Source organism: Flagellimonas myxillae, from assembly GCF_023502235.1.
GTDB lineage: Bacteria > Bacteroidota > Bacteroidia > Flavobacteriales > Flavobacteriaceae > Flagellimonas > Flagellimonas myxillae.
Window position 1 is genome coordinate 1 of sequence record NZ_JAMFLY010000003.1, and the last position, 57671, is coordinate 57671.

Sequence of the window (57671 nt, forward strand, 5' to 3'; positions counted from 1 at the left end):
TACAATCACAAGCACCTCAACTAGGGGTGCTTTTTTTATGGGGTTCGCTTTCGGGTGTAAACTTTTATGAGGAACTTGGGCTAAATCAAAAAAAGAAGTCATGGATTTAAAAGGAAAAGTAGCTTACATTACGGGAGGCACCAAAGGTATTGGTTATGGCATTGCGGAATGTCTATTAAAAGAAGGCATGAAAGTGGCCATTAGTGGCCGCAATAACATTGGCGTTGATGAAGCGGTCAAATCTTTGGGATATTCCGGGAATGTGCTTGGGCTTCAGTCCGATGTATCCACGCTATCTGATCAAATTAACGCTGTTGATTCCATTTTGGATCTTTGGGGGCGTTTGGACCTGGTTGTGGCAAATGCAGGAGTAGGACATTTTGCCCCAGTCTACGAACTGGGAGAAAAAGAGTGGCATCAAATGATGGACACCAATCTTACCGGAGCGTTTTTTACCTTAAAGGCTTCCGTAGACGCTCTCAAAAAATCAGAGGGATATTATATGACCATTGCAAGCTTGGCCGGAACCAACTTTTTTGCACAAGGAGCAGGCTATAATGCTACAAAATTTGGGGTCGTAGGATTTACCCAAGCAGCTATGTTGGATTTGAGAAAGTACAATGTAAAAGTGACCACGATCATGCCAGGGTCAGTATCCACCCATTTTAATGGCAATGAACCATCGGAAAAAGATGCTTGGAAAATTCAATCGGCGGATATAGGAAAACTGGTTGTCGACCTTTTGCATATGCACCCGAGAACGCTGCCCAGTAAAATAGAGGTGAGGCCTACACGACCGGACTTAAAATAGTTATGTATCCTTTTCCTCAAAAGGGATGTTGGGGTTGCAGATATCCAGAATTAATTGCTGAAGGTAACTTTCGAATTTGACCAATACCTCCTTGTCGATGGTCTGGGTTGCCGAGGAAAATGGAAGAAACCCTTGTCCCAAATTCTTAAAGGTGTATATACCGGCAATCATAGTATCCTGTCCAAATTTTCTTTGGTACAAATAGGCATAGCACAACAACTGAAAAGCCTTGCTCTTATCATAATTGGTAATCAGCTCGTCCCAATCTTTTACCTTGACATTTTTTGGTTCAACCTTTCCGGTTTTATAATCTACAATCCGTAATTGGCCATCAATTTGGTCCACTCTGTCCAATGTCCCCTTTAATTTGATGGGAAACCCAAGGCCAGGAACCTCAATCTCGATTTCATATTTCTCTTCCAAGGCCAAGATTTTAATTTCATGCCTTTGAATTTCCTTCAGTTCCAGATCTAAAAAGTTGTTGAGGTATTTTAGAACCACTTGGAACACCAAAAGATATCTTCCTTTTTGAATATCGACTCCTGGAAGGATTTCCTTGAACTTGGATTTTACCACGTCGGTTACCTCATTCCTTAGGCCATCTATGTTCTCCTTGGAAAGTGTTGTGTTGATTAGCGGATCATATAATTTTTCAAGACTATCGTGAATGATGGTTCCGAAGGTATTGGCCGCAATAGTTTCCTCAACATCCTCTGTATCGTATATTTTAAGGATGTTCCTTTTGTAGAAGTCCATTGGGTTCCTAACATAGTTAGTGAGGGAAGTTGGTGAAAACCCTCTACTGGCAAAAGCGGTTATGTCCTTGAGGAGACTTTCACTTTTTTCAATCCGACATGTATCGGTGGGGACAATTTCGACGGACGGAGAGGCAATGGAATGGGTAAGGTTATTGGCAATATTACCATCTGCCAACAGTTGTGAGATCAACCTGCTTTTTTCTCCCCCTTCCAAAACATCCGGTTCTGTGTTGTAAAGCAGATGAACGTTTTTGGCTCGTTGTATCAAACGGTAAAAATGATAAGTGTAAATAGCGTCTTTTTCCTTGTATGTGGGCAATCCAAATTCCCGTTTTACATCGAATGGGAAGAAGGAATTATTGGATTTTCCCGAGGGCAGAATACCTTCGTTGACCGAGGCAATGATGACTGTTTCAAAATCAAGGTTTCTACTTTCGAGCATGCCCATAATCTGCAAGCCCGAAAGTGGTTCACCTACAAAATCTGCCGTTTCTGATGCGGCCAGTTGTTTAAAAAAGCCCTTGATGGACTTGAGGGCGGTGAGAAAGGTTACCTTCTCTATTTGCTGTTTTAACTGGTTGAACAGATTGTAGAACCGGTATAAATATTCCAGCTCTATCTGTGCTTTGTTTTGCTGATGGATTGACTTTAACTTTTGGATGAGCAAAAGGCAGTGATCTATCCAATTCGCTGCAGTTGGATTACTGTTGGGGAATATCAGAGAAATAAGTTCCGTTTGATGCGCATAGTTCTGAAAATATCCTTGATGCAGATAGAGCCGATTGTTTTGTTTGATATCTTTTGTTATCATGGACACGATATCCACTTCTTCGTACAGTGATAAGGTGTTGGTGAAGGGATTGGAGAAAAAGGAAAGGATATCGGCATAAAACCAACCTTTTTCGGTGGATGATAACTGAAGGTCCAAATGGGATAAAAAGAAGGAGTACAACACCGTTTTGTTCAAAGGTTGCCCCATGGTAATGTTTACCTGCTGTATAGCTGATGGGATGGCTTGAAGTGTCGGATTCAACAATGTTTCATCTGCCAGGACCAACGCTGTGTTTTGAAGCCCAACTGTTGAATCCATATGAATTTGTGACAATAGGTTTCCAATATATTGAGCTTGGCTTATGCTTTTTGGAACGCCTGTTATGGAAATATTCTTTGGGCCTAAAAAATTGTCTTGGATTCCACGGAGTGGCTGGTCTTGGTAATACCCCCAGTGCTGTTTATAGCCTCGAATAAAAAGACCGGCATCGTGAATGGTGTCTTCCAGAAAATAGGAGTCAATATCCCAATAGATGGTATTGCTAGGATGTGACAAATAGTGTTGTATTATTTGCTCTTCAGCGGTATTGAGCGCATTAAAACCGATAAATACGATAGGCGCCTCCTCAAAAAGAACGGCACCAGAAGCAACGTTTTCGGCCGCTGTTCTGTAGATAAGGCCTTGATTCCCTTTTCGCTCCTGCAGAAGTTGGGAGCTGAAGGCATTGTACAAGCCATGAAGATTGTTCCAAAATTTAAGATAGTTACGAACCAGTTCTGAAGTGTTATTTTGTAGCGACCAATGGTTGAGCTCCTTTACTGCGGACATATAGGAGAGAATATCCTTGGGAGGGATAAGATACCGATCTATTTCGTTAAAATCCTGTAACAAGGTTTGTCCCCATTTAAGAAACGTATCAAAATCGTCGGGATCCTGGGCTATTGTTTGGCGATACACCCCATACAGGCGCAGAAGAAGATCTACGTTGGATGCTGTGGATAGGCCAGAGATTTTCGTGATAAAATCTTCAATGGAAAGTATTCGAGGACCAAATACACTTTTGCCCAGTACTTTGGAGATATGTTTTTTAAGAAAGGTACCAGACCGTTTACTTGGGAGTACAAAGGTGCAATTTGGAATATTGACCTGCTTTGAATGAAGGTCCTTTAATACATATTCGAGAAAGCTGTTTTGCATGGATTAAAAATAAAAAAGGCTCCCGATATTATCGGGAGCCTTTTTTCAAAGAAACTTTAAGTTCCTCTTTATTATTTGATCAAGTTGATTTCAACTCGTCTGTTTTGCGTTCTACCAGCTCTTGTGTTGTTGGTAGCGATAGGCTTGTCCTCACCGTATCCGATAGCAGTCAATCTACCTGCAGAAATTCCTTTGTCAATCAAGAAATCACGAACGGAGTTAGCTCTCTTTTCAGATAGGGATTGGTTCAATTTAGAACTACCTACACTATCAGTGTGACCTTCAACGGTAAACTTAGCGTTAGGATACTCGTTCAAGATTTGGATGATATCAACCATAACTGAAGTAGACTCAGCTTTGATGGAAGATTTACCAGTATCGAACAAGATAGTTCTAGCGTAGTCGTTCAACTGCTTCTGAACTTCTTCAGTAACTTCAGGACAACCGTTGTTGGCAACTGTACCAGCTACGTCAGGACACTGATCGTCTTTGTCAAGTACGCTGTCACCATCTTTATCTGGCCATGGGCATCCGTTGTTCTCAGCAGGACCAGCTTCGTTAACACACTGATCATCTTTGTCAGCTACACCGTCACCGTCAGCATCAGGACAACCGGCCAAAGCAGCAAGTCCAGCTTCGCTTGGACAAGCGTCATCTTTGTCAGCAATTCCGTCACCATCAGCGTCAGGACAACCGTTCATTTCTTTAGAACCAGCTTCGTTAGGGCAGCTATCTTTGCTATCCTCGATTCCGTCACCGTCAGCATCAGGACAACCGTTGAAAGCTTCCAAACCAGCTACTTCTGGACAAGCATCGTCCTTGTCGTAAATTCCGTCACCATCAGTATCGGTACCACCGAATTTGATGCTGATACCTGCCATGTGCTGGAAGTGTCTTACTAGGTAATCTTCGAAAGCATGCTTGTATTGGGTTTGAAGGGTAAGACCGATATTTTCGGAAAACCATACGTTTACACCAATACCACCGTTAACTGTACCAGCTCCAATTTCATCAACCCAAGTGTAACCACCACCAATCTCTGCAAAAGGATCAATTGTAGTGTTTCTTAGGAAGTTGTATTTGATGGTACCATCAACAGCGTAGTGAGAAAGATCATCAATTGACTGATCTCCATTTTTCTCAAGTCTGTTCAAGGAACCACGTGCTCCAATGGAGAATCCATCTCCTACATATTTAGAAACAGCCACATATGATACGGAAGGCAAGATGTTCCAGTGATCAGATACATTAAAGTACTCATCAAATAACGTAGTACTTGATGCTGGGTTGTTCTCATCGTTTGTAGGGTAGGTGTCAATGGCGTTTACCCCAAAACTGATCTGCCATGGATTATTCTCGTCTTGCGCTTGTACGTTGTTAAAACCCAAAAAGACTAGGGCAACAACTAATAATTTGCTAAGATGTTTCATGCTCAAAATTTTAAGTTTAAGTGTTTATCAGCAGCAAATGTAAGTTGTTAAGACTTATTAACAAAATCAATTTTTCTTTTTTTTTGGCGCATTACATAGAACTTTTAGTGCATTTCAACGATTTTTAATGCTTTTCCAACTTCAGTAAAGGCAGCGATGGCTTTGTCCAAATGTTCCTTCTCGTGGGCCGCCGATAATTGTACCCGGATTCTGGCCTTTCCTTTGGGGACCACCGGATAAAAGAATCCGATGACATATATTCCTTTTTCGAGCAACATATCCGCCATTTGCTGCGATAATTTGGCATCGTAGAGCATTACCGGTACGATTGCTGAGTCCCCATCAATTATATCGAACCCAGCTTTTTTCATGCCTTCTTTAAAGTATTCGGTGTTTTTTTGAAGTTTGTCCCGGAGGGTTGTATCCTTGTCCAACATCTCAAAAACCTTAATCGAAGCCCCTACAATGGCTGGTGCAAGCGAGTTGGAGAACAAGTATGGGCGAGAGCGTTGCCGAAGTATTTCTATGATTTCCTTTTTCCCGGTGGTATAACCACCCATAGCTCCACCCAAAGCTTTTCCAAGGGTACCCGTAATAATGTCTATGCGGTCCAGTACCCCTTTTTCTTCGAGGGTACCCCGTCCGGTTTCACCAATAAACCCAGCGGAATGACATTCGTCAATCATCACAAGGGCATCGTATTTATCCGCCAAATCACAGATTTTGTCCAAAGGTGCCAATAAACCATCCATGGAAAACACCCCGTCCGTGACAATAATTCTAAACCGCGAACCATCCGCATGGCTTTGCTTGAGTTGGGTTTCCAATTCTTCCATATCATTATTGGCATATCGGTAACGGCTTGCTTTGCATAGGCGAACCCCATCAATTATGGAAGCATGGTTCAGGGAATCAGATATAATGGCGTCCTCTGCCGTAAGCAAAGGTTCAAAAACACCGCCATTGGCATCAAAGGCCGCGGCATATAATATGGTATCCTCCGTACCATAAAAATCTGCGATTTTTTGCTCCAATGTTTTATGGATATCCTGGGTGCCACAAATAAATCGAACAGAAGACATTCCAAAACCATGGGTGTCCAAGGTGTCTTTTGCGGCTTGGATAACATCGGGGTGGGACGAAAGCCCCAAATAATTGTTGGCGCAAAAGTTGATCACCTCTTCTCCTGTCGATATTTTGATCACTGCATCTTGCGGGGAAGTGATTATCCGTTCTTTCTTAAAAAGGCCGGCCTCTTTAATGTTGTCCAACTCTTGGGATAAGTGTTCTTTTAGTTTTCCGTACATAGTTATTTGTTTAAAGGAAAAGGGGTTTTATTTCGTGGTCAATATATACAATAATAATATGTCCAAGGGTATAGCCCATGGTTTTTAATGCGTCCGCATATTCCATGATCTGCGCTTTGTGCGAAGGGGAAGGTTTTCCCGTTTTGTAATCCATAATTGTGGCTTCACTTCCCTTCAGAACAATACGGTCCGGTCGCAGGATTTTTCCATCTTCCATTAATATTTCCTGTTCGTTCAGCACCTGAAATTCTGATGTGAAATATGCACTTAATTGCGGATGCCGGACCACCTCCTTAATTTTTTGGGAAACAAATTCATAAGACGCTTTCGGGAGTTCCCCATTTTCTTGAAGTTGTTCCAACACTTTTGGGATGTCTCCCACTGTTTCGATTTGACTTAAAACATGATGGATCAGGTTCCCGTGCTCCATAGCTTTTTGCTGTTCCTCGTCCCATAAACTTCCCAAGCGGGTCGAAATTACAAACCCTTGATCTCCTTTGCCCCGTGAAACAAATGGAATATGGGAGCTTTTCAAACTTCCGTCAGATGAGTTTTCCATACCTGAAGGCAACGCCCCAAATGCATAGGTATCCTGTTGTTCCAATCCTTGATGTTGAAGAAAGTAACGGAACAGATCAGCATACGATGAACATTGATCCGGCGAGCTAACGGCCTTACCGGATTCTGAAAAGACAAAAAGTCCTTTTTCGGCTCGAGTAAGGGCAACATACAGCACATTCATGGCGTCGAGCTCGGTCTTTTCTTCCTCCTCTAGAAAAACCGAGGATGCAACATCATTGTATTGCGACATTTCCTTTTTGGTATTGATAAGGAATTCATCTAGACCCAACTCTTTTTCTGAATCGGTGGCCGGCAACCATGATTTTTTACCCCTTCCTGAGGTGTCTATTCTGGCATTGGCAAAGGGAAAGATCACAATGGGAAACTCAAGCCCCTTGGATTTATGAATGGTCATGATCTTTATCGCATCAATGTGTTCTGGTGCGGCGATGGACAATTTGTCCTTTTTTTGTTCCCAATACTTAAGAAAAGCATGCACTCCCGGACCTTCACGCTTTTCAACGATCAAAACCTCATCCAACAGAAAAGTTAAATAGGCATGGGATTGGTGTGAAAGATCAAATTGCACTATGGCACGCTCTAGAATGGCAAGCACGGAACGGCTTTTTAGTTCTTGAATGGAGAAACCACAGGCTTCAGACAAGAGTTCTTCTATTTGATTTAGGTGCGAAGCAATAAAATGATGTACATCCGGTTTGTTTCGGGATAAATAGAGCAATAGTTCGTATGCTGATTCTTGGTCATTGGGGTTTTCCACAACCTTTAACAGGGAAATTAGAAAAGCAACGGTTGGACTTGCCTTTAGCAATAGGGATTCAGAGGAAATAATGGGAACCTGGTGTTCCGAGAGAAAGTTGGCCAACAATGATCCATGGTCGTTCTTGCGCACCAGAATACAGATATCCGAATATCGGTAGTCCTTTTGGCGAACCTCTTGGATGGTTTGCAGTACTTGTTCGCAATAGGCCGCATCTTTGTTTTCCACCTCATCCCCTAAAAACGAAAGCTGAACATATCCGCCTTTTTTTGCCGTGGGTTTTTGCTGGCATCCTTGCAAAAAGAGCTTGCGGTAATCCTCATTTTGTAAAAATGGGGCAACAACATTGAAAAAGCGATTGTTGAACTGGATGATTTCATCATAGCTTCTCCAATTGGTGTCCAAGGAAAACAGCTCGGGCCTTATGGAAAATGGTTGGTCCTTTTGGTTGATTAGATCAAGCAGCTGTTCGGCCCTACCTCCCCGCCATCGATAGATGGCCTGTTTTACATCTCCTACCAAGAATAAGGAACCATGTTCGTTTTTCTCGTTAACACTTTCGAGGGCGTTACCGATCAGCGGCACTAAATTTTCCCATTGTACCTGGGAGGTGTCCTGGAATTCGTCAATAAAGTAATGTCGGTACTTTTCGCCCATGCGTTCGTAGATAAAGGGGACCGGTTGGTTTCGTACTTGTTTGGACAAAAGGGTGTTCAGGGCCGAGATGGGAATAACTTCCCGGTCGAGTTCAATGCTTTTTATTTCCCTGGCGATTTCGTTCAACAGCGTTAATGGAACGATATTACCATAGATGTTTTTCAGGTAGCTTCGCTGAAAAAGGATTTTTTTGATGCCTGAAAACTTATCGAATACAAACTGGCATAATTGTGTAGTATCCCGCTTGTCCGCAGTCTTTAAGATACGCCCCTCTTGAAGTGAATCCTCCAATTTGTTTGCGTACAAAGCCCTGGTGTTGAACTCCCCATTTACTACTTTCTTAAAATGGTTGGGAAGGGTTTTTCTTGGGAAATCTTCATGTAGAAAGCCTTGCTTTTCAATTTCGACAAGGACCTCATCGGCTTTTTTAATGGCACTTGCCTCGAGCTCCTTGATCTGTTTCGAAATTTGGCGTTGGACCTGTTTAAAATCTCCAAGGGTTTTAGATTTTAAGGAGTCAAGGTGGTTCGAATGGCCTTCTTGAAAAAGTAATTTTCCTATTTCTGCCAGATCTCGGCTAATGTCCCAACTTTTGTCCTCATCAATTTTCTCCAACGAAAAAGCGATCAAGGCTTGGGTAAGGTCATCGTCCCCGCTCGCCCGATCTAGCAAACGTCCGACAGCCTCGTGCAGTAAAAGATCGGTGTCCAGTTCCACTTCAAAATTTTGGGAAAGCTGTAAGTCCCGTGCAAAGGTTTTAATGATCTTGTGGTTGAACTTGTCAATCGTGGAGATTTCAAAAAAGGAATAGTTGTGCAAAATATGCTGTAGCACAATTTTGGCCCTTTGCTGTAACTGCTGTTCACTAAAACCCAATTCTTGGCAGATTTCATTAAAAAGGGAACCTCTGTCTGTGGACTGCTTATCCTTGCCAAATTCAAACAGACTATCAAGGATTCTGGACTTCATTTCACCCACTGCCTTATTGGTGAAGGTTATGGCTAAAATCTGTCGGAATTTTATGGGAGAGGCATCTTTCAGCAGCAATAAAAGATACTCCTTGGTCAAGGAATAGGTTTTACCGGAACCTGCAGATGCGCTGAATATTTTAAACTGGGAAGTCTCCAAAACCATTTTCCCGCAAATTACGGATTACCAGCCTTAACTTAATATGGGATAGCATGAAATATATGGCATAAAGCCGTATTTTTACAGGAATCATTAATAACTTAAAAACAATACAATTATGGCTTTTGATTTACCAAAATTACCCTATGCATACGATGCCTTGGAGCCACATATAGATGCCAGGACCATGGAAATCCATCATACCAAACACCACAATGGTTATACCACTAAATTGAACGGCGCCATTGCCGGAACCGATTTGGAAGGAAAGAGCATTGAGGATATTTTAACCGGGTTGGACATGTCCAATGGCGCGGTTAGGAACAACGGGGGTGGCTACTACAATCACTGTCTGTTCTGGGAGGTAATGTCTCCCGATGGCGGGGGTGCCCCAAGTGGGGATTTGGCCGCTGCGATTGACGATGCCTTTGGTTCTTTCGATGCTTTTAAGGAGCAGTTCAGCGCTGCCGCCGGTACCCGATTTGGCTCTGGATGGGCATGGCTTTGTGTGCACAAAGGAGGGAAGTTGGAGATTTGCTCCACACCCAACCAAGACAACCCATTGATGCCGGATACCGGTTGTGCAGGACACCCAATTTTGGGCTTGGACGTTTGGGAACACGCCTACTATCTTAACTATCAGAACCGCAGACCCGATTATGTGGCCGCATTTTTTAATGTGATCAACTGGGACAAGGTTTCGGAAGGTTACGCAGGCAATAAATAGTTAAAGATTATCATTCGATAATAAGGGGGCCGCTTTAGCGGCCCTTTTTTTTGCGTCAGTTCGAGTGTCCCGAACAAAGTTCGGGATGTATTGAGAACCCATCTCTCGAGAGGGGCCGCGGGTGTGTATGGCCGCAAAACCCCCATCCGTCAATTGAAAAGGAGTATCTGTCAATTTACGGGGTACAAATAGCCCTTGTTCCTTTTCCTTTATGGTCGTAACCATGAAGAAAGTCCTTTTCAAGCTAGATTTCTGTTTAGGTTTAGTTGCAGTTTTGTTGCTGAGTTGCTGCAGTACCAATGATGGCACTGACCCTATAAGACAAACCCAAATATTTAGTATTGATCCAACCAGTGGAACTGTTGGTGAATATGTGGTTATTGAAGGAAAGGATTTTGGAGACAGAATGGAAGGTAATATAGTAAAGTTTAATGGCGTTCAGGCTTCCATTTTAACCGCTAGTACCTCAAGATTGGTGGTTTATGTACCAACAAATGCAACCACGGGGCCAATTTCGGTAAAGGTAGATACTAGGATTGCTAAGAGTGAGGTAGACTTTATGGTAAAGCCATAGAAATTCAAATAAAGAAGATGAAGCCCCTAGGTAAGAATGACTTATCCCATCTTCATAAAATATTTTTTTGGGGTAATTGGATTTTTTTCATTTGGGGGCCGTTAACACGGCCCCTTTTTTGGTTCCTAAATACCCCAAATAGAAAAGGGCGAGGAAGCCCTCACCCTTTTCGTCCCAAATCTTACCATAAACTTAACCTACTTATGCTATGGCGAAACTAAATTACTGGTATTGTGAGAAATAACAAAAGTTTTTGAGGAAATTTTTGATTTTCACCGAAAAAATTAAAGAAAATTTAAAGGGGAAAAATGGTAAATCGTTGGGAGTCAAACATAAAGAAGGCGGACAATGTCCGCCTTCTTTCCCCAAATCTTACCATGAACTTAACCTACTTATGCTATGGTGATCCAAATGTAATGCAGGGTGGCGGTTTTGGAACAAGTTTTTGGATGAAACCCCAGTTAATTGGGTGAACGGACAAGATGGGTGTTGGAGGGTATCGGAATCAAAGAAAAGGATTACAGGAATCTGTGGAAACCCCCAAAAAATAAAGCGACCGGAGTGATCCCCGGTCGCTTTCCCCAAATCTTACCATGAACTTAACCTACTTATGCTATGGTCCTCCAAATGTAAGGCAGCACCCCTCTTTTGAAAAAAGCTTTTAGATAAACGTCCAGTTGTTTGGCTGAAATACAATTCCTGTGGAAAAAGACTACGGGTAACGTGGGGGAGCGGGAAGTATAAAATAAAAAAGGTGGAATAGCTTCCACCTTTTTTGCCCCAAATCTTACCATGAACTTAACCTACTTATGCTATGGCAATACTAAAGTAGGTTTGTGTGCCCCCTAGATGGCAAAAACCCGTTCATCTACACGTTTCATCGATGAAATGCACAGACCATCTTTCCGGCAACCTTTAAATTTTAATAGGCGCGTTGGTTCTTCCCTTCATAGAAATTTATAAAGGCCCTATTAACCACTCGATTACCACCTGGGGTAGGATAATTTCCAGTGAAATACCAATCTCCTAAATTTTTGGGACAAGCTTGGTGAAGTCCTTCAATACTTTGGTAGATTATGTCCACCTCGGCCTTAATTCCTGGAGGACTCAGAATTTCTGCAATCTTTTTAGATATCTGATCGGCGGTAAAGGGAGCATAAAACTCTTTTACGTAGTTAACTACTTCCTTGTCTTGAGATTTAGTTTGTGTTAGGCACTTTTCATAGATCTCCTTGATCTTGTCTGTAGTGCCGTGGTCTTCATGTAAGGCCTGGGCCGCCTTAAAGGCTACAAAATCCTCCAGTTTGGCCATGTCTATGCCGTAACAATCTGGATATCTTATCTGTGGAGCGGAAGAAACAACAATGATTTTCCTTGGAGAGAGACGGTCGAGTATTTTAAGTATACTCTTCTTTAACGTGGTCCCCCGAACAATACTGTCATCAATAATGACCAGGTGGTCTCCCTTCTCGACCGAGCCATAAGAGATATCATAAACGTGTGCGACCAAATCGTCCCTGCTGCTATCTTGGGTAATAAAGGTTCTGAGCTTGGCATCTTTGATTGCCACCTTCTCAATTCGGGGACGCACGTCCAAAATTTTGTGGAGCTCCTCTCCAGAAATATTTGGCCCTAGGGCCAGGATTTGTTCTTCCTTAAGTTTGTTGAGGTAGTTCTGCGCTTCTTTGACCATCCCAAAAAAGGAAGTTTCCGCAGTATTGGGAATATAGGAAAAAACCGTGTTGACCAAATCGTTGTTTATGGACTTAAGAATTTGTGGGAAGACCAATTTCCCCAACATTTTTCTTTCCTGATAGATTTCCTTATCACTTCCCCTGGAGAAATAAATGCGCTCAAAGGAACAAGCCTTTCTTTCGGTAGGTTCCTGGATTTGCTCCAAATGGACATCACCTCTTTTTTTGATGATCAACGCATGTCCTGGATCTAGTTCCTTGACCGAATCATAGGGCACATTGAATACGGTTTGTATGGCCGGGCGTTCCGAAGCTACCACCACAACCTCATCGTCTTTGTAATAATAAGCGGGTCGAATCCCAGCGGGATCCCGTACAACAAACCCATCACCATGACCCAACAGACCGCCCATGGTATAACCTCCATCCCAGTTTTTGGAGGCCTTTCTCAGTATTTTGGCGACATTAAGCCGTTCCGCAATAAGGGGTGAAGCTTCCCTTTTGTTATATCCTTCCTTCTTGATTTGTTTGTACAATTTGGCAACGGCATCGTCCAAAAAATGTCCGATTTTTTCCATTACGGTTACCGTATCTGCCATTTCCTTCGGATGCTGGCCCAAGGTGACGAGGTTCTCGAACAATTCGTTCACATTGGTCATATTAAAGTTCCCCGCAACAATTAGGTTACGGTGCATCCAGTTGTTTTGCCTTAAAAACGGGTGAACACTTTCGATACTGTTCTTCCCAAAAGTTCCATACCGAACATGCCCCATTAACAGTTCCCCTATATAAGGAATGTTACTTTTCTGCAGCTCCACATCATTTTCCAAACCAGGATTTTGTTCCAGAGCGGTATTGATACGGTCGTTAATTTGGGCAAATATGTCCTGGATGGGCTGTTGCTGTGCGGAGCGTACCCGACTCATATAGCGCTCCCCGGGTTTCATATCCATTTTTATACTGGCAAACCCTGCGCCATCCTGACCTCTATTGTGCTGTTTTTCCATCATGAGGTACATCTTGTTTACCCCATAAAAAGCAGTACCGTATTTTTTCTTGTAGTACTCCAGTGGTTTAAGCAATCGGATCATGGATAATCCGCATTCGTGCTTAATAGCATCACTCATAACAAACCAAAATAAAAAAGCCCCGAAACGTTTCAGGGCAGATGTCTATGTTAATTCAATATTGAACTGTGTCAATTCCTTAAACTGCATAAGGCGGTTTCTTACCTCATGCTTTTCCAGGCCGATCATACGTTCCGTTCCAAAGCGCTCCACACAAAAGGAAGCCAAATTAGATCCGTGAATGATGGCGTTCTTTAAACTTTCAAAGGAGATGTTCTCCGCTTCGGCCAAGTAACCTGCAAAGCCCCCGGCAAAGGTATCACCAGCTCCTGTTGGATCAAATACCTCTTTTAAGGGTAAAGCCGGTGCAAAGAACACATGTTCGTTATGGAACAATAGCGCTCCATGCTCCCCTTTTTTGATCACCACATATTTTGGACCCATTTCATGGATTTTGGCCGCGGCCTTTACCAAAGAATACTCATTGGTCATCTGCCGTGCCTCTTCATCGTTAATGGTGATCACATCAATTTTTGCAATCATCTCCACCAACTCGTCCCAAGTATGGTTCATCCAATAGTTCATGGTATCGGCTATAATAAGTTTTGGTCGTTCTTCCATCTGGGCGATTACACCCAATTGGATGTTGGGATGTAGATTTCCCAACATTACCACATCCGCATCTTTAAAACTATCCGGGACAATGGGATTAAAGTCGGCCATGGTATTGAGCTCCGTGACCAAGGTATCCCTAGAATTTAGATCATTGTGGTATTTTCCCTTCCAATAAAAGGTTTTACCCCCTTTGACCACTTCAATGCCGGAAATATCGATGTTGTGATCGGTAAACAAATCCAAGTATTCTTGTGGAAAATCATCACCCACAACCGAAACAACGGCAGACTCCACCTTGAATTGGGACGCGGCCAAGCCGATAAAGGTTCCGGCGCCGCCCAAAATCCTGTCACTCTTTCCAAATGGCGTTTCAATGTCATCAAAAGCCACACTGCCAACAATCAGCAATTTGCCCATTCACTAAAATTTGCTGCAAATATACGGTTACATATTCCATTTCCCAGCACTTGGCATTTAATTAAGAAAATGAGGGAAAACTCTTGGTGTGCCCATCTACTTTCTTCCAAAATCCGCAGGAATTTCGCCCCAAGCCTTGGTTTCCCATTTTACAATGGGGGTATTGTACTTATTTTTCTTTAGCCACACTTCCGCCCGCTCTATAAGTTCAAAAAGTTTGGCGTTTTTATTGTTCTTCTGCAGTTTGGTGCCACATTTTTTCTTTCGTACCCAACCAATGGCAATTCTAGAATCGGAATAGATGATCCGTTCACTTTTTCGTTCCTTTAAAAAGGCTAGTCCGTGTACCAAGGCCAAAAACTCACCTATATTATTGGTGCCTTGCTCAAATGGCCCTTGTTTAAAAAGCAACTTTTTGGTTTTGGTGTCCACACCCTGGTATTCCATTTTACCAGGATTACCACTGGAAGCGGCATCCACGGAGATGGAATTGTAATTGGGGTCACCAATCTTCAGTAGTTCTTCGGGAGAAAGTTCTTTTTCCTTTTGCCCCTTTCCTTTATAATCGGAATAGTTGCCGTTAAAAGCTTTTTTGGCATCTGCAAACAGGGAAAAGGATTTGTACTGTGCCCCTTTGAACCCCTCAATCTGGGCCTTGCAATCATCCCAAGACTCGTAAATACCTGGGCGTTTGCCTTTCCAGACCACATAGAACTTTTTCTTTTTAGCCATGTTGCTGCAACAATTTTTCAATCACTTTGGGAAAGTGTTCGTACTCCAACTGGTGCACTTTTTGGGCAATGGTGTCCGGAGTATCATTGGCGGTCAATGCGGTTTTGGCCTGAAAGATAATGGAGCCTTCATCATAATTGGCGTTAACATGGTGTATGGTGATTCCTGTCTCTTCCTCTTCATTTTCCCTTACCGCTTGGTGAACCTTGGAACCATACATTCCCTTGCCGCCATACTTTGGAAGCAAAGCAGGATGAATATTGATAATTTCATTTGGAAATGCCTGGATAAAACTTTCAGGAATCTTCCAAAGGAATCCAGCCAAAACTATAAGGTCGGGGGCAAGGCCTTGGATGACCTGCAATAAATTGTTGCTTCCGGAGAAGGCTTCCCTGTTAAAGCTATAGGCCGGAATCCCCAATCTTTCACACCTGTCCAAAACCTGCGCGGTCCTTTTATTTGTGAATACCGCAGCAACCTTGGCGGTTTTTCGCTCCTCGAAGTAGGTGATAATGTTTTCGGCATTAGATCCGCTGCCGGATGCTAGAATGACCAACTGTTTTACAAAGGGTTTCTCCTGCAAATCGCTATACTTGTTTACTGGGCTAAATTACTGCACACTTGTGTAATATGTTTAATTTGAGGGACATTTTATCGACAAATGGTGTATTTAATCCAAAGTTTTATATTTTTGCCCCGATTAAAATTTTTAAAACCGATATAATTATGTCAGACATTGCATCAAGAGTAAAGGCTATCATCGTTGATAAACTAGGAGTTGATGAAAATGAAGTAGTAGCGGAAGCTAGCTTTACCAACGATTTGGGCGCAGATTCCTTGGACACTGTTGAGCTTATCATGGAATTTGAAAAGGAATTTGACATTCAAATCCCAGATGACCAGGCAGAAAACATTGCAACTGTTGGTCAAGCCATTAGCTATATAGAAGAAGCGAAGTAATTTTATGATATTTTACTAAAGATTTTAAATTATCCATGTGATGATCATCACATGGATAATTTTTTTTTAATTTAGGTTCATAAGGGTTAAAAAATAGTTCAATGCAGATAAAGCGAGTTGTGGTTACAGGAATGGGTGCGCTGACGCCCATCGGTAACAATTTGGAGGCTTATTGGGAAGGACTAAGGACTGGAAAGAGCGGTTGTGCTCCCATAACGTATTTCGATACCGAAAAGTTCAAGACCAAGTTTGCCTGCGAACTTAAAGGCTATGATCCCTCAGATTATTTTGATAGAAAGGAAGCCAGAAAACTTGACCGTTTTGCGCAATACGCACTGGTATCCTCCGACGAAGCCATAGCGGATTCCGGAATTGACCTGGAAACCATTGACAAGTTTAGGGTCGGGGTTGTTTGGGGCGCCGGTATTGGCGGTTTGGAAACCTTTCAGAATGAGATGATTGGTTATGCCGGAGGGGATGGTACCCCTAGGTTCAACCCGTTCTTTATTCCTAAAATGATTGCGGATATCGCACCAGGGAACATCTCCATTAAGCATGGATTTATGGGCCCTAATTATACCACAGTTTCTGCCTGTGCCTCTTCTGCCAATGCCATGATCGATGCGCTAAACTACATTCGATTGGGACATTGTGATGTTATTGTAACAGGAGGTAGTGAGGCTGCAGTGACCATCGCAGGAATGGGTGGTTTTAATGCCATGCATGCCCTATCCACAAGAAACGACAGCCCAGAATCTGCATCAAGACCATTTGATGCCACAAGGGACGGTTTTGTATTGGGTGAAGGGGCTGGTGCCCTTATCCTGGAAGAATATGAGCACGCCAAGGCGAGAGGTGCTAAAATCTATGCCGAGGTTGTAGGTGGAGGCCTGTCTAGCGACGCCCATCACATGACTGCGCCGCATCCGGAAGGAGTTGGTGTGGTAAGGGTAATGGAAAACTGTCTGGAAAATGCTGGGTTAAAACCAGAAGATGTGGATGCTATCAACACGCACGGAACATCAACACCTTTGGGGGATGTTGCAGAGTTGAAGGCAATTTCCAAAGTATTTGGAGCACATGCCAGTAACATCAATATCAATTCCACAAAGTCCATGACCGGACATTTGTTGGGAGCAGCTGGGGCCATTGAGGCCATTGCTTCCATCCTGGCCATGGAGCATAGTATTGTTCCCCCGACCATTAACCATAGTGTGGTGGACGAGAACATCGACCCTTCCTTTAACTTGACCCTTAACAAGGCGCAGGAGCGGGAGGTAAATGTTGCCATGAGCAATACTTTTGGCTTTGGCGGACACAATGCCTGTGTATTGTTCAAAAAAATAGGGTAGCTTTGTAGTACAATGAAATTCCCCTCCAAAATATTCAATTCCCATCCCAAACCGGATGGGGATTTTTTTTTGGGCATTAAATCAATTCTTGGATTTAAACCCCGGGACCTTGACATCTATAAAAAGGCGTTCCTGCATCGTTCCGTAAATAAGCGGGACAAAGAGGGCAATCCTATGAACTACGAACGGCTGGAATTTCTCGGCGATGCCATGTTGGGAACCATAATTTCCAAACATTTGTACAATGAGGTTCCCGGTGGGGATGAGGGCTATCTCACAAAAATGCGCTCCAAGATTGTAAGCCGAAAGCACCTGAACGAACTCGGTAAGGACCTGAAACTACTGAAGTACGTTGAGAGCAGAATCCCCAAATCACACTTTGGGGAAAATATTCATGGTAATGTATTCGAAGCTTTGGTCGGCGCCATTTACTTGGACAGGGGTTATGCATATTGTGAAAAGTTCATCAACAGCAGGGTTATACAACCCTATGTGGACATTGAGCAATTGGAAGGCAAGGTGATCAGCTATAAAAGCTTGTTGATCGAGTGGTGCCAAAAACAGAAAAAAACCTTCCACTATGAAGTGTATGAGGATACAGGGAATGACGAACTAAAACACTTTGCGGTTAAACTCACCATTAACGACAGAATTATGGCCAAAGCCAGGGCCACTTCCAAAAAAAAGGCCGAAGAAAAGGCTTCCAAAAGGGCTTATTTTGCACTGCAGAGCAGAATAGAAAATGGGTGATGCCGAATTGTGCCATCTCAAACGTTTTCGTTGTCTTTTAAACTGTATTATATCGCCTAGGCTAGGCTAGCAAAGGGAATAGGAGTATATTTACAGCTCGCTTAATCGACATGTTGACGACACATAGGATATCGGAGGATTTTTATGACGACAATTTTCAGCTCATCGCTATTCACAGTGGCCTGGAAGATTTTGCTTTGGGCTATGCCATAAACGCTGCTTGCGGCACGAAATTGGGTAGAAGGGAAAGCGATCTAAAATTTAGTCAGAATATCACCTTTTCCGTGTACGACTGGGATGATGAACTGAGCGATACGTTTTGGACACTGATTTCCAACAAATGTGCTATTGAAGAAACCATTCCTTCGGATGGGCTTTTCCAGGATAGAACTTCGTTAAGAACGGAATATCTGATCAAGGAACGCAAAGAAGTTGATTATCTATTAAAGGTTGATGGGGTGGATGGCCCTACCTTGGTCCAACAGATAAAATCCATCAATACAATTGCCAAAGTGGTCACAGCATATCCACTTGAAACACAAACTTTGAAATCAAAAAGAAACCTAATTTTTTAACCATGCCAACCGTTAAGAAAACAAAAATAGTAGCCACGCTTGGACCAGCCACGAGCAAGAAGGAGGTACTGAAGGAAATGATGCAAGCCGGGGTGGACGTATTTAGAATAAATTTCTCCCACGCCTCCCATGACGATGTGGCTGAGCGAATTAGGCTAATCCGGGAATTGAACGATGAACTTGAGACCAATACGGCTATTCTTGCCGATTTACAGGGGCCAAAATTAAGGGTCGGTGTAATGGGCGGCGAAGCCGTGGTTGCTCCAGGCGACGAGATTACTTTTGCCACCGGCGAACCTTTTGAAGGAAGCGCAAAAAGGGTTTATATGAACTATGCGAACTTCCCTCGTGATGTAAAACCGGGAGAGCGTATTTTGTTGGACGATGGGAAATTGATCTTTGAGGTAAAATCGACCAATGGAAACGATGAGGTTACTGCTGTTGTTGTGCAAGGAGGTCCCTTGAAATCCAAAAAAGGGGTGAACCTTCCCAACACCGATATTTCACTTCCGGCCCTTACCGAAAAGGATGTAAAAGATGCGGAATTTGCCATTTCCCAAGAGGTGGATTGGATGGCGCTGTCGTTTGTTCGCCATAGCCAGGATCTAATGGATCTGCAAAACCTTATCAATAAACATTCAGAACACAAGATTCCGATCATTGCCAAAATTGAAAAGCCAGAGGCCGTAGACAATATCGATAAAATTGTGGCCTATTGTGATGGTTTAATGGTAGCCCGTGGGGATTTGGGGGTGGAGATTCCTGCCCATGAAGTTCCGTTGATTCAAAAACAACTGGTTTTACGTGCTAAGAAAGCAAGAATCCCTGTAATCATTGCCACACAAATGATGGAGACGATGATCACCAGTTTGACACCAACCCGAGCAGAGGTCAACGACGTGGCCAACTCGGTGATGGATGGTGCAGATGCTGTTATGCTTTCTGGAGAAACTTCGGTGGGTAACTACCCAGTGCAGGTTATTGAAAAAATGGCGAGTATACTAACCAGTGTTGAAAGTTCCAATCTCATAACCGTACCACAGACACCACCTCATATTCGAACCAAAAGATACATTACCAAGTCCGTTTGCTACCATGCGGCGATCATGGCCAACGAAATAGAAGCCAAAGCAATATCCACCCTAACCAATAGTGGTTACACGGCATTCCAAATTTCTGCTTGGAGGCCAAGTGCACATATTTTGGTCTTTACATCCAACAGGAGGATCTTGACCCAATTAAACCTTTTGTGGGGCGTGAAAGCATTCTTGTATGATAAATATGTTTCTACGGATGAAACTATCGAGGATGTAAACCAAATTGCTTGTAAAAAGGGATATTTGGATGTGGGCGATATGCTGATCAGTTTGGCTGCCATGCCCATTAAGGACAAAGGAATGGTGAATACCCTGCGTGTAACTGAAATCGAAACCTGTAGTTTCTAGGCTACCTCTTTTTCGAAAGCAATAAAATTTACCAGTTTGCCCGCCCTGTCAAATACAGGGCTGCTTTTGATATGGCATTCATATCGGGAGCCATCCTTCCTGTAATTGGTCAAGGTAACTTCAAAGGACTCTTGCTTTTTTATTGCTGTGGAGACTTGTTTTGTGGTGTCCCTGCAAGTGGCTTCGCCTTGAAACATTTTGGGCTTTTTTCCCAAAACCTCAAAGGGTTGGTAGCCATTCATTTCAACCATGTTTTGAGTGGCATACACAATATTTAATTGAGGGTCGGTGACCACAACTACATGGTTCTCTTTTAGAATTTCATCATTGAAATTTGCACTTAGGTGCCACTTGGCGTTGGAAGCCAATTGGCTTAACCCTTGAATGTCACCTAGATTTTTTGAAAGGGCATCAAAAAACTGGGCAAAAAAATCCATGGAGTTTAATGGATATCCTTTAATCTCCATTTGGCCATAAAAATTATGGGCTGCCTCGTCATAAAATCGCATCTTTTCCATACCCAATACTATAAAAAGGAACGGTAGTGCTAAAATCCTAGGGCAACATTAACATTCTTGTTTAAACATTTGCCAAAATTGCGACGGTATTTGGCTGTAAGTATCAACAATATTTAAGGACTAAAGGGTTGAAAATTACCATATTTTCTTTTCAAAAGAGGACAGACCAAGCGATGAAATACGAGTATTCAGACCCAAAATTGGGTGCCATATTGGGCCTTACAAATGACATCCGAAGAGACAACGATCACTTTTCTTCTACAGCAAATACCATCAAGTTTTTATGGAATCGCAACGAGGAAACTTTAAATATTGAAGTGGACGGATTGGATTTGGCCTTGGAACCAAATCAAATGGTCACCGTGACTTATCTTCAGGAAGTTTCCTTTTCCAAAACACAATTACCGCTTTCTGCCGTCCTGTTCAATCGAGAATTCTATTGTATTGCAGACCACGATGCCGAAGTATCCTGTAATGGCATTTTGTTTTTTGGCACGCAAGATTTGCCGATCATCACCATTCCTAAGAACCAATTGAGGAAGTTTTATCTTTGGTACGATGTATTTGTTGAGGAATTTTCCACACCAGATAATATCCAGGGTGACATGCTCCAAATGTTGCTCAAGAGACTGATTATTATGAGTACCCGGCTTGCCAAGGAACAACTTATAGTTAAAACTTTGGACAATGCCCAAATAGATACCATTCGCAAATTCAATTATCTGGTGGATATCCATTATAAAACAAAGCGAAAGGTTAGCGACTATGCCGATATGTTGTTTAAATCGCCCAAGACCCTTTCCAATCTTTTTTCCATCTACAACCAAAAGACGCCCCAGCAGATCATTCTGGACCGATTGATGTTGGAAGCAAAACGCCTAATGCACTTTACTGAAAAACAAAACCAGGAAATTGCGTATGATCTGGGGTTCAACGACCCCGCCCATTTTAGTAGGTTTTTCAAAAAAATGACCAATATGAGCCCTTCCGAATACCGGGAAAACAGTGTTATCACTGCCTAAGGGAAATATTGGCAAGCGGTCGGGAAATCCCTCCTAACACCTTCCCTCTTTTTCGTCACATCTTTGCTTCGTAATTAAAAGAAAGGTAAAGATGAAATCACTTGAAAAATCAATTTTTAATCTCATAGAGATATTCAGGTCTGCCAAAAGACCAGCGCCCAAGTCGATTATTTCACCCGCCCATTGCGAGCAGAAATATCATCACGATTTCTATTGTGAAGCGGAAAAACCGTTTGTAAAGAATTTTTAATCCATATAACAAGTATCAAAATTTATAATCATGAGTAATTTTAATGTACCTAAGAGAGAAGAAGTAAGCAGTGCCAACCAGGCTATTTTTGACAATCTTGAAAAAGCGGTCGGCTTTGTGCCCAACCTATATGCGACCTATGCATATTCAGAAAATGCTTTGGGCAATTATTTAACCTTCGCCAACGCAAAGACCTCCTTAAAAGCAAAAGAAAAAGAAGCAGTTAACCTTGCTGTAAGTGAGGTAAACAGATGTGATTACTGTTTGTCCGCCCACACCGCAATTGGCAAAATGAACGGTTTTACCGAAGAGCAGATTTTGGAATTGAGAGCTGGTAGGGCCTCTTTTGACAACAAATTGGATGCTTTGGCCCGATTGGCAAGAAACATTACCGAAAACAGGGGAACAACCGATGCTGCCGTGCTTGAGAACTTTTTTGAGGCAGGGTGGAGCAAGGAAAATTTGATTGACACCATCGTTTTGGTGGGAGACAAGACCATTTCCAATTACATCAACAATACAACCCAAACCCCAATTGATTTTCCAGTGGCACAACCCTTGGAAGCAACAGTTTAATTCAAAACAAGAAAACAACAAATAACAATGAGAAAGACAATTTCAATTTTAGTAGTCGCCCTAGTAACTGTATTTTCTGTACAGGCACAGGACAAAATGAACAAAACCGAATCAGTTAAAACCATCGCTCTGGAGCAAACTTCCGGCGAGTTCACACAAAAGCAACTAACAGTTTCCGAAGGAACCTATGTTTTTGACATCGCCAATAACGGAGTGGGCCACGATGTAGGTTTTGTTTTGGTCAAAAAAGGACAAGATCTGAGCAAGCCAGAGAATCATATTCAAACGGCTTATGTGACCAAACCGGTTGCAACAGGAGCTTCGCAAACCTCCAAACCCACAAAACTCACAAAAGGGGAATATATATATTTCTGCCCATTGAATCCGACATCAACAGACAACGTTTTGACGGTGAAGTAGACGGCTTGATGTTTTGGAGTGAAAGCCTCTTCTGAAAAGAAGGGGCTTTTATTTTACCTGGGAATTGGCAAAAAGGGAGGGGGCCATGTTCTTGGCCATATAAATGGGCCAATCGTTTTTGAACAAATGACTTTCCGTGATGGCACTCTCGTACAAGAGGTAAATCCCACCAGAGATTTTTTCTATTTCCGCCTTGGACACATTGATAATGTTCTCGCCAACTACTTCCCCCAAATAGAGCAAAAGCTCTTTCTTGTTTTTTTGGATTACGCCTATGATCTTTTTTTGTGTGGGAGCGAGTTCACCAAATGTTTTTAGTCCCCAGCAACCTTGAAAATTTTCTTCCCGATAAAGGTCCCTGAGGTAATCAAAAATGGCCAAAAGTTGGTTTTTCCCTGCTTTGCGTTTGGACACAAAACTCTTTAGCGAATCCAAAAGTTGATCATGGCGCTGTTGCAGATAGGCGATGCAAATGTCCTCCTTGGATTTAAAATGGCTGTAAAGCGTAGCTTTGGCAATACCACATTTATCCACGATTTCATTGATGCCCGTGGAGTTATATCCATTCAGATAAAACAGATTACCAGCAGTGGTTATAATATGTTCATGTAATTCAGGACGTTGCACTGTTACAAATTAAGCAAGAATTGGGGTATGCATCAAATTTAAAATTCAAATTTTAATTGAACGGAAAAAGTTTCCTTTGGGGATTGCTCCTTTTTCTTCTCGGTATTTAGGTTAGCCAAGGAGATACCCAATAGCCTTACCGAGTTTTCCATCTTGGCTTGATATAACAATTCCTTGGCGGTTTCTAAAATGAGTTCCTTTTTCGACACAAAATAGGGTAGGGTCTTGCTTCTTGTTTGGAGGGTAAAGTCACTGTACTTGATTTTTAGGGTGATGGTCTTTCCAGCTATTTTCGATTTTTCCAACCGTCGTTCGAGCTCGGTGGCGATATGCTCCAACTTTTCCAACATAAAAATTTCACTGCTTAAGTTTTCACTGAAAGTGCGTTCAGCGCCTACAGATTTCGGAATCCTGTGTGGCTTGACCTCACTGGTATGGACTCCCCGGACCACATGGTAATAGTACCTGCCACTTTTTCCAAATTGCAGGTCCAAGAACTCCAGGGTTTTATCTTTGAGGTCTTTCCCGGTAAAAATCCCCAGCTTGTACATTTTTTCCGCTGTGACTTTTCCCACCCCATAGAACTTCCTGATGTCCAATTCCTCCAAAAAAGGAATAACCTCTTCTGGATTCACTGTTTTTTGTCCATTGGGTTTGTTGAAATCACTGGCCACTTTGGCAATGAACTTATTAATGGAAATCCCTGCCGAAGCTGTTAGTCCGACCTTATCCAAAATTTTTGCACGGATTTCTTTGGCAATCAGGGTTGCGGACGGATTTCCCTTCTTATTCTCGGTAACATCCAAATACGCCTCGTCCAACGATAGGGGCTCCACAAGATCCGTGTATTCAAAGAAGATTTCCCTTATCTGTTTGGAAACCTCTTGGTAGCGGTCAAAACGGGGCCTAACGAAGATAAGGTCAGGGCAATTTTTTTTGGCAATATATCCGGCCATGGCACTCCTTACCCCAAACTTTCTGGCTTCATAACTCGCTGCTGAAACCACGCCGCGCTTGGAGCCTCCACCCACAGCAATCGGCTTTCCTTTGAGGTCTGGATTGTCCCGCTGCTCCACCGATGCATAGAAAGCATCCATGTCCACATGAATTATTTTTCGTAAAGGGAAATCCATCTCCATACCCAAATTTAGGCTATATTTAGTTTGATGGAACACTTGGAAATCGAACGAAAGTTTTTAGTTAGATCAGCGCATTATAAGCAACAGGCAAATTCCAAATTACGGATTGTCCAAGGGTTCCTAAATACAGCCCCAGAGCGTACGGTACGGGTTCGGATAAAGGGAGATAAGGGTTTTTTAACCGTAAAGGGGGCAAGTAATACCTCAGGAACCACCCGATTTGAATGGGAGACCGAAATTACGGTCTCCGAAGCCACCAATTTGATAGATCTATGCGAGGAGGTTATTCTTGAAAAATACAGGTACCGGATCAATTTTGGAAACCACGTTTTCGAAGTAGATGAATTTTTGGGGGAGAATAGGGGACTTGTAGTAGCCGAAGTGGAATTGCAACATGAAGATGAGATTTTTGAGAAGCCCGAATGGTTGGGCACCGAAGTAACCGGAGAGGTGAAGTATTACAATTCACAACTATCTAAAAAACCGTATAGCTTATGGAAAGATTAAAATTACTTTTTTGTGGATTCTCAATCTTGCTTTTGGCTTGTGGACCGCAACAAACGGAAAAGCAGACATCGCAGGAGGAGGTAGCACAAAAACCAACTTTCAAGGAAATCAAGGGAAAATTGAAGGCAGAGGGCTATCAAACCTTCGATTATGTTGATGCGGAAACCAAGGACAGTATTTTGATGCAACAGTACTTTATGGCATTTTTAAAGAGTGGACCTGTAAGGTCGCAGTCCAAAAAAGTAACGGACAGTCTTCAAACCTTGCATTTGGCCCATCTTAAACGCATGTACGATGATGGCTATGCCAGTATCTCCGGACCTTTCGGGGATGATGGAGAAATACGGGGGATCACCATCTACAATGTGCCCACGTTACAAATGGCCGACAGCTTGGCCAATTTGGACCCCATGGTCAAAGCAGGTAGATTGGTCATTGAAGTACACCCTTGGTGGGCGGCCAAGGGCCTTCCACTACGATAAAGTAAAAAAGGCAAAATGGGAAACAAAATGGTGCCTAGGACAATCAATATCTTGGTATTTTTTTCTGCCTGCATTGCCATTGCTGCAGATTTTTGGGATAAAGAACCACTCTTCAAGATTTTTAAACCATTGACCACTATCCTTGTGACAGGCCTTTTGTTTTTTGGCCAAAACCAAAAATTGACGAAGTTCAAGACTATGGTCATCACTGCCTTGTTTTTCTGTTTGGTGGGCGACATTTTGTTGCTAGAGGAAAACTGGTTCGTATTTGGCCTTGGGGCGTTCTTAATAGCTCATCTGCTTTTTGCTTACGGCTTTGTGGTGTTGGAAGGATTTTACTCCAATTGGAAATCGCTCCTGGCTTTTTTAGGCTTGGGAATTTCCATACTATTTTGGTTAAAACCCGACTTGGGGAGTCTGGAGCTGCCCGTTACCATTTACATTTTTGTAATCATCTTCATGGCTTGGCAAGGGACCGGGCTTTTTCTCAAAGAGAAAAAAAATGCATATGCCCTTATTGCAATTGCCGTCATGCTATTTATGTTTTCCGATACCATGATTGCGGTCAACAAATTCAAAGCTCCCTTTAAATGGTCCGGATTGGTAATATTGAGCACCTATTGGCTGAGCATTGCGCTTATCGCCAACGGAACATTTTTAAGATTGAAGGAAGAGGGAACAACTTAAGAATTGATCAATCCAGTTTTTTGTCCAACGCAAGAATGGCATGAAGCAGAACATTCGCCCCATTGGCCATATCTTCTGCTGAGGTAAATTCCTTAGGGGAGTGGCTAATTCCACCCTTACTCGGGACGAAAATCATTCCGGTAGGTGCAATATGGGCCATATCTTGGGCATCGTGTCCAGCTCCGCTGGGCATATACTTAAAAGTGAGCCCTTAATTTTGCACAACTCCCTCTATTTCTTTTTGAATTGAAGGGTCTGTAAGGGCTGGGTCGGCAGTCGTATCCAATGGGATAAACTCGATATTGACGTTAGATTGCGTGCTTATCTCCTGTGCCTTGGCATGAATGGCATTGAAAACCTGTTCAATTATGGCAGAAGACAGGTCTCGAATTTCAAGACTGGCCACAACTTTTCCAGGAATTACATTGGGAGCTCCAGGTTCGGCCCTTATTCTACCTACGGTCCCTACTTGGGCGCCTTCAAAACTGTTGGTCACCTCATTCACGTCAACCACGAATTTGGCCGCAGCCAAAAGGGCGTCCTGTCTGGAATCCATCGGGGTAGTGCCAGCATGGTTGGCAAATCCGGTGAAAACCACATCCCACCATTTCAATCCAACAATACCTTCCACAATACCGATATCCCGATTTTCTTTTTCCAGGATGGCACCTTGTTCTATATGAAGTTCCAAAAAGGCCGCCATGGCGTTTTTCTTTCGAATTACCTGTTTTATCCGGGAAGTATCCCCGCCCAATCGCATGATTCCCTCGCCCATATCATATCCTGTGGAATTTACGACCTGGAAAGCTTTTTTGCTCAAATGTCCAGACATGGCACGGCTTCCCATAACGCCACCTTCTTCGTTCGAAAATACAATTACCTCTAATGGATGTTTGGTTTTGATATTGTTTTCATTCAATACTTCAATAACTTCCAAGGCAGCCATCGAACCCACACAACCATCATAATTTCCGCCATTGGGTACCCGATCTGTATGGGAGCCAAAAGAAATGGGCTTGGCATCCTTTTCTTTTCCTTTTCTGAGTCCCAGGATGTTTCCGGCATAGTCGATGGAAACGGTAAGTCCTAGTTCTTCCATGATTTTTACCACCCATTTTCGAGATGCAATATCAGCATCACTAAAAGCCACACGTTCGGTTTCGCCATTTTCCTGAAGCCCGAATTGAGCCAAATCCATGATTCGTTTTTCAAGACGCTCTTGGTTTACGCTTGGATTTTTATGTTGTGCTTGCAGGTTGCCAGTTAAACAGCAAAATATGAATAGGGCAGACAGTGCTCGCATAATTTTCCAGTTTTGGTTAGTCCTTTTGGCTCGAAGTATTACGAAACCTAAATATAACCATAAAACCGGCGAAAAAATCTAAGTCGTTGAAAGATTGAAGGTTACTTTAAGGTTGGATTGGTTTGTATTGGAATCCAAATCTCTTCCTCCGAATTGGGATCATTGTTTTTGTACCGACTTCCCAAAACTTCAAAATGTGGTCTGTTGTCCAATTGGTAACCCGAGTTTGGTAACCATTCCGTAAAAATATGTTGGAATATGGAATTGTCGGTACTGGAACCTTTATAGTAAAAAACGGCATATAAACCCTTGGGCAGGACAAACGGGTACATTTCAGCTGGAATATTGTCGTGGTTTGCCACCTCTACAGTGGCCCATTTTTCAAATATCGCAGCTGGGTTGAAACTCGCAAAATAGGCCGTATCATAAAGCTGCATTGAAATAAAATCCGAAGATACCCTGTCTTTGATTTGATCGGCCTTCTTTTTGAACTTGCTCCAAAGCTCAAAGGTCCTATTATTGGCCAAGCTCATGGTTAGATGCATGCCCACAAGCTTTTTCCCAGGGAATTCCACGATTTTGGGTTCCATTTTTCTGCTTAAAGGGAACTTTTGAATTGCTCCAAAAACCGAATGTCGTTTTCACTCAATAAGCGAATGTCGGAAATTTGATGAAGCAGCAGTGCAATTCGGTCGATTCCCATTCCAAAGGCAAATCCGGAGTAAACTTCAGGGTCTATATTGCAGTTCTGTAATACATTGGGATCTACCATGCCACAGCCCATAATTTCCAACCATCCCGTACCCTTGGTCATCCGATAATCGGTCTCGGTTTCCAAGCCCCAATACACATCAACTTCGGCACTTGGTTCGGTGAACGGAAAATAGGAGGGTCTAAGTCTAATTTTGGACTTGCCGAACATTTCCGAGGTAAAATATTGCAAGGTTTGTTTCAAATCCGCGAAGGAAACATTTTTATCCACGTATAGCCCCTCCACTTGATGAAAGAAGCAGTGCGAACGGGCCGATATCGCCTCGTTTCGGTATACCCTGCCAGGGGAAATGGTTCGAATGGGCGGTTGGTTGTTTTCCATATAACGTACCTGCACGCTCGAAGTGTGGGTGCGGAGCAAAATATCGGGATCGGTTTGAATAAAGAAGGTATCCTGCATGTCCCTTGCCGGATGGTACTCGGGAAGGTTCAAAGCGGTAAAGTTGTGCCAATCGTCCTCTATTTCCGGTCCCTCAGAAACATTGAATCCAATTCTGGAGAAGATGTCTATAATCTGGTTTTTGACTATGGAAATAGGGTGGCGCGCACCAAGTTGGACAGGTTCTCCCGGGCGGGTCAGGTCTCCGAACTTGCCCGAAGTTTCCGCTTGGTTTTCCAGCGCGGTCTTTAAGCCGTTTACCTTGTCGGTAGCAGCGGTTTTTAATTGGTTGATGACTTGTCCGAACTCTTTTTTCTGCTCGTTCGGGACATTCTTAAATTCTGCAAAAAAGGAATTTAAAAGGCCCTTTTTCCCAAGGTATTTAATTCGAAATGCCTCAATTTCATCTTTTGATGTCGAAGTGAAACCTTCCACTTCCACCAAATGTTCCTTTATGGTCTCAATCATCTTTGACGGCGGTATTGGCCGACAAATTTAACAAATTGTCCTTGAATATATAGGCAATAAGAAAATGTACCGCAACACCTCCCAAGAAATGCCATAACCAATGGGTGCCCATTGGCAAAATAGATTGGGTGAGATCTACAGTTCTAAAATATACGGCGAGCCCAAAAATCAGAAATGTCAAAACCACGAGAATACCATTTTTCCAAGCAGTCTTATATAAGTACCATAGCAAGGGCAATAGCACGGTAAGGGCGGTGATCACATATCCCAATGAAATCCGAAGTCCGTTGGGAATGGGAAGTGTACGAAGCCCCATGTACATTCCAAGGAAAATGATGACCAGGAGAATCCTTGACAACCAGGATGATGTTATTTTATAAACAAAATAGAGCACCAAAGTAAGGCAAAGGAACATGATGGGCATCCAGTCCAGTCGAAGCCAAAACTCGTGGCTGCGTGTGGCATGAAACATTGTGCCGCCAACCCAGCTAAAAGCAATGATGGGCAGTACCCAGGCCAAAAATAGATGCTCCTTTGGATTTTTGTACACCTTCATTCCCCAGTAGACCACAAGAACGATAAAGATGAGGTTGCTGAAGGTGTTAAAGGGCTCCACAGGAAACCGCCCTTGAACGGTTTCCAGATAAATGGGCCCTGAGTCGTTGGGAAACTTGATGAACGGAATCAAAGACATTCCGGAAGGTTATGTTAGGAACTAACCGTATCCTTCACATTTTCCTTGATCCAGGCAAGGCATTCCTTGAAATCTTCGAAGATACTTTCCCGTGGAATCAAATCTGGGATAATATCAATACGTTCCATCATATATTTTGGCTGATCTAGAATACCCACGAACATGACGTTGATGTCCTTTTTCTTAAGATCCTGCAGCACATCTTCCATGGCATACAATCCGGACTGATCCATATACTGCATGCGATCCAATCGTATAACCACATTGCTCGCGGTATCTGGAATCTGTTCCGCCAATTGTTGAAAATCACTTGTGGAACCGAAGAAAAGAGGGCCTTTAATGTGTTTGATGAATACTTCTTCCCTTAATTTGGCAGGGAAGTCCTTTTCATCCTCCCAAGCTTCTTCCTTCAAAGGTTTTACATCGGAACGTGTGGCCGTAAGGTCCCCAATTTTCTTCATGAACATCAAGGAAGCGATAACCAATCCAATACCCACGGCATAGACCAAATTCCATACGGAAGATAGAATCAGAACCACCAACATGATGATGACCTCCGAACTAAGTTTTAACGGACCGAGTTTAATATCCTTTGGCAGATATGGAATGGCCTTTAAACCTTTGTAATCCATTACACCGATACCAACGGTTACCAAAATCCCCGCCAATACTGCAGCTGGAATCTGCGATGCCACCGGCCCAAGGGCCAAGAGAATCACCAATAAAAGCAATCCAGCAATCATACCGGACAAGCGGGTCTTACCTCCAGAGTTGATATTCACTACAGTTCTAATGGTAGCACCAGCTCCTGGAATCCCTCCGAACATCGCAGCAATACTGTTACCAATACCTTGTCCCACCAATTCTTTGTTTGGTTTGTGCTTGGTTTGTGTCATATTATCCGCAACCACGGAGGTCAGCAAGGAATCTATGGCACCCAATAGGGATAGGGTCAGTGCCGTGAAAATGTATGGTGTTAACGAGGCTAACTTAAACTGGGTAAAGATATCCATTCGCAATATGGGTAGTCCCTCTGGAATTTTTTCAATAGGGCGATAGCCCCACCCTAGTGCATAGGCAAGCCCAGAGACCACAATTAGTGCAACCAAGGTACTAGGTACAGCCGTGGTGATTCTTTTAAAGCCATAAATGATAAAGATGGTTGCCAAGGCCAACCCTAATTCCAACCAATTAACGTTCTGAAGGGCACGGGGTAGAACCTTGATAGTTCCCAAAACCCCAGATGCATCTTTAGCGGCCAGTGTTTTGGCCTCCTTTTGCATATCTTCCTGTGTAATCTTATTGGCCCTTTTAATAGTTTCCTCGAAATCTTCCAGCACGAGGATACCTTCACCGGCCTCTTCCTTAAGGATGTTTTCCAATATTTCCTCTTCGGCGGCAGCCTTAAACTGGCTTACATACTCTTCATCTTCTTTTGGGTAGTAACCTACAGCCGGCAGAATTTGGGTCACCAAAATAATTACACCAATCGCTGTCATGAATCCTGAGACCACAGGATATGGGATGTATTTGATATACTTTCCCAAACCAATGAGTCCCAATCCAATTTGCATGAGACCTGCTAGTAGGAAAACTGCTAAGATAATGGGTAGTGCTTTGTTCACATCCCCATCGTGAACGGCCATGATTCCCCCAATAATCACCATACTCACAGCGGTCATAGGAGCGGTAGGCCCTGATATCTGTGTGTTGGTGCCTCCAAAAAGGGCAGCAAAAAAACTTATGAAGATGGCGCCATATAAACCGGCGCTCGGGCCTAACCCGGAACTCACACCAAAAGCCAATGCTAGTGGAAGGGCGACAATACCTGCGGTGATACCCCCAAAAAGGTCACCTCTAAAATGCTTGAACATACCTGACAATTGATTAGGTGTTGATTATGTTCGTTAAGATAGCAAATTTTAAAAACTAAAAAAGGCCAATGAAATGTTAACACTGGCCTTTTGTTATTTGGATGGAACCAAATGCTACATATAACTCACTTTTCCATCAGAGATATTGTACATGGCTCCGACAATCGAAATTTCACCATTATCCTCCATTTCCTTTAGGACAGGACTTTGGTTTCTGATGTTATCGATGGTCAATTGTACATTGGTCTCGGCAACTGAATTTACAAAATCCAAGTTTTTGGAAGTTCGTTCTGCCGCATCAGCTGGTTCGGTCACTGCGTTTACAGCCGGCTTGATCTTGCTTAAAAGCTCGGTAAGATTACCCATTTTGGCATCGTCGCAAGCACCTTTAACCGCTCCACAAGCCGTATGTCCCAAAACCACAATGATCTTGGTCCCTGCCAACTTACAGGCAAACTCCATGCTACCGAGAATATCCTCGTTTACAATGTTTCCGGCCACACGCGCACTGAAAATATCCCCAACTCCTTGGTCAAATACCAACTCTGCTGATACTCGGGAATCAATGCAGCTTAAGATGGTTGCAAAAGGATATTGCCCAGAGGCAGTTTGCCCTACTTGCTCCATTAGATCGCGATTAGCTTGGTTCTTATCTACAAAACGCTTGTTTCCTTCTTTTAAAAGTTCTAGGGCGCTCTGTGGTGTTATTGCCGCTTGGGCTTCTTGAGTAAGTGCTTTCATAATAGTACTATAAATCGTTAGTTTAATGAGTTATTAAATTTCGTTTTGTGCTTCCCAGCCAAGAGAAAAGGTACATTAAATTTACCAATTACATTCTTAACATTGATGTTCGCTTTGGCCGCATCTTCCAAATCCATAAACAACACATCAACATTTGTCCGGCTTAGGTAAGTGGACATGTTGTTGATCGCATTGTCCTGAGGCTCAAAAGCGTATTCCACCACAGGAAGGTCGATTTGCTTTTCTTCAGAGGATTCAGTTGTTCGATTTGCGATTTTAAAGGATTTTAAGGGCTGCGAACTTTGTTTCAGCAGTTCCTCCAACAATCCGATTTTCACGGATTCCTTTGTCCCGTTCAGTACACCCAACGAAAGCTCCTTGTTATTGGAGATCATCTGCTCGTGGGAGGCAATCATCACCAAGCCATCAAAAGTTGACATTACATGTTTTGTAATGCTGCTACTCAACAATTTTATTGGAGTGGATTTTCGCTGGCCCAAGACAATGATATCTGGGCGTAACTCTTGAATTTGCTTGTTGATTTCCTCCTTAACATTACCCACTTTAAAAGCGGTATTGAAAGTCATTCCAAACTCCTCCCCAATCGGGTCTACCAAATGCTTAATGCGTTTTTTGGTTGAGGTGTATGTTTCGTTTATTGATCGTACTGCGGACAACTGGTTGTCCTGTTTTACTACCACCAAAGGCTGCTTTACATGCAGTAGGGAAATTTCCCCACCGATCATTTTGGCCAAACTAGCCGTATTCTTCAAAATGTTTTCTGATGTTTTCTTCAGGTCCGAAAGGACTAAAATTCTGTAATTCTTATTTTCCATGATTGATGTTTTTTAATTTAAGCTTAAACTTGATTTTGGGCGGGTTCTAAAGAACTCGATAAAACTGGTGGGGTTTTCTTCAACCCCGCGTTTGGATACCAATTGAATATCGATATTCCGTTCCTTGGCCTTAAAGGCAAAATCTTCAAGAATTTCGATGATGTCATTGTCAAGGTACCTTGTCTTCAATAGGTTCAACTCCAAATAGGTGTCATTTGGAAGACTGTCCAATTCCTTAAGAATGGCCCCTTTGTTAAAGAAGGTTACTTCCTCCGCAAGGGTCATTTTAATTCTGTGCTTCCCATTGCTTTTGTCTTCAATGTGAAGGAAATGGGAGTTTTGGTAGCTCTTCAACAAAATGACCACGATTCCTACCATTAGCCCCAATCCAATTCCAATCAACAGGTCTGTAAATACAATACCAAACACAGTAACCACAAAGGGTACAAATTGTTTCCAGCCAAGCTCGTACATTTTCTTGAACAAGGCGGGTTTCGCCAGCTTATATCCTACGATGAACAATATGGCAGCCAAGACTGACAAAGGAATCATATTCAACAATCGAGGAATAAGTATTACCGAAATCAATAGGAAGAAACCATGAATTATGGCAGAAGCCTTGGATCTACCACCCGACTGGATGTTTGCTGAACTTCTTACAATTACCTGGGTTACCGGCAAACCACCTAATAGACCAGAAATACTGTTGCCCACTCCCTGAGCCATAAGTTCCTTGTTTGTGGGTGTAGTTCTTTTCAGTGGGTCTAGTTTATCGGTAGCCTCTACACATAGCAGGGTTTCCAAACTCGCTACCAGGGCGATGGTAAACGCGGTAATCCACACTTCAGAATTTCCTATCACTCCGAAATTGGGGAAGCTCAACAAGGTTCCCAAAGACTCAACACTTTCTGGAATAGGAACGCTTACCAGAAGCTTATCAGAAATTGCAAAAGTTGGATTGTCCTTCGTAAAAACGAAATAAAGAATTCCGAGCACCACGGCTACCAATGGCCCTTGAACCAATTGGAAAACCTTGGATTTTTTACTTAGTACTTTATCCCAGAGCAGGAGAATTGCCAAAGCCACAAGAGCGATGATAGTTGCCCCTGGACTTATGTAATTAAGGGAGTTGATGATTTCGGTAAAGGTATTTTCCCCATCTACCTGAAAGAATGCAAAGTTCCCTTCGGTGTTTTCACTATACCCAAAGAAATGTGGAATTTGCTTTAGAATAATGATGATACCGATACCAGTAAGCATTCCCTTGATCACAGAAGATGGGAAATAATAGGCGATAACACCCGCTTTAAGAATACTGAAAAGGATTTGGATCAAACCTCCGAGCACAACGGCAACCAAAAAGTTCTCAAATCCTCCCAAGGTGCCTATGGCCGTTAGAACAATTGCGGCCAAACCTGCCGCGGGGCCACTAACCCCGACGTGGGAGCCACTCAAGGAACCTACAACGATTCCTCCAATTATACCAGCAATCAAGCCCGAAAATAAGGGCGCTCCACTGGCTAGTGCAATACCCAAACAAAGGGGTAATGCAACAAAAAATACTACGATACTTGCAGGCAAGTCGCTTTTAATATGTTTAAACATGAATACAATAGTTATAGCCTCCGCTATTTGTTTTTAGGTTGGAGGCGGTTAGAAATTGATAAATAAAACGCTGAAAGTTTAAACCAATTTCTCTGGGGGAGGGAGCAGTATCTCGGTCATTACATCCGAATGCATACACAGATTTTCCGTGTCTTCGGCCTTGATATTTAGACCCAAAAAATTGTTGGTAAGTGATTCCGAATTCAAGAACAAATCCTTTTCACCCAACTTTTTTTCCGATTCTTTGTCCTTGCTCTTTTCTTCTTCAGATGAATCCAAAAAAACGGCAATGGGACAATCTTTATCAATCAAAGGAACTATTGAAGGCGCCAATATGGAAAATATCAGCAAAAAACAGATTAAGGGATGCGCTAGGGCCTTCAACATTTGGGATCTTTTGGGCAAAAATAAAACTCAGACCTTATTTTTCTGTTAATTAATGTTTAAAAATCCTTCAATAACCTTAAATCTTCTGCGGGAATCCATCCGGTCTGCCCATCGGCAATCCTTATTTTCTTCCATTCATTCAGTTGGTCCAATACATTCACCTTAGTGCCCTCGTGAAGTGTAAAGACCGCTTCACTGGTATTGTTTGGCTCTGAATTGATCCTTACTTCTGGACTAAATACGATTGCAGGGTTGTCGTTGTTGAATTCTTGATATTGTAAATAGGCAAGCAAAACACAGCATACTCCCAAAATCAAGCTAAAAATGCTGGAAATAAAAGCGATTCTTTTTTGACTTGCAGGACGCAAAAAGAAATAGGCTAAATATGCTAGTACAAAAACAATCATGAGGGCAACGGCAATGTTGGCCCATTGGTCGAAGGAGAAAAAGTTAACCACAGCTTCGTAAATCTGTGCAATTTCGGTTTTGGGCATTTCTTCTACGGCATCGAGCCTCATGTTCTGGGCATAGCCTAAATTGTTCAGGATTTCACGATCATTTGGTTTTAAGAGCAGGGCCTTTTCATAATACAGGATACTTGGGCCAATCGCATTCAATTTGTAATGACAGTTACCCAGGTTAAAATAAAGCTCTGCGGAATGCTCCCCATTTTCCAGGATTTTCTCGTAGTTTCCAATGGCTTTAGTATACTCCCCTTTATTGTAAAACTCTGTTGCTTGATTGAAAAGAGCACTATTTTGGGCTTTGCCAAAGAAGGCGGACAATACAAAAACTATGGTCAATAGGGTATTTCTCATAACTGTTTGTCCATTTTGGAAATTACTTCACTGGCCTTCTCATAATCGTTCTGCATTTGCACGTCGGAAAATGGACTATACCGGGCCATTTCACAATTTCCGAGCAAACCAATAAAGCCGTCTATATAGGTTGGGTCGACGCTCTTTTCTGTTAGGATGGACGTTATTTTTTCCTTGCTGAATTCGGAAGTCTCAATTTTTAATTTGGCCTTTAAATAATTGTGCAGGCCTTTTTCCAAGGCAACATAAAAGGCTTCTTTGTTCCCCAACTCCTTTTTGGCAGTGGACAAATATTTTCTTGCCAATCTGTTGGCCTGTTTAATTTTGTTGCCGACCACATCGCTGGCAATCGCCTCCCTTTTCTTAAAGGAGAAGACTGCAATCGGAATCAGCAATAATGGACCCAATAGCATGAGGTAAAACCTATTGGACCCAAAGAAATAATTTGCCCCTATTTTGCTGAGGTTGGGACTCAATTTTATAAAATGAAACTGCTTGCCCGTTGGCACGACCAATTGCCTATTGGGAGAAGAGCTCAACAGGTTATTGTCTGTTCCTAAGGGGCCTTCCAGTACTTCTATATTGATTTCTTCAGAGTTCAATGTCACGTACTTTTCCGTTTTTGGGTTGAAGTAACTGAATGAAATACTGGGAATTGGATATTTACCGCGATATGAAGGTACAATGGTGTAATTATTGGCCACTTTACCTTCCATGCCCGTGCTTATGGTTCTGACTTTTTCGTCAAATTCCGGTTCGTACACCTCCAAGGCACTTGGCAATTCCGGTTCCGGGAGTTGGAAGAGTTTTAGGTTCCCTTTTCCTGAAACTTCTACTCGGGCTTGAAGCGATTCCGAGGCATTAAGTTCTTGTTTGCTGGTGCTCACAGAAAAATCAAAGTCCCCAACAGCTCCGCCAAAATTTGCGGGTTTGCCCGCTTCGGGCAGGGACTTTACATTAAGGGTTCGCCTACCAGCAGATACCGTTTTTGTAGTCTGCGTATAGATTCGGCCCCCAAAGAAATCCCTTCTGTTGGTAGGTACGTCAACATAGATTTCCAAAGCCAAGGGCTCAATGTCCAATTTCCCTGATTTTTGGGGATAAAGCACCACCTTTTTTAGCACCACAGATAGGTAAGGCTTACCATTATAGGTGGCGTTTTTCGGTTTGGGTTTGGAGACATCAATTTCCTGACTCCAGAAGTTATTGTAGGTGGGATTGTCCAGGGAACGGTAATTGGTCACCCTTATGGAATGCCCTACGTAAAGTTTGTATACAACGGTAACGGCTTCATTGAGAAAAGGGCTTCCGTCGGATACTTCGGCCACTAAATGTAGGCTCTCGTCGGCAACATCATCCACGGTTTTTTGGTCGTTGGGTTTATCAACTGCCGCAGTGACCTCTACCGTTTTTGGAAGCGTTTTATAGGTTTCCCCGTCAATTTCTATAGTGGCTTGCTTTATATTGAACCTACCCCGGGCCGTGGGAACCAAAACATAGGAATAGGTTTTGGAAAAGCTTCTTTTTCCATTCACCCATGATGAACTGATGGATTGGGATGGTCCCATTACGACTTTAAATCCGTCAAAGGCCGGAGGGTTAAAATTATCGCCATCCTTGTTCATGGTGAACTCTACCCGTAAACGCTCGTTGATGCCCAGTTTTTCCTTGCTCAGGTTCATGGCAAAGGAAACTTCTTCTTGAGCCATAAGAGAAGCTCCCAAGAATATGGGCATGTAGAGAAACAATAGGAAAGACCACCGTCTACTTTTCATCACCAATCTTTCTCGTTTTTGATTTTTTTGCCCTTCACTTTTTTCGCCTCCATCTTCTCCTGGACTTTTTTCTCCTCGTTTTGCATGGCCTCTAACAGATTTTGAATCTGCTGTTTGGAAAGTTGATTGGGTCGAGGTTGTTGCTTTTGTTCCTCGGGTTCGTCCCCTTCATCGGGTTTTTGCTCTTGTTCCTTCTTTTTGTCCCCATCACCTTCAGCATTTTCTTCAGGCTTGTTTTCGCCATTTTCACCCTCATCCCCTTGATCTTTGTTCTCATCCTCATTTTGTTCCCCTTCATTGTCCTTGTCGTTCTCCCCCTCGTTATTCTGATCTTGGTTCTTATCCTTTTGGTCTTGTTGATCTTGTTGGTCCTGGTTGTCCTGGTTTTGATCGTTGTTTTGGTCGTCTTGCTGGTCTTCCATCATTTTTTTGGCAAGGGCCAAATTATAACGGGTTTCTTCGTCATTAGGATTATTTCTCAAAGCCTCTTTATAAGCTTCTACGGCCTTTTGGTATTCCTTGTTCTTCATGAACACATTGCCCATGTTATGGAAAGCCTTATGTTTTCCTGGCTTTTCCTTGGACTTTTCCCCAGCTTGTTTAAACCGTCCAAAAGCTTCTTCAAAACTTTCACGGTTGTAATATGCGGTACCGAGATTGAATGGTGCGACGGTATTATCGGAGCTTTTGGAAATGGCTTTTCTGTATTCGCCTTCCGCAGCGATAAAGTCGTTAGTGGTAAGTTCCTTGTTTGCTTCCCAAGTTAAATCCGTGGATGCTTGAAGGGCTTTTTCGGCAGCTTTTTCAGCCTCTTCCTGTCCATGGCCCCAAACCGTAACGAGCAGGACACCAAACATCAATCTTATCTTATGCATCGTCATGTTCATTAAAAAGATTTAGTTTTTTCAACCATTTGGTTTTTCTGTCCAACAAGAAAACGTCCAAAAATAAAAATAAAAGCCCTAAGCCCAAGAACCACTGAAACTGGTCCTTGTATTCGGCAAACTGCTTGGCCTCGAACTCTTTTTTGTCCATTTGGTACAATTGTTCCTTAATGTATTCCACGGCATTTTCCGTGTTGGAACCATCTATATATTCTCCATTCCCTTCCCGGGCAATTTCGGAAAGTACAGCTTCATTCAATTTGGTGATAACCACCTCACCTTTATTGTCTTTTTTCAAGCCCTCTATTATGCCATTTCTTTTCAGCGGGATGGGAGCTCCCTTTGGTTTTCCTACTCCAATGGTGAAAATGCGAATACCATTTTGTGTGGCTTCATCCACCGCTTCGATAGTGGATCGTTCGGAGTGATCCTCCCCGTCCGAGACAATGAACAATACCCTGTTGGTCTGTTCCTCATCGTTGTAGTAGGTACTTGCCAAATCGATGGCAGCATTTATGGCAGTTCCTTGCGAGGACAACATATTGGTGTTCATGCTCTGAAGGAACATTTTGGCGGCACCATAATCCGTAGTAATGGGCAATTGTGGATAAGCTTGTCCGGCATAAGCGATTATTCCGATGCGATCACTTGCCAATTGGTTGATAATCTCGGAAACCAACCTTTTTGATTTTTCCAAGCGGTTGGGAGCGATATCCTCGGCCAGCATACTTTTAGAGACATCGACAGCAAAGACAATGTCTACCCCTTCGCGCTTTACCGTTTCTAATTTGGTTCCAATTTTAGGGTTTACCAGTCCGAGAATCAGAAAAGTCAAGCCCAACAGGAGAAATATCAGTTTTAATGCGGACTTAAAATTTGAGCGATTGGGAGCCAATTTTCGTAATAAGCTGGGATCCGCAAATTGGCGCTGGGTCCTTTTTTTCCATACTTGAAGGAAAAAGAAAGCCACAACCATTACCGGAATAATGGCCAACAGATAGAAATATGCTTTTTCGTCAAGTTGAATCATGGATTAAATAAAACTTTTAAAAATGGAGTTTCGCAATGCCCACTCCAACAGCAATAAAATACCCGCCAAAAATATCAAGGGGCGGTACCTTTCATCATATTTATAATACTTGAACTCCTCTACCTCGGTTTTTTCAAGCTTGTTGATTTCGTCGTAAATCTCTTCCAACTTTTCGTTGTCGGTAGCACGGAAATATTCCCCTCCGGTAACCTTGGCAATTTCCTTCAATAAGGCTTCATCAATTTCAACTTGTCGCATACCGTACCTAAACGTGCCATCCCTGTTATAAGAAACAGGTGAAAGGGCATTTCCGTTGGTTCCCAGACCTATGGTATACGTTTTTATACCAAACTCTGCAGCAAGGTCGGCAGCGGTTTGGGGTTCTATAAAACCAGAATTGTTCACCCCATCCGTCAACAGAATAATAACCTTGCTAATGGCTTTGCTCTCCTTTAATCGGTTTACTGAAGTGGCCAAGCCCATGCCAATGGCGGTTCCATCTTCCAAATCGCCATAGGAGATTTCCCTAAGGGCATTCAACACAATGGTTTTATCGCTAGTAATTGGGGTTTTGGTATAACTTTCGCCGGCATATCCCACCAAACCAATTCGGTCGTTGGGACGTTTTTTAATGAATTCCCCGGCTACCTCCCGAAGGGCAGTAAGCCTATTGGGTTTTAGGTCGCGGGCCAACATACTTGATGATACATCTATGGCCATAACAATGTCTATCCCCTTTGTGGTCTTGGTTCTCGTGGAGATGTCCTCGATTTGGGGCCTGGCCAAGGCCGTTATTATGGAAGCCAAAGCCAATAATCGCAGCGCAATGAGCACCGGCCTTAATTTGGAGGCCAAGCTACCAATGGTGAACCCTTTAATGCTGGAAATTTTCAGGGAGGCCACCTCTTCCCTATGTTTGAACAGGTACCACAGCAAAGCCACCGGAAGCACCAGTAGCAACCAGAAAAATTGTGGGTTCGCGAATTCGATATTATCAAACATTTATACCTGTGTTTTTACGTCTAAGGAGTTTAACATCCGATTTACAATTTGCTCCGCATAGGAATCTCCCTTTTCGTGATATATGATCACTTGTTGAACAAAGCCCTTTCCTCCAAAACACAGAATCGTATAATCGATTCTGGAAGACTTTTTGGTCAAAGGATGTTCAAACGACCCTGTACCATAAGTTTTGATGCCCGCTACTCCGGATTTTGTATTGAACTCATCGGTTTTGGTCAACATATTTTTTACCCCCATGCTTTCGAACTGGGCCAAATTTGCCTCTATTACAGCCTCAAAATCAGGGTCAATTGCTTCTTTATAGGTAGTGGAATTGGTTGAGACCGAGAATAGGCCGTTGACCTTTCCGTTTATAAAGGTTTGATGCGATTTTATGACCTCGGCGGCCTTTTCGGGGAGTTCCACCTCTTGCCGGATCAGTACTTCTGGGGTTTCTATTTCTATGGGCGGGTATCCGTACGAACTTGCAATCCATTCCCCTTCCAAAAGTTCCTTGGTCGGATGGCCCAATACGGTATCCTTAACCTCTTTAAAGCCATAATAAGCAACGGAAAAAGCCCCACCTAAAACGATAAGCCCGGCAAATATGGCCGCGGCCAAGTAGATGCGTTTTCGCTGTCTTTTCTTGGCGAGCTCCATCTGATATTCTTCGGTGAGCAATAAATCTTCTTCCGTGGGTTCGGGGAGGGCATCATGGGTCTTAACCACGATTTGTTCTACCAATTTGCGATCCTCTTCAGCTACAGAAGTGGACGGTTTGGACTTGGCAAACTTCACCAAATCTGCAGTTTGGAGTATTTTTTGGAATTGGACGATGGTTTCATGCTCCAAGTTGAGTTCTCCGGCGTCCTTAAGCATTTCCAATTTGGAAATCAATTGGGCGGTGGTGCTTTCCAAAGCGGAAACATGCACATCTTCCTCGAGATACGAGCGAACAATGTCCGTTAATTCGGAGTAATATTTTTTGTATTCATCCTGGATGAGGTATCTGGAATTCTCCAGTTTCTTTAATTCCAGCAATGCCCTGTCGTAGGGTGGCAATAAGGCCACTTTTTCCTCTTCGGTCAATGGTTTTTTTCTAAAATAGAACCAATAGACCAGGCCACCGATAATTAAAAGAGCGAGAACTATCCCAAGAATTGTAAACCATAATTTGGCATAGCTTTTTTCCACTTCAATGAGTGGCTTAATATCGTACATCTTCTGTTTGGTGGTATCCACCACCACATCGGCCACCTTAATATTGAAAGAGTCGGTGAAAAAAGGTTGTTCGTTGATAGCAATACGCTGGGGAGGAATGGTATAGGCGCCACTATCAAATTGGGTGAGCGCATAAATCTGTTGAAGGATTACCCTATTGTTATTCTTAACCGTGTCCTGCATGATCGCCTCCACTTTTTCCAAAGGTGAAAAAGTCTGGCCCTCCGGAAAATGAACCACATTCAAGGAATCTGTTTCTACGGTAATGGTGTATTTTATTTGTTCCCCAATTTTGATTCCCGTGGTGTCAATTTCGGCGGTTACCTTGGAGGTAGCTTGTGAAAACCCAAATATGGGAACCATAAATATCATAAGGTAGCCTAGTCCTTGGATTAGCAACGACCTATTTCTATTTTCTATGTTCTTCCCTCTATTCGCCTGCATTATCCTCTTCTTTTAAAATAGCCCAAGAGCTTTTTCACATAGCTTTCATCTACACGGCAATTGATCACCCCGCTACCTGATTTTGTAAAGGAGTCCAAGAAGTAATCCACCTTCTCTCTGTGGAAAACGCTGTAGGCATCACGAACCCTTTTTGATCGTGTGTTCACCAATTGAAGTGCTCCAGTTTCGGCATCCTGCATTTGCACCATCCCTAAATTAGGTATGGATTCTTCTTTGGCATCATATACCCGGATTCCGGTAACATCATGTTTGTTGCCCACAATGCGAAGCGTATTGTCGTACGCATCTGCAATAAAGTCGGATAGTACAAAAACAATGGCTTTCTTCTTCATTACATTAGTGAGGAACTTTAGGGCTTCAGCAATATTGGTCTCGCTGCTTTTTGGTGTAAATTCCAACAACTCCCGAATAATCCTGAGCACATGGCTTTTCCCTTTTTTTGGAGGGATAAAGAGTTCCACATCATCAGAAAATAGGATCAGTCCCACCTTGTCATTGTTTTGTAGGGCAGAGAATGCCAGTGTTGCGGAAATCTCAGTGATAACTTCCTTTTTAAACTGGTTGGCTGTCCCAAACAGTTCGGAGCCGCTTACATCCACCATAAGCATCATCGTAAGTTCCCTTTCTTCCTCGAACACCTTTACATAGGGTTCGTTGTAACGGGCGGTCACATTCCAATCAATGGTCCTTACATCATCCCCAAATTGATACTGGCGAACTTCACTGAAAGTCATCCCCCTACCTTTAAAGGTAGAATGGTATTCCCCACCAAAAATATGGTCGGAAAGACGCCGGGTCTTGATCTCAATTTTCCGTACTTTTTTAAGTAGTTCTTTCGTATCCATCTATAAGCAAACCGTGTTTAGCTCTCAGGTTAAGGTGATGGTAAGTTGTTGTGTTGAAGTTGCCTTATTGCACTAAAGTGCCTGTTTAAGGAACTTCTACCTCGTTGACAATCTTGTTAATGATTTCCTCGGAAGTGATGTTCTCAGCTTCAGCTTCGTAGGTAATACCTATACGATGCCTTAGTACGTCGTGAACAACGGCCCTTACATCTTCAGGTACTACATACCCCCTTCTTTTGATAAAGGCGTAGCATTTGGAAGCGTTGGCCAAATTGATACTTCCCCTTGGAGAAGCTCCAAAACTGATAAGGGGCTTAAGGTTTTCAAGATTGTATTTTTCCGGATAACGTGTGGCGAACACTAAATCCAAGATGTATTTTTCAATTTTTTCATCCATGTACACCTCCCTAACAGCTTTTTGTGCACTCAAAATCTGTTTTATGGAAACCACAGGTTTTACTTCTTCAGTGGAACCCTTTAGATTTTGTCTGATGATCAGCTGCTCCTCGTTTAGTTTGGGATAATCGATGACGGTCTTTAGCATAAAACGGTCCACCTGTGCTTCAGGTAGCGGGTAGGTTCCCTCTTGCTCAACCGGGTTTTGTGTAGCCATTACCAAAAAGGGAGCATCCAATTTAAAGGTTTCGTCCCCAATGGTGACTTGCTTTTCCTGCATTGCTTCCAGTAGGGCTGATTGCACTTTGGCAGGGGCCCTGTTGATCTCATCCGCCAAAACGAAATTGGCAAAAATGGGACCTTTTTTAATGGAAAAATCATTTTCCTTGATGTTATAGATCAAGGTACCCACCACATCGGCAGGTAAAAGGTCGGGGGTAAACTGTATTCTACTAAAACTTCCCTTTACCGCTTTGGAGAGTGTATTGATAGCCAGGGTCTTTGCAAGTCCTGGAACCCCTTCGAGTAGGATATGCCCTTGGCCCAAAAGGCCGATAAGCAATCTTTCCACCATGTGTTTTTGGCCAACTATGGCCTTGTTCATCTCTTGGGTGAGCAAATCAATAAAAGCACTTTCCTGGGCAATTTTCTCATTCACAGCACTAATATCCATAGTAGTGTTTTCTTCCATATAAACTCTTATTGTTAGATATTTATGTCAATTTTTTTCTTGAAGTGCAAAATGAAAATTAATTTAAAATCCATCTGTTAATTAATGGTTAAAAAAATCCGTGAAACCCCAGTTTTATGAAGGTTTTAAGGGTTTAATTTTATACTTTCACTTGCTATGCCCGGTAAGGAATATTTTTCCAAAGTTATTGTAGGAACCATGACATGGGGGAGTTGGGGAAAACAACTTTCAAAACATGGGATGATAGCATTGACGGAGCATTGTCTGGATAATGGGCTTTGTACGTTTGATCATGCGGATATTTACGGGGATTATTCTACTGAAGCTGAATTTGGGAAGGCATTCGCCGAGAGCAATATAGATAGGTCCAAAATCCAGCTGATTACCAAGTGCGGAATCCAGATGACTTCGGGGAGGGACAACCGTCGGAAGCATTACGATTATAGAAAGGAGTACATTGTTTGGTCTGCAGAGGAATCGCTCCGCAAACTAAAGACAGATTACTTGGATTTGTTCCTTTTACATCGCCCTAGCCCTCTTTTGGATCCGGCGGAAGTAGCGGAAGCAATCCATTCATTATTGGAAAGTGGTAAGATCAGGCACTTTGGGGTTTCCAATTTTACCCCATCGCAGATTGCCATGCTGGACAAGTTTATTTCGGTGGAGGCCAACCAGGTGGAATTTTCACTGACCCACTTGCACCCGATGTATGACGGCACCTTTGACGATTGTGTGGCAAATCAACGGATAGCAATGTCGTGGAGTCCCTTGGGGAATGTATACCGGGAAGACAATCCGCAAACCAGCGGAATCAAGGAAATATTATCGCAGTTAGGAAAAAAATATGGGGTCGATGATAGTCAACTCCTGTTGGCTTGGATGCTAAAACATCCAGCTTGCCCTAGACCAGTTATAGGAACTACAACCAAAGAAAGAATAAGCGCTTCGGCCAAGGCGATCCATATTGAACTGGAACTACAAGATTGGTTTGCCCTTTTGGAAGCAAGTCAAGGACGGGAAGTGCTTTAAAAACAGAATTATGAATGTAAAAACAGTATTGATTACCGGAACTACCAGTGGTATAGGAAAGGCTACGGCCGAACTTTTGGCGGGAAAAGGCTTCAAACTGGTGCTGTGTGGGCGGCGTGAAGAACGATTGGAAGATTTAAAAAAAACACTGGGTGAGCAAACCCAAGTGCACACCTTAAAATTCGATGTGCGCGATAGGAACGCTGTATTTTCAGCAGTTGAAAGTCTGCCGGAGGCCTTTGCCAAAATAGATGTATTGATCAACAATGCCGGCAATGCACATGGTCTGGACCTTATAGACCAAGGTAGTCTCGATGATTGGGATGCCATGCTGGATATCAATGTCAAAGGGCTGCTTTACATGTCCAAAGCCATATTACCGCAAATGGTGGAAAGAAAATCTGGACATATCATCAACATTGGATCCACCGCAGGAAAAGAAGTTTACCCCAAGGGAAACGTATACTGTGCAAGCAAACATGCCGTGGATGCCGTAAACCAGGGCATGCGAATTGATTTGAATGCCCATGGAATTCGAGTTGGTGCCGTGAACCCGGGATTGGTGGAGACCGAATTTAGCGATGTACGATTCAAGGGCGATACCGAAAGGGCCAAAGCCGTGTACAAAGGCTTTCAGCCTTTGGTGGCCGAAGACGTTGCAGACATCATCCACTTTGTGATCACCCGCCCGTACCATGTAAACATTGCTGACCTGGTTGTGATGTCCACGGCTCAAGCCAGCAGTACAATTGTCCATAAAAATGGTTAGGGAGGAAATGGATGGCTAAGAGTACAGACCCAATGGTGGGCTTCCCTGCCCTGCCCCAAAGCGTAGCAAAATGATCAATAAACGTCTCCTTGTAAAAAACCTGCTCGCCCACAACGATGAAAATAGTTTTTACGACAAAAAACGATTCATCACTATCGGGGAAAAGGAAGGAAAGGCGAAATTTTTAAAACATGTATGCGCGCTTGCCAACAGCAATCCAAAAAACAATTCCTTTATTGTAATTGGGGTAGAGGATGAGGACAACAAAATTGTTGGGGTTGATTTTTTTGACGACAGCAAGATTCAAAACTTGGTCAACGCCTATTTGGACAACCCTCCAATCATATCTTATGAGAACATCCCCTTCCCGCATTTGCCAGAAGGAAAAGTGGTGGGATTGGTCACCATTAAATCCAATGGAAAAGTATGTGCCTTACGAAAGAACATATGGAAGTATTATGGAGGGGCGGTTTTTTTCAGGGAAGGAAGTATCAGTCTCCCTAAGGCCTTTGATATTGAATTAAAGGACATTAATTCGGAAGCGGTTGCCACCATAGAGCAACACGCCCGAAATAATATTGAACTCACCTTGGATGCCGTAATCAACTTTATCAACAATAGACATGCTGATCTTACCAGTGATTACAAGGTCTTCAAGGAACAGTTTATTGTCTGTTGGGCAGGGAACAAGAAAAAGGTCAACGACAAGACCTATTTTTCACGGGTCGATATTGAACTGATCAACGAGCAGGTAAAGCTGTTCTACTCCGCTTTGGATGAAATCACCATTGCGTATGATGACGATTCATTTACCACTCTTGAGTTTGTCCAATTAGGACTGGGCTCGGAGCAAAAATACTACCCCTTGGAGGAGATGGTTATTACCTTTTCGGACAATGGAAAATATACCATCAATAGCCAATTGGTTTTTGAACCCCCACAGTACGATAAAAAAACCCTGTACCACGTATTGAACACTAACAATTCCCTGATACAAAAACTGGAAAAGAATATTGGACTGAACAAGGCCGAGAATACGGATTTGGCCCATTTGCCGGCAACCTATCTTATATGCTATCTCAATGGTTTTGAAGAGGCCAAAGAACAAATGGAGCAGGCCCGGCCTCTATTACAACGGTATGATTCCGCCATTTACCAATCCCTAAAGGAATCCCTTAGGATATTAAGGAAAGTAAGGTATAACTAAGCTTTTTTCAGCCAAAGTACTTGATAGGGTTTGAGCTCCAACAGTCCACTTTTGACCACAATTTTTTCCCCAGACACCAAATCCATAGGTTCACCCTTTGTAAAATAGCCCAACTTCATAACCCAAGCTAAATCAATGACCTGGGGTCTTTCATCAAAATTACCGATGACCAGCAGTCCGTTATTGGAGTGGTGGGTTCGCTCGAATACCAACACATGTTCGTTCCCACCGTGATGCAGTTTCAGATTATTGGAATCTGCAAATATGGGATTGCTTTTTCGGACCGCAATTAGATGCTTAAGGGTATGATAAATTTGGCTTTGGGGCAGTTGCTTGTCATTCAATTTTTCTACCAAGGCCCAATTCTGTTGGGGCCGGTTCACCCATCTGTTGTCCCCTCTTTTGGCTGGGTCCTCCTCAAAGGAGTATTCATTTAAAGTGGCAATTTCGTCCCCGGCATAAATCATAGGAATTCCGCCAAAGGAAAGGATTAGGGCATGCAATAGGATTATTTTGGAAATCGAAAGCTGAATTTGTTCCCCATCTCCGGATGCCAGTGCCTTTTCTAACCCCAACAAGGAGGCCGCACTGCCAGTAATTCTTCCATCACCGGTTTTGGGATTGTACATAAAAAGCAATCCTGTGGCTGGAGACCAATCCAGTCTTTGGCAATAATAGTCTAATAAAAACTTTCGATGCTCAGGGGGGTTCCATCCCATTTCACGAATAAAACCATCATCGTACCCGAGCCCAATATCGTCATGACAGCGAATGTAATTTATCCAGGTACTTTCTTTTGGTTTTGCAGGGACACGCTCCAGACTTTTATAGAGCAAACCTGTTTTTTTTGTGGCGATGGAATTCCATAAAAGCGCCATCAACGAAGCATTGTAGGCCAGTTCACATTCGTTTCCAAGTTTTGGCCCTTCTCCAAAATATTTGATGATGTCTTTGGGGGCCACTATGGCTTCGGCAAGGAAAATGGTGCCTGGAGCCACTACCTGCAAGCACATTCGGAACAATGCAACTAGGTTATGGGCTTCGGGGAGGTTTTGGGAAATGGTGCCGACTTTTTTCCATAAAAATGCCAAGGCATCGAAACGGACCAAATCCACCCCCAAATTGACCATTTTAACCAAATTGGTCAACATTTCCATAAATACCTTTGGGTTGGTATAGTTGAGGTCCCACTGGTAATTGTTGAAAACCGTCATCACCCAGCGATCCATTTCTTGGATATAGGTAAAATTCCCAGGTGCTGTTTCAGGAAATACCTCTGGAAGTACCTTTTCAAAAGCGTCTGGGGTACTTCGGTTTTCAAAAGTATAGTAGTAATCTTGATACTTTTTATTTCCTTTCTTGGCATTTTTTGCCCAAGGATATTCGTCTGAAGTATGGTTCACAACAAAATCCAACATCAGCAAAATACCTTGTTTTCGAAATTCGGCGGTTAGATGTAAAAGGTCCTCCTGTGTGCCGTATTTTTTATCAACCTTTTGGTAACTATTCACGGCGTAACCCCCATCGCTTTCTCCTTTTGGGCGTGTGGTAATGGGCATTACATGGATAAAATTGATTCCTAAGTTCTTTAGATAGGGTATTTTTTGTTGGAGGCCCTTTATATCCGTGTTGAAGTTTTCCACATACAGTTGCATCCCAACAATTTCCTCGTTTTGGTACCAAGTTCCTGCATCCAACCTTTTAATGTCCTGAAGCCTTAGTTCCTTAGACCTTAGTGCAAACAGTTTGGGAAAAAGCTTTAGAAGGTCATCGAAATCCTTATTGTGCTTTTCCACGGGGTACAACGAAAAAAACAACTGCTGAATGAGACTTAGGTTGGTGTTCAGCCTAAGTTCGAAAAGGGCTTGGGGACTCTTGTCTTTTGCCCTGCTTGCAACTAGTTTATGAAGAGCCGCCTGATTCATGTTAGAGACCTAATTCGGCTTTAGTGGGCAATGAGGGAATAGCACCATAGTTGGTCGTTGTGATGGCTCCTGCCTTATTGGCCATCTCCACCATATTTAGAAGGGAATCAAAGTCTTCAAGAAGTAGGCTGAAGTTATCCATATCTGCAATTTGTTTCAAGAGACAACCTATAAAAGCATCCCCAGCACCAGTGGTATCAATCGGCTTCACCTTTATACTGGGCACCATTTGTCTGTGTTTCCCCATACTTAAAAGCGTTCCTTCCTTGCCAAGCGTCACTGTAATAATTGGGGTTCCGGCATGATGCAGATAATCGCAGGCCTCATCCAGATCAGTCTTCCCGGAAAGGAGTTTTGCTTCTTCCAAACTGAACTTACAGAGATGGGATTTTTCAATCAAGGGCATGCACTTTTTTATAAACTGCTGTTCATTATCCTTCCAAAGATCTCCCCTAAAATTTGGATCAAAAGAGATGAACATGTCTTTGGTGAGTCCATCGAACAAGTATTTGCCATAGGCCTTTTCCAATTCCCCGCCAAGCAATGCGGTGGCAGCACCTAAATGTAAAATGTTTCCAGCTAAATCTTTCCGAAGAGAAGGGTCATAGACCAGTTCCCTGTCCGCACCTCTGCTGAAAACGAAGTCCCGTTCCCCATCCTCGGCCAAGGAGACAAAGGCAAGGGTGGTAAACGTCTTGGAAATTTGGACCAAGGAAATATCGACCCCTTCTTTTTTGATGACATTCAATAAAAATTTGCCAAAAGGATCCTCGCCAACGGCTCCAATAAAAACACTTTTCCCACCCAGTTTGGCAATAGCACAGGCAACATTTGCGGGAGCTCCGCCGGCTTTTTTAGTAAAGATATTGGCCTTAGTGAGGTCACTGCCCTGTTTTTCAGCAACAAAATCTACAAGTAGTTCACCAACGCAGAAAACTTTTTTCATCCTTACGAGTAAATAGGATACTCAATGTAAGGAGAAAAAAGGGGCTAATCCAAAATTTTGTGGGCAATAACAGTAAAATATGTTGTAGAAGCGTCTTGGCAAAGTGACTCCCGCGCTTTGGCCTCCAAGGTTGTGTTGGCTTCCAACTGTTCCGGTTCAAAAAGAAATGCCACCGAAATCTGCTGATTTTTGGAGATTTTTTGTTGTACACTTCCGCCCGACTCCTTAATGTTCAACACTTCTATTTTGTAGAGATACTCTTTGGAGATTCCACACAATTCCTTGTTTTCTTGGACTTCTGAAATCACCTTAATTTCAAAAACAATTTCGTTGGGGCCTAACATTTCTTGATTGGGAAGGTTGTTTCCAGCTTCTTCATTGTCTCCCATGGTTTGCTCATGCATCTGCGGATTTTCTGTCAAAAGACCGTCTTGCGATTTGGAACATGACTGACCCAGAACAAAAAGCAAAAGTAAGATGGCAGGTTTCATATCTTCTAGTTTTAAGGATATACGTCAAAACCTTTGGATTGGATGTTAAAAAGGGCGCGATTAGATCGCACCCTTTTTAAATTCTTTCAAATCCTATTTTTTAATGATTTTGAAATTTTCTTTGGTCGAAGAACCGGTAATTTTTACAAAGTAAATACCATCTGGACTATTGGAAGCATTCCAAATAAGGGGTTTGGAACTGTCCACATCTTTCTGGTCAAATACCTTTTGTCCCAGAATATTAAATATTTGGGCGCTTACCTTGTTGTCCCTACTATTTTTAAGCGCAAAATAGAATTGATTCGTGGATGGATTTGGCCATACCGCCGTAATCACTTCGGTATCCAGGGTCGCCAGGTTTTGGGGATCTTGTCCTGCTTGTCCCGAAGGAGGAATCTGCAAAGCAGTGTCTCCTCCAGACCCACTATCAACTGTTCCATAAATTTGGAATACCTGATCGGTGATGGCATCTCCAAATGCAGCGGACTGTGCGGTCCAATCCACTGCTCCGGTTCCAAAGAGGTCACCGACATCCCTAAAAACGGCTTCGTTGCCAATTAAACCGGCTTGGGTGAGCCAGAACCATTGCGTGGCATCCGGTGTAAAGTTGAGATTGGCGTATACGGACAACCAATATGTCCCTGCCTCCAGAACCACCGCTTCCGGAAGTTCAATGTTGATATTGCTATCTGTTGGCTCGGACGAGGGTGAAACAGCACCGCTATCGTACACGACGGCTCCGGGCACTCCTCCATTGTCCTGATAAATCACCACATTGGCACTTGTAAGCAAAGGTCCGTTATTGGCACCACCAAATGCCACAACACTGTTTACCGTCCATTGACTATCCGATGGTACAATAAAATCGTCGGCGGATTGCGCTAGGGCTCCACCGAAATCGGGGAACAATTGCGAGGGCCTACTTCCAATGGCCGCTTCATTTTGTTCATAAATGGGAAGTTCTGTAAGTGTAACCGTAAATCCTTCTGAAACCTGCTCCTTGCCCGATTTGGCAATTAAGCCAATGGCGGAACTGCCCTCCATTCCTGGGGCAAACGAGAGTTTGACCACGTCGCCATCCAGCTCAGCAGTGACCAATGCGGGATTGGAATTGGTCAACTCTATGGAAATGTCCCTTCCCCTAGAGTGCACAAAGAGATCTTTTACATTCACCTCCTTGTCAGCACTGCTAATGGGCAACACAAGATCTGGTAGCAGGTAGGCCACGCTTAACTTGGCTTCTGGAGATCTTGACGCATAGAACTTGGCATTGTAGATACCATTTCCGTGGGCGGCTACCGCTACAAAACCATCTTCCCTAGTTCGAATTTGTGGTACCACCACATTACCCACAATGCAGGGTTCCCTATACCATCTTGTCTTATCCCCATTGAGGTAGTAGGAAGCATACAATCCAGTACTTGTACCTGCATAATAAATGTTGTTGTTTCCTCCAATGGCGAACCAACGAACGGAAGGCCCGTTTCCGGTTCCATCTTTGTTTTGTTCCAAATTACCACTGATGCTCTCCCAGGTTTCCCCTGCATCCCTACTCATAAACAGACTTACAATATTGTAGTTGGAGAATACGGCATAAACCTTATCCGAGTTGTTGGGATCCACATAAATCTGGTTGATGTTTCCTGCCGGAAGCCCCTTCCCAGTGGAGATGTCCACAGGAGGTTGGTCATCAATATTGGCATTTTCCATTTTAAAGATCATCCCTGTTGAGGTTCCATAATACAATCTATTCGCCACAGGGTATTTGGACACGTCCAGGCCTGTGATCAGGGAACCATCTGGGGTTGCCGTTTGGTCTTGGCGCACCCAGTTTACCGTGGTGGGGGCATTGGAGAACAATGGAATTTCATCCAGGTTGTTATTTCGCCACATTCGGTCGCCAGCGGGCATGTACATGATGTTATCGTTATTGGCATCCAAGATGAATGGAGCCACAAAATCGAATCCACTGGCTCCTGAAGGTTGTACCCTTGTAAAGGAGATAAATTCCCCAGCTTCATTAAAATTAAATCGGAATACAACCCCGAACTGCGCTGAAACATAGCGAGTCAGTCCGCCGTCGGCTATGGCATTAAATGAACCATCTCCCCCAAAATCTTCTTCCCATGGATCCTGTCCATTGGTAGAATTGGTGAACCAGGTACCGTTATCCTGGAATCCTGCCACCACATCTTCACTATTTCCCTCTGGGTCTATGGCTATGGCATAAGGTTGGGTGGTGATATAACCGTTGTTTAGTGATGTCCAGCTAACAGGCTCCGTGGTAATGGTTATGTCTTCGGTTACCTGTACTCCACCATCGTTGGCAGAAATAGCCTTGTTGGGATTGGAAGGTAGAAAAACCAAATTGTGCTGGTCCGGGTGATGATTGGGATACAGCCCAAAACTATCACTGAAAATGGTATAGCCCCCTATCCAACTGAGAAAGCCTGCCGGCGTGGTAAACCCAGATGTGGAACGATATAGGTTGGTCCCGCCCAGAAATACGATATCCGAATTGGTTGGATGTACCTTTACCACCATATTGTAACCCCCTTGCAGGTTCAGGTCGCTAGCAATGCCCCCAATACCTATGGGCAAGTTTGCTGTTAGATCTACCCATTGTTCTTCTGGGGTTTCAGCATCGGCTTGATATCTCCATAAGAACGCCTCCCCGGCATTGCTCAGGTCGTAGGAGAAGAAATAAATTCTATTCTCATCGGAGGGATCATAAGCCATCACGGTTCTTCCGAAGGAAGGAAAAAGACCTGCGGGTGTTATATTGGTCCATGTGTCGCCATCTTCAGAGGTGTAAAATCCGGCATTTTCCCCACCAAAAATGTCCACGGTACCATAAAGTGTTCCCCCTGGGGTAACCATGACCTCGGTTTGGCTATCAAATCCACTGGGGAGTACTTCATCAAAAGACCGTCCCCCATTTTTGGATTTAAATAAGCCGTCAAACGTAGCGGCATAAACATGTCCGGTTTGCGGATGAACCACCAAACTATTGATCAAATCAAAAGAGGAAAAGGAGGTTACATCGTTGTCCGAGGTATTGCGCAATCTAAACCAACTTCTACCATTGTTATACGATTTGTAGATTCCAGAACCTTGATAAAAAGCCCCAGGTGCACCGGCTGAATTACCAAATCGCTCACCAGAGGCATAGTACCAAATGTGTTGTCGATTTTTTCTGGGATCTTGAACGATTGCAGTGATGCTGGGTGATTGTCTCTTACGGGTTACCCGACGCCAGGTATCCCCAGCATTGGTAGACCTCCAAAGACCACCGGAAACACCACCGGCAAAAATGGTATTCTCGTCATTCATATCCAGAGCCAAGGCGCGGGTCCTTCCACCCACATTAAATGGTCCCCTGTTCCTAAAGTAGTAATACTTCTTTTTGGAAGCTTCACCACCATAGGCTTTGGACATTTGTAATTGAATATCGGTGGAGTCAATTTTACCAACAAACTCAGCTTCCCGTTCTTTGATATGTTCGGGAATTTTCTTGGTGAATGGATCCTGGACCTGCCTATGCTCATAGGTCATTCGGTCTACAGCACGATCACCAACTGGCTTTGGAGCCACACCAACTGGCCCTTTTTTGCTGTCATAGATTTTGGTTTGTTTGTACAGACTATGTCCTTTTTGAGGAGCATCGTCATGCGTTTTTTTCAGATTTTGAGCCTGGAGACCTGAAAAGGTCAGGGAAAGAAAGGCTAAAATAGAAAACAAGAGTGGAGTGCGTAAAAGTCTTTTCATATAGTTGAGATTAAATGAATTAGCCTTTCAATATAACAAAAAGTCGCATAATTGTTAAAAAAATGCAAAACAAATTTGTCAGAAGAATCTCAATCATTTGACTATTCTGTGTTTTTAAGGGGTTATGAGGGAAGCTTTTATCAAAACATAACTTTATGTTGCCTTCGGGTTTGGTTTTGTTACGTATCATTGCCCAAAATTTACCCATGAGAACTTTGGTAATTGGTGATGTGCATTCTGGTCTAAGGGCTTTGGAGCAGCTTTTGGAACGCGCCGAGGTAACAGCAAATGACCATCTTATTTTTCTAGGAGACTACGTGGATTCTTGGAGTACTGCTGTGGAAACTGTGGACTTTTTGATGGAATTGGAAAAGCAATACCAGTGTACGTTTATCCGTGGGAATCATGACGAGCTTTGCCGTGAGTGGCTGATTACCCAAAAGGAAAACCCACAATGGTTGGCGCATGGAGGAAAAGCTACTAGGGAGTCCTATTTGGGAGCAAACAAGGAAAAATGGGAAAAGCATCTAGAGTTCTATGCCCGATTGCAAAATTTTTATTTGGCCGAGGACAACAGATTATACCTGCATGCCGGATACACCAATCTTAAAGGGGTGGATTATGAATATTTTGATCAACTCTTCTATTGGGACAGAACACTTTGGGAGCTTGCCAAGGCCCTTGACCCAAATCTGTCTCCCGAAGACCGGAATTTTCCAAAAAGACTAACACATTATAAAGAAGTATTTATTGGGCACACTCCCCTTTCCAAAACTGGAGAAGCTGTGCCGCAAAAAGGAGCAAACGTCTGGAACGTGGATACCGGGGCTGCATTCAAGGGAGCCTTGACCATGATGGATGTGGAAACCAAGGAGTTTTGGCAGAGCGACCCTGTACATACCTTGTATCCAGAAGAGAGGGGACGAAACTAAACTAGAATTTTCCCGATTTGTGCTTGTCTTGCCATTTGGCCAGTTCGGTCCATTGCCCCTTATGGGCCATCTTGGCTTGCATGGGCCAAGAAGCCGGATCGTGAATACGGTAGCGATCACCACCGGAGTTTAGCACTTCCTGGCATTTAACGGTAGAAACTTCGGAAAGATCTTTCCAGGTCTTAATGCCAAAATTATGGAACAGCCCTTCAATTTTCGGACCTATGCCCTCCACGATTTTCAAGTCGTTTTCTTTTATCCGTTTTCGCATGGCGGCTTTGGCAGCTGCAGCATCAAAACTTTGGGTTTCTTTGGAAGGAGCGATTTGAGCGGAAGATACAATGCCTTCTTTAACAGGATTGACATTGGTAGATTGTTTTTGGTTGCAGGCTTCCAATTCTGTTTTCAGTCGAAGGTTTTCCGCTTCCAAAGCTTTTAACTCTGTGGAAGTATCCACAACAGTGGCATCCTTACCTTTTCCAATCAGATATCCCAAGATTCCAGCCAAGACTCCGACCAAAGCGGGAATGATCCAGCACCAAATATTAATATTTTCAGCATTCATAGTAAATGGTTTAAGGTTGTTCGCTCTCTCCTATCTGTGTGAGGGCATAGGACACAGCGCCATATAAAATTTCATTTTCCCCGGAAAAGTCCCTGTTCAACTTGCCCAAAACTTTGATTTGGTCTGAAGGGATTCCAGAAATGATGAAATGATTTTTTACCGAATTGGCCCTGGCCAGCCCAAGATTGGAAAAGGAGGTGTTATTTGCTTCCTGTGGCGCATAATGTCCAATGATCGTCACAAGGGTTGAATCGTTTATCAAGAGGTGATTTTTTAAGGTTGCTACACCCTCCTTTAAGTTCTGTGCAATTGGCATTACAAAAGAGGGATTGGAAAGTTGAAAATTGAAATTATCCTCAATATTCAGTGAAAAATGTCCATCGCTAACGGTGAACGGAAGTTGGGTTGTTTGGGCTTTGGATTCGAAAACCTCTGAATTGACAGACCGTTGTTTTTCCCCTTCAACAACTGCATTGCCCAGACAGCCGCTACAGAGTTTCAGGTACATTAAGGTTCCGAAAGTGATAACAGCTACTATCCCCAATAGATAAAGATTCTTTTTGGACATAGGAACAAAAAGTTGGTGTTCACTTCTACAAAATATTAAAAAAATGCTAAAAAGAACGGTTTTAACCTAAAGAATCTGAGGTGCTTAGCGGAAATTTTGCTCTGGGTTCCATGATCGTTTTTACATGACACAGGGCAAAGAATACCAATCATACAATTTTCATGACCAATCATAAGAATTCAGTCATATCTGAAAAGGAATAGTAGGAAATTTGCGTTATATATTAGGTAAGGAACCCTATTTCTCCCGACGAAGTTCCGGCATTGAAATAGGGTTTAATTTAAGTTTGAGTTAGTTAAGTTGGTTTAAAAGATTGCCGATTCTGTGTGTTCATCCAGAATCGGCTTCTTTTTTTATAGATCAAACTTTATGCCTTGTGCCAGCGGAAGTTCTGTGGTGTAATTGATGGTATTGGTCTGTCTACGCATATAGATTTTCCAAGCATCGGAACCACTCTCACGGCCACCACCTGTTTCTTTTTCACCACCAAAAGCGCCCCCGATCTCAGCACCAGAGGTACCAATGTTCACGTTGGCAATTCCACAATCACTCCCAGCGGAAGATAAAAATCGTTCTGCTTCGCGAAGGTTGTTGGTCATTATGGCCGAAGATAGTCCTTGGACCACTCCGTTTTGTTGCGCAATGGCATTTTCCACGGAACCGGAATACTTTAATAGATAAAGGATAGGTGCAAAGGTTTCTTCCTGTACAATATGAAAGCTATTATCGGCTTCCACAATGGCAGGTTTAA

General features: G+C 43.1%; 52 protein-coding genes and 1 pseudogene (1 of these 53 running past the window's edge). 18 read left to right on the top strand and 35 right to left on the bottom strand.

Going from position 1 to position 57671, the window contains the following annotated elements:
• Positions 1-100: 100 nt before the first annotated feature.
• Complete coding sequence (locus tag M3P07_RS12665) at positions 101-811, top strand: SDR family oxidoreductase (RefSeq protein WP_249970294.1); 711 nt, start codon at positions 101-103, stop codon at positions 809-811.
• Here the strand turns inward: M3P07_RS12665 and M3P07_RS12670 are convergent, their stop codons facing one another.
• The 4 genes from M3P07_RS12670 to M3P07_RS12685 all read right to left on the bottom strand — a co-directional run bounded on the left by M3P07_RS12670 (position 812) and on the right by M3P07_RS12685 (position 9405).
• Entirely contained in the window at positions 812-3538 is a 2727-nt protein-coding gene (locus tag M3P07_RS12670) for a PD-(D/E)XK nuclease family protein (protein ID WP_249970295.1), read from the bottom strand.
• A 71-nt stretch (positions 3539-3609) separates the two neighbouring features.
• Positions 3610-4968, bottom strand: a complete 1359-nt coding sequence (locus M3P07_RS12675; protein WP_249970296.1) for an OmpA family protein — start codon at positions 4966-4968, stop codon at positions 3610-3612.
• Positions 4969-5072: 104 nt separating this feature from the next.
• Positions 5073-6275, bottom strand: coding sequence for a glycine C-acetyltransferase (gene kbl / locus M3P07_RS12680; RefSeq protein WP_249970297.1), 1203 nt, complete (start codon positions 6273-6275; stop codon positions 5073-5075).
• A gap of 10 nt (positions 6276-6285) precedes the next feature.
• Positions 6286-9405: a UvrD-helicase domain-containing protein gene (locus M3P07_RS12685; RefSeq protein WP_249970298.1), complete on the bottom strand. Its 3120-nt coding sequence runs from the start codon at positions 9403-9405 to the stop codon at positions 6286-6288.
• 112 nt (positions 9406-9517) lie between these two features.
• On the opposite strand from M3P07_RS12685, the gene M3P07_RS12690 reads away from it, so the two are divergent.
• Positions 9518-10126: a superoxide dismutase gene (locus M3P07_RS12690; protein WP_249970299.1), complete on the top strand. Its 609-nt coding sequence runs from the start codon at positions 9518-9520 to the stop codon at positions 10124-10126.
• 223 nt (positions 10127-10349) lie between these two features.
• Positions 10350-10700 (top strand): IPT/TIG domain-containing protein, encoded by a 351-nt coding sequence (locus M3P07_RS12695; RefSeq protein ID WP_249970300.1) that lies wholly within the window; start codon positions 10350-10352, stop codon positions 10698-10700.
• 922 nt (positions 10701-11622) lie between these two features.
• On the opposite strand, the gene M3P07_RS12700 is transcribed toward M3P07_RS12695, so the two are convergent.
• The 4 genes from M3P07_RS12700 to purN all read right to left on the bottom strand — a co-directional run bounded on the left by M3P07_RS12700 (position 11623) and on the right by purN (position 15808).
• On the bottom strand, positions 11623-13521 hold the full coding sequence (locus M3P07_RS12700; protein WP_249970301.1) for an amidophosphoribosyltransferase: 1899 nt from the start codon (positions 13519-13521) through the stop codon (positions 11623-11625).
• A gap of 45 nt (positions 13522-13566) precedes the next feature.
• Positions 13567-14493 carry a PfkB family carbohydrate kinase gene (locus tag M3P07_RS12705; RefSeq protein ID WP_249970302.1) on the bottom strand — a complete coding sequence of 309 codons (927 nt, stop codon included), beginning with the start codon at positions 14491-14493 and terminating at the stop codon, positions 13567-13569.
• Between the two features lie 96 nt (positions 14494-14589).
• On the bottom strand, positions 14590-15225 hold the full coding sequence (locus M3P07_RS12710) for a ribonuclease H1 domain-containing protein (protein ID WP_249970303.1): 636 nt from the start codon (positions 15223-15225) through the stop codon (positions 14590-14592).
• Positions 15218-15808, bottom strand: a complete 591-nt coding sequence (gene purN, locus M3P07_RS12715) for a phosphoribosylglycinamide formyltransferase (RefSeq protein ID WP_249970304.1) — start codon at positions 15806-15808, stop codon at positions 15218-15220. Before purN ends, M3P07_RS12710 begins: the two co-directional genes overlap by 8 nt.
• Positions 15809-15951: 143 nt before the next feature.
• Between purN and M3P07_RS12720 the strand changes: the two genes are divergently transcribed.
• The 5 genes from M3P07_RS12720 (at position 15952) to pyk (ending at position 20307) form a co-directional block, all read left to right on the top strand.
• A complete protein-coding gene (locus tag M3P07_RS12720; protein ID WP_009778413.1) occupies positions 15952-16185 on the top strand; it encodes an acyl carrier protein in 234 nt (77 codons plus the stop codon).
• Positions 16186-16286: 101 nt separating this feature from the next.
• Positions 16287-17537, top strand: a complete 1251-nt coding sequence (fabF, locus tag M3P07_RS12725) for a beta-ketoacyl-ACP synthase II (protein WP_249970305.1) — start codon at positions 16287-16289, stop codon at positions 17535-17537.
• Between the two features lie 12 nt (positions 17538-17549).
• Complete coding sequence (gene rnc / locus M3P07_RS12730; RefSeq protein ID WP_249970306.1) at positions 17550-18287, top strand: ribonuclease III; 738 nt, start codon at positions 17550-17552, stop codon at positions 18285-18287.
• Positions 18288-18397: 110 nt separating this feature from the next.
• Positions 18398-18862 carry an IPExxxVDY family protein gene (locus M3P07_RS12735; protein WP_249970307.1) on the top strand — a complete coding sequence of 155 codons (465 nt, stop codon included), beginning with the start codon at positions 18398-18400 and terminating at the stop codon, positions 18860-18862.
• Between the two features lie 2 nt (positions 18863-18864).
• Positions 18865-20307 (top strand): pyruvate kinase, encoded by a 1443-nt coding sequence (gene pyk / locus M3P07_RS12740; protein ID WP_249970308.1) that lies wholly within the window; start codon positions 18865-18867, stop codon positions 20305-20307.
• Here the strand turns inward: pyk and M3P07_RS12745 are convergent.
• A complete protein-coding gene (locus M3P07_RS12745; RefSeq protein WP_249970309.1) occupies positions 20304-20825 on the bottom strand; it encodes a PAS domain-containing protein in 522 nt (173 codons plus the stop codon). The two genes, pyk and M3P07_RS12745, sit on opposite strands and share 4 nt — an antisense overlap.
• Positions 20826-20998: 173 nt before the next feature.
• Between M3P07_RS12745 and M3P07_RS12750 the strand changes: the two genes are divergently transcribed.
• The 3 genes from M3P07_RS12750 (at position 20999) to M3P07_RS12760 (ending at position 23093) form a co-directional block, all read left to right on the top strand.
• Positions 20999-21847 carry a helix-turn-helix domain-containing protein gene (locus M3P07_RS12750; RefSeq protein WP_249970310.1) on the top strand — a complete coding sequence of 283 codons (849 nt, stop codon included), beginning with the start codon at positions 20999-21001 and terminating at the stop codon, positions 21845-21847.
• Between the two features lie 280 nt (positions 21848-22127).
• Positions 22128-22673, top strand: coding sequence for a carboxymuconolactone decarboxylase family protein (locus tag M3P07_RS12755; RefSeq protein ID WP_249970311.1), 546 nt, complete (start codon positions 22128-22130; stop codon positions 22671-22673).
• 27 nt (positions 22674-22700) lie between these two features.
• Positions 22701-23093, top strand: a complete 393-nt coding sequence (locus tag M3P07_RS12760) for a plastocyanin/azurin family copper-binding protein (protein WP_249970312.1) — start codon at positions 22701-22703, stop codon at positions 23091-23093.
• A 48-nt stretch (positions 23094-23141) separates the two neighbouring features.
• Here the strand turns inward: M3P07_RS12760 and M3P07_RS12765 are convergent, their stop codons facing one another.
• Both M3P07_RS12765 and dinB read right to left on the bottom strand, forming a co-directional pair.
• Positions 23142-23720: a TetR/AcrR family transcriptional regulator gene (locus tag M3P07_RS12765; protein ID WP_249970313.1), complete on the bottom strand. Its 579-nt coding sequence runs from the start codon at positions 23718-23720 to the stop codon at positions 23142-23144.
• Positions 23721-23758: 38 nt separating this feature from the next.
• Positions 23759-24859: a DNA polymerase IV gene (gene dinB, locus M3P07_RS12770; protein WP_249970314.1), complete on the bottom strand. Its 1101-nt coding sequence runs from the start codon at positions 24857-24859 to the stop codon at positions 23759-23761.
• Between the two features lie 27 nt (positions 24860-24886).
• Between dinB and M3P07_RS12775 the strand changes: the two genes are divergently transcribed.
• Genes M3P07_RS12775 through M3P07_RS12785 form a run of 3 tightly spaced genes read left to right on the top strand, consistent with a single transcriptional unit; the run spans position 24887 to position 26535 of the window.
• Positions 24887-25366, top strand: a complete 480-nt coding sequence (locus tag M3P07_RS12775) for a CYTH domain-containing protein (protein WP_249970315.1) — start codon at positions 24887-24889, stop codon at positions 25364-25366.
• Positions 25354-25848 carry a YciI family protein gene (locus tag M3P07_RS12780; protein ID WP_249970316.1) on the top strand — a complete coding sequence of 165 codons (495 nt, stop codon included), beginning with the start codon at positions 25354-25356 and terminating at the stop codon, positions 25846-25848. Before M3P07_RS12775 ends, M3P07_RS12780 begins: the two co-directional genes overlap by 13 nt.
• A gap of 15 nt (positions 25849-25863) precedes the next feature.
• Complete coding sequence (locus tag M3P07_RS12785) at positions 25864-26535, top strand: lysoplasmalogenase (RefSeq protein ID WP_249970317.1); 672 nt, start codon at positions 25864-25866, stop codon at positions 26533-26535.
• A 7-nt stretch (positions 26536-26542) separates the two neighbouring features.
• On the opposite strand, the pseudogene M3P07_RS12790 reads toward M3P07_RS12785, so the two are convergent.
• The 17 genes and pseudogenes from M3P07_RS12790 to M3P07_RS12870 all read right to left on the bottom strand — a co-directional run bounded on the left by M3P07_RS12790 (position 26543) and on the right by M3P07_RS12870 (position 44720).
• Positions 26543-27838: pseudogene (locus M3P07_RS12790) on the bottom strand (M20 family metallo-hydrolase).
• 101 nt (positions 27839-27939) lie between these two features.
• The gene (locus M3P07_RS12795) at positions 27940-28428 is read right to left on the bottom strand and encodes a GyrI-like domain-containing protein (protein ID WP_249970318.1); all 489 of its coding nucleotides are present in this window, start codon (positions 28426-28428) and stop codon (positions 27940-27942) included.
• An 8-nt stretch (positions 28429-28436) separates the two neighbouring features.
• Positions 28437-29456, bottom strand: a complete 1020-nt coding sequence (pheS, locus tag M3P07_RS12800; protein WP_249970319.1) for a phenylalanine--tRNA ligase subunit alpha — start codon at positions 29454-29456, stop codon at positions 28437-28439.
• Entirely contained in the window at positions 29449-30150 is a 702-nt protein-coding gene (locus tag M3P07_RS12805; protein ID WP_249970320.1) for a ceramidase, read from the bottom strand. Before M3P07_RS12805 ends, pheS begins: the two co-directional genes overlap by 8 nt.
• 14 nt (positions 30151-30164) lie before the next feature.
• On the bottom strand, positions 30165-32024 hold the full coding sequence (locus M3P07_RS12810; RefSeq protein WP_417952745.1) for a SulP family inorganic anion transporter: 1860 nt from the start codon (positions 32022-32024) through the stop codon (positions 30165-30167).
• Positions 32025-32138: 114 nt separating this feature from the next.
• Complete coding sequence (locus M3P07_RS12815; RefSeq protein WP_249970322.1) at positions 32139-32765, bottom strand: carbonic anhydrase family protein; 627 nt, start codon at positions 32763-32765, stop codon at positions 32139-32141.
• 17 nt (positions 32766-32782) lie between these two features.
• A complete protein-coding gene (locus tag M3P07_RS12820; RefSeq protein WP_249970323.1) occupies positions 32783-33601 on the bottom strand; it encodes a universal stress protein in 819 nt (272 codons plus the stop codon).
• Positions 33602-33613: 12 nt separating this feature from the next.
• A complete protein-coding gene (locus M3P07_RS12825; RefSeq protein WP_249970324.1) occupies positions 33614-35206 on the bottom strand; it encodes a SulP family inorganic anion transporter in 1593 nt (530 codons plus the stop codon).
• Between the two features lie 78 nt (positions 35207-35284).
• A complete protein-coding gene (locus tag M3P07_RS12830) occupies positions 35285-35593 on the bottom strand; it encodes a hypothetical protein (protein ID WP_249970325.1) in 309 nt (102 codons plus the stop codon).
• Positions 35594-35649: 56 nt separating this feature from the next.
• Positions 35650-36411, bottom strand: coding sequence for an SH3 domain-containing protein (locus M3P07_RS12835; RefSeq protein ID WP_249970326.1), 762 nt, complete (start codon positions 36409-36411; stop codon positions 35650-35652).
• Positions 36408-38186, bottom strand: coding sequence for a BatD family protein (locus M3P07_RS12840; RefSeq protein WP_249970327.1), 1779 nt, complete (start codon positions 38184-38186; stop codon positions 36408-36410). Before M3P07_RS12840 ends, M3P07_RS12835 begins: the two co-directional genes overlap by 4 nt.
• Positions 38186-39061 (bottom strand): tetratricopeptide repeat protein, encoded by an 876-nt coding sequence (locus M3P07_RS12845; protein ID WP_249970328.1) that lies wholly within the window; start codon positions 39059-39061, stop codon positions 38186-38188. Before M3P07_RS12845 ends, M3P07_RS12840 begins: the two co-directional genes overlap by 1 nt.
• The gene (locus M3P07_RS12850) at positions 39054-40100 is read right to left on the bottom strand and encodes a VWA domain-containing protein (RefSeq protein WP_249970329.1); all 1047 of its coding nucleotides are present in this window, start codon (positions 40098-40100) and stop codon (positions 39054-39056) included. The genes M3P07_RS12845 and M3P07_RS12850 overlap by 8 nt, the downstream gene beginning before the upstream one ends.
• A gap of 3 nt (positions 40101-40103) precedes the next feature.
• A complete protein-coding gene (locus M3P07_RS12855) occupies positions 40104-41102 on the bottom strand; it encodes a vWA domain-containing protein (protein ID WP_249970330.1) in 999 nt (332 codons plus the stop codon).
• Entirely contained in the window at positions 41103-42695 is a 1593-nt protein-coding gene (locus M3P07_RS12860; RefSeq protein ID WP_417952749.1) for a BatD family protein, read from the bottom strand.
• A 71-nt stretch (positions 42696-42766) separates the two neighbouring features.
• Entirely contained in the window at positions 42767-43633 is an 867-nt protein-coding gene (locus M3P07_RS12865; RefSeq protein WP_249970332.1) for a DUF58 domain-containing protein, read from the bottom strand.
• Positions 43634-43718: 85 nt separating this feature from the next.
• On the bottom strand, positions 43719-44720 hold the full coding sequence (locus M3P07_RS12870; protein ID WP_249970333.1) for an AAA family ATPase: 1002 nt from the start codon (positions 44718-44720) through the stop codon (positions 43719-43721).
• Between the two features lie 156 nt (positions 44721-44876).
• On the opposite strand from M3P07_RS12870, the gene M3P07_RS12875 reads away from it, so the two are divergent.
• The 3 genes from M3P07_RS12875 to M3P07_RS12885 all read left to right on the top strand — a co-directional run bounded on the left by M3P07_RS12875 (position 44877) and on the right by M3P07_RS12885 (position 47725).
• Positions 44877-45749, top strand: a complete 873-nt coding sequence (locus M3P07_RS12875; protein WP_249970334.1) for an aldo/keto reductase — start codon at positions 44877-44879, stop codon at positions 45747-45749.
• 10 nt (positions 45750-45759) lie between these two features.
• The gene (locus M3P07_RS12880) at positions 45760-46518 is read left to right on the top strand and encodes an SDR family NAD(P)-dependent oxidoreductase (protein WP_249970335.1); all 759 of its coding nucleotides are present in this window, start codon (positions 45760-45762) and stop codon (positions 46516-46518) included.
• 70 nt (positions 46519-46588) lie between these two features.
• A complete protein-coding gene (locus M3P07_RS12885) occupies positions 46589-47725 on the top strand; it encodes an ATP-binding protein (protein WP_249970336.1) in 1137 nt (378 codons plus the stop codon).
• Here the strand turns inward: M3P07_RS12885 and M3P07_RS12890 are convergent.
• The 4 genes from M3P07_RS12890 to M3P07_RS12905 all read right to left on the bottom strand — a co-directional run bounded on the left by M3P07_RS12890 (position 47722) and on the right by M3P07_RS12905 (position 54855).
• Entirely contained in the window at positions 47722-49650 is a 1929-nt protein-coding gene (locus tag M3P07_RS12890) for an amylosucrase (RefSeq protein ID WP_249970337.1), read from the bottom strand. The two genes, M3P07_RS12885 and M3P07_RS12890, sit on opposite strands and share 4 nt — an antisense overlap.
• Before the next feature lies 1 nt (position 49651).
• Positions 49652-50596 carry a carbohydrate kinase family protein gene (locus tag M3P07_RS12895; protein ID WP_249970338.1) on the bottom strand — a complete coding sequence of 315 codons (945 nt, stop codon included), beginning with the start codon at positions 50594-50596 and terminating at the stop codon, positions 49652-49654.
• A gap of 44 nt (positions 50597-50640) precedes the next feature.
• Entirely contained in the window at positions 50641-51087 is a 447-nt protein-coding gene (locus M3P07_RS12900; protein ID WP_249970339.1) for a hypothetical protein, read from the bottom strand.
• Between the two features lie 93 nt (positions 51088-51180).
• Entirely contained in the window at positions 51181-54855 is a 3675-nt protein-coding gene (locus tag M3P07_RS12905) for a T9SS type A sorting domain-containing protein (protein ID WP_249970340.1), read from the bottom strand.
• 206 nt (positions 54856-55061) lie between these two features.
• Here M3P07_RS12905 and M3P07_RS12910 point away from each other — a divergent pair, with 206 nt between their 5' ends.
• Positions 55062-55787, top strand: coding sequence for a metallophosphoesterase family protein (locus M3P07_RS12910; protein ID WP_249970341.1), 726 nt, complete (start codon positions 55062-55064; stop codon positions 55785-55787).
• Between the two features lies 1 nt (position 55788).
• Here the strand turns inward: M3P07_RS12910 and M3P07_RS12915 are convergent, their stop codons facing one another.
• The 3 genes from M3P07_RS12915 to amaB form a co-directional block, all read right to left on the bottom strand.
• On the bottom strand, positions 55789-56352 hold the full coding sequence (locus M3P07_RS12915) for a hypothetical protein (RefSeq protein WP_249970342.1): 564 nt from the start codon (positions 56350-56352) through the stop codon (positions 55789-55791).
• Positions 56353-56362: 10 nt separating this feature from the next.
• Positions 56363-56920, bottom strand: coding sequence for an OmpA family protein (locus M3P07_RS12920; RefSeq protein ID WP_249970343.1), 558 nt, complete (start codon positions 56918-56920; stop codon positions 56363-56365).
• 353 nt (positions 56921-57273) lie between these two features.
• Positions 57274-57671, bottom strand: partial view of an L-piperidine-6-carboxylate dehydrogenase gene (gene amaB / locus M3P07_RS12925; RefSeq protein WP_249970344.1) — the final stretch only. It continues 1156 nt past the right edge of the window; the window shows 398 of its 1554 coding nt (coding positions 1157-1554); the start codon falls outside the window, past its right edge; it ends in the stop codon at positions 57274-57276.

Coding starts and splice junctions, on each gene's coding strand:
- M3P07_RS12820 (WP_249970323.1), bottom strand. CDS start 33,601: ATGGAAAATAAGAATTACAGAATTTTAGTCCTTTCGGACCTGAAGAAA.
- M3P07_RS12855 (WP_249970330.1), bottom strand. CDS start 41,102: ATGTTTGATAATATCGAATTCGCGAACCCACAATTTTTCTGGTTGCTA.
- M3P07_RS12885 (WP_249970336.1), top strand. CDS start 46,589: ATGATCAATAAACGTCTCCTTGTAAAAAACCTGCTCGCCCACAACGAT.
- M3P07_RS12685 (WP_249970298.1), bottom strand. CDS start 9,405: ATGGTTTTGGAGACTTCCCAGTTTAAAATATTCAGCGCATCTGCAGGT.
- M3P07_RS12810 (WP_417952745.1), bottom strand. CDS start 32,024: ATGTTCAAGCATTTTAGAGGTGACCTTTTTGGGGGTATCACCGCAGGT.
- kbl (WP_249970297.1), bottom strand. CDS start 6,275: ATGTACGGAAAACTAAAAGAACACTTATCCCAAGAGTTGGACAACATT.
- M3P07_RS12760 (WP_249970312.1), top strand. CDS start 22,701: ATGAGAAAGACAATTTCAATTTTAGTAGTCGCCCTAGTAACTGTATTT.
- pheS (WP_249970319.1), bottom strand. CDS start 29,456: ATGATTGAGACCATAAAGGAACATTTGGTGGAAGTGGAAGGTTTCACT.
- M3P07_RS12795 (WP_249970318.1), bottom strand. CDS start 28,428: ATGGAACCCAAAATCGTGGAATTCCCTGGGAAAAAGCTTGTGGGCATG.
- M3P07_RS12745 (WP_249970309.1), bottom strand. CDS start 20,825: ATGGAAAAGATGCGATTTTATGACGAGGCAGCCCATAATTTTTATGGC.
- M3P07_RS12905 (WP_249970340.1), bottom strand. CDS start 54,855: ATGAAAAGACTTTTACGCACTCCACTCTTGTTTTCTATTTTAGCCTTT.
- M3P07_RS12670 (WP_249970295.1), bottom strand. CDS start 3,538: ATGCAAAACAGCTTTCTCGAATATGTATTAAAGGACCTTCATTCAAAG.
- M3P07_RS12695 (WP_249970300.1), top strand. CDS start 10,350: ATGAAGAAAGTCCTTTTCAAGCTAGATTTCTGTTTAGGTTTAGTTGCA.
- M3P07_RS12805 (WP_249970320.1), bottom strand. CDS start 30,150: ATGTCTTTGATTCCGTTCATCAAGTTTCCCAACGACTCAGGGCCCATT.
- M3P07_RS12780 (WP_249970316.1), top strand. CDS start 25,354: ATGGAAAGATTAAAATTACTTTTTTGTGGATTCTCAATCTTGCTTTTG.
- M3P07_RS12785 (WP_249970317.1), top strand. CDS start 25,864: ATGGGAAACAAAATGGTGCCTAGGACAATCAATATCTTGGTATTTTTT.
- M3P07_RS12840 (WP_249970327.1), bottom strand. CDS start 38,186: ATGAAAAGTAGACGGTGGTCTTTCCTATTGTTTCTCTACATGCCCATA.
- rnc (WP_249970306.1), top strand. CDS start 17,550: ATGAAATTCCCCTCCAAAATATTCAATTCCCATCCCAAACCGGATGGG.
- M3P07_RS12815 (WP_249970322.1), bottom strand. CDS start 32,765: ATGAAAGCACTTACTCAAGAAGCCCAAGCGGCAATAACACCACAGAGC.
- fabF (WP_249970305.1), top strand. CDS start 16,287: ATGCAGATAAAGCGAGTTGTGGTTACAGGAATGGGTGCGCTGACGCCC.
- M3P07_RS12825 (WP_249970324.1), bottom strand. CDS start 35,206: ATGTTTAAACATATTAAAAGCGACTTGCCTGCAAGTATCGTAGTATTT.
- M3P07_RS12895 (WP_249970338.1), bottom strand. CDS start 50,596: ATGAAAAAAGTTTTCTGCGTTGGTGAACTACTTGTAGATTTTGTTGCT.
- M3P07_RS12860 (WP_417952749.1), bottom strand. CDS start 42,695: ATGATATTTATGGTTCCCATATTTGGGTTTTCACAAGCTACCTCCAAG.
- M3P07_RS12880 (WP_249970335.1), top strand. CDS start 45,760: ATGAATGTAAAAACAGTATTGATTACCGGAACTACCAGTGGTATAGGA.
- M3P07_RS12775 (WP_249970315.1), top strand. CDS start 24,887: ATGGAACACTTGGAAATCGAACGAAAGTTTTTAGTTAGATCAGCGCAT.
- M3P07_RS12830 (WP_249970325.1), bottom strand. CDS start 35,593: ATGTTGAAGGCCCTAGCGCATCCCTTAATCTGTTTTTTGCTGATATTT.
- M3P07_RS12835 (WP_249970326.1), bottom strand. CDS start 36,411: ATGAGAAATACCCTATTGACCATAGTTTTTGTATTGTCCGCCTTCTTT.
- dinB (WP_249970314.1), bottom strand. CDS start 24,859: ATGGAGATGGATTTCCCTTTACGAAAAATAATTCATGTGGACATGGAT.
- M3P07_RS12870 (WP_249970333.1), bottom strand. CDS start 44,720: ATGGAAGAAAACACTACTATGGATATTAGTGCTGTGAATGAGAAAATT.
- M3P07_RS12710 (WP_249970303.1), bottom strand. CDS start 15,225: ATGGCTAAAAAGAAAAAGTTCTATGTGGTCTGGAAAGGCAAACGCCCA.
- M3P07_RS12755 (WP_249970311.1), top strand. CDS start 22,128: ATGAGTAATTTTAATGTACCTAAGAGAGAAGAAGTAAGCAGTGCCAAC.
- M3P07_RS12735 (WP_249970307.1), top strand. CDS start 18,398: ATGTTGACGACACATAGGATATCGGAGGATTTTTATGACGACAATTTT.
- M3P07_RS12690 (WP_249970299.1), top strand. CDS start 9,518: ATGGCTTTTGATTTACCAAAATTACCCTATGCATACGATGCCTTGGAG.
- M3P07_RS12890 (WP_249970337.1), bottom strand. CDS start 49,650: ATGAATCAGGCGGCTCTTCATAAACTAGTTGCAAGCAGGGCAAAAGAC.
- M3P07_RS12915 (WP_249970342.1), bottom strand. CDS start 56,352: ATGAATGCTGAAAATATTAATATTTGGTGCTGGATCATTCCCGCTTTG.
- M3P07_RS12705 (WP_249970302.1), bottom strand. CDS start 14,493: ATGGGCAAATTGCTGATTGTTGGCAGTGTGGCTTTTGATGACATTGAA.
- pyk (WP_249970308.1), top strand. CDS start 18,865: ATGCCAACCGTTAAGAAAACAAAAATAGTAGCCACGCTTGGACCAGCC.
- M3P07_RS12750 (WP_249970310.1), top strand. CDS start 20,999: ATGAAATACGAGTATTCAGACCCAAAATTGGGTGCCATATTGGGCCTT.
- M3P07_RS12675 (WP_249970296.1), bottom strand. CDS start 4,968: ATGAAACATCTTAGCAAATTATTAGTTGTTGCCCTAGTCTTTTTGGGT.
- M3P07_RS12865 (WP_249970332.1), bottom strand. CDS start 43,633: ATGGATACGAAAGAACTACTTAAAAAAGTACGGAAAATTGAGATCAAG.
- M3P07_RS12910 (WP_249970341.1), top strand. CDS start 55,062: ATGAGAACTTTGGTAATTGGTGATGTGCATTCTGGTCTAAGGGCTTTG.
- M3P07_RS12920 (WP_249970343.1), bottom strand. CDS start 56,920: ATGTCCAAAAAGAATCTTTATCTATTGGGGATAGTAGCTGTTATCACT.
- M3P07_RS12720 (WP_009778413.1), top strand. CDS start 15,952: ATGTCAGACATTGCATCAAGAGTAAAGGCTATCATCGTTGATAAACTA.
- M3P07_RS12900 (WP_249970339.1), bottom strand. CDS start 51,087: ATGAAACCTGCCATCTTACTTTTGCTTTTTGTTCTGGGTCAGTCATGT.
- M3P07_RS12700 (WP_249970301.1), bottom strand. CDS start 13,521: ATGAGTGATGCTATTAAGCACGAATGCGGATTATCCATGATCCGATTG.
- M3P07_RS12845 (WP_249970328.1), bottom strand. CDS start 39,061: ATGCATAAGATAAGATTGATGTTTGGTGTCCTGCTCGTTACGGTTTGG.
- M3P07_RS12875 (WP_249970334.1), top strand. CDS start 44,877: ATGCCCGGTAAGGAATATTTTTCCAAAGTTATTGTAGGAACCATGACA.
- M3P07_RS12665 (WP_249970294.1), top strand. CDS start 101: ATGGATTTAAAAGGAAAAGTAGCTTACATTACGGGAGGCACCAAAGGT.
- M3P07_RS12850 (WP_249970329.1), bottom strand. CDS start 40,100: ATGATTCAACTTGACGAAAAAGCATATTTCTATCTGTTGGCCATTATT.